The organism is Falsigemmobacter intermedius, assembly GCF_004054105.1.
GTDB lineage: Bacteria > Pseudomonadota > Alphaproteobacteria > Rhodobacterales > Rhodobacteraceae > Wagnerdoeblera > Wagnerdoeblera intermedia.
The window spans coordinates 131965-187593 of the sequence record NZ_SBLC01000004.1 but is presented as its reverse complement, the minus strand read 5'-3'; the positions used below and the strand labels follow the sequence as shown (position 1 = coordinate 187593).

General features: G+C 63.5%; 55 protein-coding genes (2 of these 55 cut by a window edge). 17 read left to right on the top strand and 38 right to left on the bottom strand.

All coding sequences use genetic code 11. The features are described from left to right. From EP867_RS04310 to EP867_RS04290, 5 genes are all read right to left on the bottom strand, one after another. Positions 1-1997, bottom strand: partial view of a molybdopterin-dependent oxidoreductase gene (locus EP867_RS04310; protein WP_128486966.1) — the 5' portion only. Its footprint begins 319 nt before the window's first position; 1997 of the gene's 2316 nt are visible here — the first part of the coding sequence; it begins with the start codon at positions 1995-1997; its stop codon lies off the left edge, out of view. Positions 1998-2016: 19 nt separating this feature from the next. Beyond that, positions 2017-3570, bottom strand: a complete 1554-nt coding sequence (locus EP867_RS04305; protein WP_128486965.1) for an acetolactate synthase large subunit — start codon at positions 3568-3570, stop codon at positions 2017-2019. Between the two features lie 114 nt (positions 3571-3684). Beyond that, complete coding sequence (locus tag EP867_RS04300) at positions 3685-4446, bottom strand: CoA-transferase (RefSeq protein ID WP_128486964.1); 762 nt, start codon at positions 4444-4446, stop codon at positions 3685-3687. Continuing rightward, positions 4443-5252, bottom strand: coding sequence for a CoA transferase subunit A (locus EP867_RS04295; RefSeq protein WP_128486963.1), 810 nt, complete (start codon positions 5250-5252; stop codon positions 4443-4445). The genes EP867_RS04300 and EP867_RS04295 overlap by 4 nt, the downstream gene beginning before the upstream one ends. A gap of 88 nt (positions 5253-5340) precedes the next feature. Next, positions 5341-6297, bottom strand: a complete 957-nt coding sequence (locus EP867_RS04290) for a LysR family transcriptional regulator (protein ID WP_128486962.1) — start codon at positions 6295-6297, stop codon at positions 5341-5343. A 101-nt stretch (positions 6298-6398) separates the two neighbouring features. Here EP867_RS04290 and EP867_RS04285 point away from each other — a divergent pair, with 101 nt between their 5' ends. From EP867_RS04285 to EP867_RS04270, 4 genes are all read left to right on the top strand, one after another. Further along, complete coding sequence (locus tag EP867_RS04285; RefSeq protein ID WP_128486961.1) at positions 6399-7460, top strand: LLM class flavin-dependent oxidoreductase; 1062 nt, start codon at positions 6399-6401, stop codon at positions 7458-7460. Positions 7461-7471: 11 nt separating this feature from the next. Beyond that, positions 7472-8263, top strand: coding sequence for a flavin reductase family protein (locus EP867_RS04280; protein WP_128486960.1), 792 nt, complete (start codon positions 7472-7474; stop codon positions 8261-8263). A 4-nt stretch (positions 8264-8267) separates the two neighbouring features. Beyond that, entirely contained in the window at positions 8268-9446 is a 1179-nt protein-coding gene (locus EP867_RS04275; RefSeq protein ID WP_128486959.1) for a CaiB/BaiF CoA transferase family protein, read from the top strand. Positions 9447-9511: 65 nt separating this feature from the next. Next, positions 9512-11566 (top strand): 3-hydroxyacyl-CoA dehydrogenase NAD-binding domain-containing protein, encoded by a 2055-nt coding sequence (locus EP867_RS04270; RefSeq protein ID WP_128486958.1) that lies wholly within the window; start codon positions 9512-9514, stop codon positions 11564-11566. A 55-nt stretch (positions 11567-11621) separates the two neighbouring features. On the opposite strand, the gene EP867_RS04265 is transcribed toward EP867_RS04270, so the two are convergent. The 9 genes from EP867_RS04265 to EP867_RS04225 form a co-directional block, all read right to left on the bottom strand. Continuing rightward, the gene (locus EP867_RS04265; RefSeq protein ID WP_128486957.1) at positions 11622-12398 is read right to left on the bottom strand and encodes an enoyl-CoA hydratase/isomerase family protein; all 777 of its coding nucleotides are present in this window, start codon (positions 12396-12398) and stop codon (positions 11622-11624) included. A 98-nt stretch (positions 12399-12496) separates the two neighbouring features. After that, positions 12497-13996, bottom strand: coding sequence for a tripartite tricarboxylate transporter permease (locus EP867_RS04260; RefSeq protein ID WP_206616306.1), 1500 nt, complete (start codon positions 13994-13996; stop codon positions 12497-12499). After that, positions 13993-14451, bottom strand: a complete 459-nt coding sequence (locus EP867_RS04255) for a tripartite tricarboxylate transporter TctB family protein (RefSeq protein WP_128486956.1) — start codon at positions 14449-14451, stop codon at positions 13993-13995. Before EP867_RS04255 ends, EP867_RS04260 begins: the two co-directional genes overlap by 4 nt. Next, positions 14448-15236, bottom strand: coding sequence for a carboxymuconolactone decarboxylase family protein (locus tag EP867_RS04250; protein ID WP_128486955.1), 789 nt, complete (start codon positions 15234-15236; stop codon positions 14448-14450). Before EP867_RS04250 ends, EP867_RS04255 begins: the two co-directional genes overlap by 4 nt. Further along, positions 15233-16417, bottom strand: a complete 1185-nt coding sequence (locus EP867_RS04245) for an SDR family oxidoreductase (protein WP_128486954.1) — start codon at positions 16415-16417, stop codon at positions 15233-15235. Before EP867_RS04245 ends, EP867_RS04250 begins: the two co-directional genes overlap by 4 nt. Before the next feature lie 23 nt (positions 16418-16440). Beyond that, a complete protein-coding gene (locus EP867_RS04240) occupies positions 16441-17208 on the bottom strand; it encodes an SDR family NAD(P)-dependent oxidoreductase (protein ID WP_128486953.1) in 768 nt (255 codons plus the stop codon). 12 nt (positions 17209-17220) lie between these two features. Continuing rightward, a complete protein-coding gene (locus tag EP867_RS04235) occupies positions 17221-18171 on the bottom strand; it encodes an acyl-CoA dehydrogenase family protein (protein WP_128486952.1) in 951 nt (316 codons plus the stop codon). Further along, complete coding sequence (locus tag EP867_RS04230; protein ID WP_128486951.1) at positions 18168-19379, bottom strand: acyl-CoA dehydrogenase family protein; 1212 nt, start codon at positions 19377-19379, stop codon at positions 18168-18170. The genes EP867_RS04235 and EP867_RS04230 overlap by 4 nt, the downstream gene beginning before the upstream one ends. Positions 19380-19514: 135 nt before the next feature. Next, on the bottom strand, positions 19515-20285 hold the full coding sequence (locus EP867_RS04225; protein ID WP_128486950.1) for an enoyl-CoA hydratase/isomerase family protein: 771 nt from the start codon (positions 20283-20285) through the stop codon (positions 19515-19517). Positions 20286-20601: 316 nt separating this feature from the next. Between EP867_RS04225 and EP867_RS04220 the strand changes: the two genes are divergently transcribed. Beyond that, positions 20602-21576 carry a tripartite tricarboxylate transporter substrate binding protein gene (locus EP867_RS04220; protein ID WP_128486949.1) on the top strand — a complete coding sequence of 325 codons (975 nt, stop codon included), beginning with the start codon at positions 20602-20604 and terminating at the stop codon, positions 21574-21576. Between the two features lie 132 nt (positions 21577-21708). Here EP867_RS04220 and EP867_RS04215 read toward each other — a convergent pair whose 3' ends face one another. Further along, positions 21709-22305 (bottom strand): TetR/AcrR family transcriptional regulator, encoded by a 597-nt coding sequence (locus EP867_RS04215; RefSeq protein WP_164888756.1) that lies wholly within the window; start codon positions 22303-22305, stop codon positions 21709-21711. Between the two features lie 80 nt (positions 22306-22385). On the opposite strand from EP867_RS04215, the gene EP867_RS04210 reads away from it, so the two are divergent. Continuing rightward, a complete protein-coding gene (locus EP867_RS04210) occupies positions 22386-23255 on the top strand; it encodes an SMP-30/gluconolactonase/LRE family protein (RefSeq protein ID WP_206616305.1) in 870 nt (289 codons plus the stop codon). Here EP867_RS04210 and EP867_RS04205 read toward each other — a convergent pair. The 6 genes from EP867_RS04205 to EP867_RS04180 all read right to left on the bottom strand — a co-directional run bounded on the left by EP867_RS04205 (position 23246) and on the right by EP867_RS04180 (position 28795). Then, on the bottom strand, positions 23246-24079 hold the full coding sequence (locus EP867_RS04205) for a metal ABC transporter permease (RefSeq protein ID WP_128486947.1): 834 nt from the start codon (positions 24077-24079) through the stop codon (positions 23246-23248). The two genes, EP867_RS04210 and EP867_RS04205, sit on opposite strands and share 10 nt — an antisense overlap. Further along, a complete protein-coding gene (locus EP867_RS04200; RefSeq protein ID WP_128486946.1) occupies positions 24076-24939 on the bottom strand; it encodes a metal ABC transporter permease in 864 nt (287 codons plus the stop codon). The genes EP867_RS04205 and EP867_RS04200 overlap by 4 nt, the downstream gene beginning before the upstream one ends. Beyond that, a complete protein-coding gene (locus tag EP867_RS04195) occupies positions 24936-25835 on the bottom strand; it encodes a manganese/iron ABC transporter ATP-binding protein (protein ID WP_128486945.1) in 900 nt (299 codons plus the stop codon). The genes EP867_RS04200 and EP867_RS04195 overlap by 4 nt, the downstream gene beginning before the upstream one ends. A gap of 41 nt (positions 25836-25876) precedes the next feature. Next, positions 25877-26773: a metal ABC transporter substrate-binding protein gene (locus EP867_RS04190; RefSeq protein WP_128487001.1), complete on the bottom strand. Its 897-nt coding sequence runs from the start codon at positions 26771-26773 to the stop codon at positions 25877-25879. 130 nt (positions 26774-26903) lie between these two features. Then, positions 26904-27860, bottom strand: a complete 957-nt coding sequence (locus tag EP867_RS04185; protein ID WP_241656807.1) for a LysR family transcriptional regulator — start codon at positions 27858-27860, stop codon at positions 26904-26906. Between the two features lie 8 nt (positions 27861-27868). Then, the gene (locus tag EP867_RS04180) at positions 27869-28795 is read right to left on the bottom strand and encodes a 3-hydroxyacyl-CoA dehydrogenase family protein (protein ID WP_128486944.1); all 927 of its coding nucleotides are present in this window, start codon (positions 28793-28795) and stop codon (positions 27869-27871) included. Between the two features lie 162 nt (positions 28796-28957). Between EP867_RS04180 and EP867_RS04175 the strand changes: the two genes are divergently transcribed. Continuing rightward, on the top strand, positions 28958-30292 hold the full coding sequence (locus EP867_RS04175; protein ID WP_128486999.1) for an aspartate aminotransferase family protein: 1335 nt from the start codon (positions 28958-28960) through the stop codon (positions 30290-30292). Between the two features lie 29 nt (positions 30293-30321). Here the strand turns inward: EP867_RS04175 and phnF are convergent, their stop codons facing one another. Further along, a complete protein-coding gene (gene phnF / locus EP867_RS04170) occupies positions 30322-31035 on the bottom strand; it encodes a phosphonate metabolism transcriptional regulator PhnF (protein WP_128486943.1) in 714 nt (237 codons plus the stop codon). 103 nt (positions 31036-31138) lie between these two features. Here phnF and phnG point away from each other — a divergent pair, with 103 nt between their 5' ends. The 7 genes from phnG to phnN all read left to right on the top strand — a co-directional run bounded on the left by phnG (position 31139) and on the right by phnN (position 36173). Then, on the top strand, positions 31139-31570 hold the full coding sequence (gene phnG, locus EP867_RS04165; RefSeq protein ID WP_128486942.1) for a phosphonate C-P lyase system protein PhnG: 432 nt from the start codon (positions 31139-31141) through the stop codon (positions 31568-31570). Then, positions 31570-32133, top strand: coding sequence for a phosphonate C-P lyase system protein PhnH (phnH, locus tag EP867_RS04160; protein ID WP_128486941.1), 564 nt, complete (start codon positions 31570-31572; stop codon positions 32131-32133). Before phnG ends, phnH begins: the two co-directional genes overlap by 1 nt. Next, positions 32133-33218: a carbon-phosphorus lyase complex subunit PhnI gene (locus tag EP867_RS04155; RefSeq protein ID WP_128486940.1), complete on the top strand. Its 1086-nt coding sequence runs from the start codon at positions 32133-32135 to the stop codon at positions 33216-33218. Before phnH ends, EP867_RS04155 begins: the two co-directional genes overlap by 1 nt. A 112-nt stretch (positions 33219-33330) precedes the next feature. After that, a complete protein-coding gene (locus EP867_RS04150; protein ID WP_128486939.1) occupies positions 33331-34173 on the top strand; it encodes an alpha-D-ribose 1-methylphosphonate 5-phosphate C-P-lyase PhnJ in 843 nt (280 codons plus the stop codon). Between the two features lie 2 nt (positions 34174-34175). After that, positions 34176-34955: a phosphonate C-P lyase system protein PhnK gene (phnK, locus tag EP867_RS04145; protein WP_128486938.1), complete on the top strand. Its 780-nt coding sequence runs from the start codon at positions 34176-34178 to the stop codon at positions 34953-34955. Positions 34956-34959: 4 nt separating this feature from the next. Next, positions 34960-35640 (top strand): phosphonate C-P lyase system protein PhnL, encoded by a 681-nt coding sequence (gene phnL, locus EP867_RS04140; RefSeq protein ID WP_128486937.1) that lies wholly within the window; start codon positions 34960-34962, stop codon positions 35638-35640. Next, a complete protein-coding gene (phnN, locus tag EP867_RS04135; RefSeq protein WP_128486936.1) occupies positions 35640-36173 on the top strand; it encodes a phosphonate metabolism protein/1,5-bisphosphokinase (PRPP-forming) PhnN in 534 nt (177 codons plus the stop codon). Before phnL ends, phnN begins: the two co-directional genes overlap by 1 nt. Here the strand turns inward: phnN and EP867_RS04130 are convergent. Beyond that, complete coding sequence (locus tag EP867_RS04130; RefSeq protein ID WP_128486998.1) at positions 36134-36829, bottom strand: DUF1045 domain-containing protein; 696 nt, start codon at positions 36827-36829, stop codon at positions 36134-36136. The genes phnN and EP867_RS04130 overlap by 40 nt on opposite strands. 64 nt (positions 36830-36893) lie before the next feature. Here EP867_RS04130 and EP867_RS04125 point away from each other — a divergent pair, with 64 nt between their 5' ends. Then, positions 36894-38030: an alpha-D-ribose 1-methylphosphonate 5-triphosphate diphosphatase gene (locus tag EP867_RS04125; protein WP_128486935.1), complete on the top strand. Its 1137-nt coding sequence runs from the start codon at positions 36894-36896 to the stop codon at positions 38028-38030. On the opposite strand, the gene EP867_RS04120 is transcribed toward EP867_RS04125, so the two are convergent. The 7 genes from EP867_RS04120 to ccoN form a co-directional block, all read right to left on the bottom strand. After that, positions 38009-39256: a type II restriction endonuclease gene (locus EP867_RS04120; RefSeq protein ID WP_128486934.1), complete on the bottom strand. Its 1248-nt coding sequence runs from the start codon at positions 39254-39256 to the stop codon at positions 38009-38011. The two genes, EP867_RS04125 and EP867_RS04120, sit on opposite strands and share 22 nt — an antisense overlap. Then, positions 39253-39714, bottom strand: coding sequence for a very short patch repair endonuclease (locus EP867_RS04115; protein WP_128486933.1), 462 nt, complete (start codon positions 39712-39714; stop codon positions 39253-39255). The genes EP867_RS04120 and EP867_RS04115 overlap by 4 nt, the downstream gene beginning before the upstream one ends. Next, positions 39707-40936: a DNA (cytosine-5-)-methyltransferase gene (gene dcm / locus EP867_RS04110; protein ID WP_128486932.1), complete on the bottom strand. Its 1230-nt coding sequence runs from the start codon at positions 40934-40936 to the stop codon at positions 39707-39709. Before dcm ends, EP867_RS04115 begins: the two co-directional genes overlap by 8 nt. Before the next feature lie 166 nt (positions 40937-41102). Continuing rightward, complete coding sequence (ccoP, locus tag EP867_RS04105) at positions 41103-41975, bottom strand: cytochrome-c oxidase, cbb3-type subunit III (RefSeq protein ID WP_128486931.1); 873 nt, start codon at positions 41973-41975, stop codon at positions 41103-41105. Positions 41976-41978: 3 nt separating this feature from the next. After that, positions 41979-42173, bottom strand: a complete 195-nt coding sequence (locus EP867_RS04100) for a cbb3-type cytochrome c oxidase subunit 3 (RefSeq protein WP_128486930.1) — start codon at positions 42171-42173, stop codon at positions 41979-41981. A gap of 11 nt (positions 42174-42184) precedes the next feature. Next, positions 42185-42928, bottom strand: coding sequence for a cytochrome-c oxidase, cbb3-type subunit II (ccoO, locus tag EP867_RS04095; protein ID WP_128486929.1), 744 nt, complete (start codon positions 42926-42928; stop codon positions 42185-42187). Between the two features lie 15 nt (positions 42929-42943). After that, on the bottom strand, positions 42944-44551 hold the full coding sequence (ccoN, locus tag EP867_RS04090; RefSeq protein WP_128486928.1) for a cytochrome-c oxidase, cbb3-type subunit I: 1608 nt from the start codon (positions 44549-44551) through the stop codon (positions 42944-42946). Positions 44552-44811: 260 nt separating this feature from the next. Between ccoN and EP867_RS04085 the strand changes: the two genes are divergently transcribed. Beyond that, positions 44812-45663, top strand: coding sequence for a universal stress protein (locus EP867_RS04085; protein WP_128486927.1), 852 nt, complete (start codon positions 44812-44814; stop codon positions 45661-45663). Positions 45664-45848: 185 nt separating this feature from the next. Here EP867_RS04085 and ccoS read toward each other — a convergent pair whose 3' ends face one another. The 7 genes from ccoS to coaBC all read right to left on the bottom strand — a co-directional run bounded on the left by ccoS (position 45849) and on the right by coaBC (position 53104). After that, complete coding sequence (ccoS, locus tag EP867_RS04080; protein ID WP_128486926.1) at positions 45849-46007, bottom strand: cbb3-type cytochrome oxidase assembly protein CcoS; 159 nt, start codon at positions 46005-46007, stop codon at positions 45849-45851. 4 nt (positions 46008-46011) lie between these two features. Continuing rightward, entirely contained in the window at positions 46012-48213 is a 2202-nt protein-coding gene (locus EP867_RS04075) for a heavy metal translocating P-type ATPase (protein WP_128486925.1), read from the bottom strand. A gap of 3 nt (positions 48214-48216) precedes the next feature. Beyond that, entirely contained in the window at positions 48217-48675 is a 459-nt protein-coding gene (locus EP867_RS04070) for a FixH family protein (protein ID WP_128486924.1), read from the bottom strand. Positions 48676-48678: 3 nt separating this feature from the next. Beyond that, a complete protein-coding gene (ccoG, locus tag EP867_RS04065) occupies positions 48679-50109 on the bottom strand; it encodes a cytochrome c oxidase accessory protein CcoG (protein WP_128486923.1) in 1431 nt (476 codons plus the stop codon). 254 nt (positions 50110-50363) lie between these two features. After that, complete coding sequence (locus EP867_RS04060; protein ID WP_241656806.1) at positions 50364-51419, bottom strand: HesA/MoeB/ThiF family protein; 1056 nt, start codon at positions 51417-51419, stop codon at positions 50364-50366. Beyond that, complete coding sequence (gene dut / locus EP867_RS04055; RefSeq protein ID WP_128486922.1) at positions 51419-51886, bottom strand: dUTP diphosphatase; 468 nt, start codon at positions 51884-51886, stop codon at positions 51419-51421. The genes EP867_RS04060 and dut overlap by 1 nt, the downstream gene beginning before the upstream one ends. Positions 51887-51889: 3 nt before the next feature. Continuing rightward, complete coding sequence (gene coaBC / locus EP867_RS04050) at positions 51890-53104, bottom strand: bifunctional phosphopantothenoylcysteine decarboxylase/phosphopantothenate--cysteine ligase CoaBC (protein ID WP_128486921.1); 1215 nt, start codon at positions 53102-53104, stop codon at positions 51890-51892. A gap of 335 nt (positions 53105-53439) precedes the next feature. On the opposite strand from coaBC, the gene EP867_RS04045 reads away from it, so the two are divergent. Then, a complete protein-coding gene (locus EP867_RS04045) occupies positions 53440-54954 on the top strand; it encodes a YifB family Mg chelatase-like AAA ATPase (RefSeq protein ID WP_128486920.1) in 1515 nt (504 codons plus the stop codon). Between the two features lie 3 nt (positions 54955-54957). Here EP867_RS04045 and gshB read toward each other — a convergent pair whose 3' ends face one another. After that, positions 54958-55629 carry the 3' portion of a glutathione synthase gene (gene gshB / locus EP867_RS04040; protein ID WP_128486919.1) on the bottom strand. It continues 264 nt past the right edge of the window, so the window shows 672 of its 936 coding nt (coding positions 265-936); its start codon lies off the right edge, out of view — the gene reads right to left on this strand; the stop codon is at positions 54958-54960.

Here is a 55629-nt window from a genome sequence, read left to right as displayed (position 1 = left end):
TTCGCCTCATCGGGGTGCATCCGCGCCTGCTCGCGCCCGTGGCGTTTTTCCGAGCGGCTGTAATCGGCAGTCTCAAGCTGGCTGTGCAGACGCCCGAGCGGCTGGTTTGAGATCAGATGCAGCTGATCCTCAGCCGCCGCCCCCAGCCATTCGGCCGGCGGCAGCCAGGTCGGATGGGCCGGGCAGTCAGCATATTGACGGTCCGCCAGCATCTGCGAGCCGAGCACGATCTTACCGCTTTCGGTCTCAAGCCGGTGGCCTTCGGGATCCTCGCGGAACTCTGCGAGATAGCTGTGCATCCGCTTCACCGGCATCTGCGCCCAGCCTTTGGCCCAGAACTCTTCGAACTCAGGCATCTCCTGACCGAAGCGGGCTTTGGCATCTGCGCGGGTGCCCTCATACATGTGACGGATCCAGCCCATCTCATCGCGGCCTTCCGTGAAGGCCTCTTCCACGCCCAGACGGGCGGCGATGGCGCGGGCGATCTCGTGGTCGGAGCGGGCCTCGCCCAGCGGCTCAATACATTTGCCCATGGCGACGACCAGATCCGAGCGGCGGTTGCCGCCGATGTCATTGCGCTCAAGCGAGGTGGTGGCGGGCAGGATGATATCGCCGCGCCGCACGGTGGCGGTGAACATCGGATCCTGCACGATGATCGTCTCAGGCCGCTTCCAGGCTGCATCAAGGCGGTTCAGATCCTGGTGGTGGTGATAGGGGTTGCCGCCCGCCCACCAGACCAGACGGGTGTCGGGATAGGTGTATTCCTGCCCCTCATAGGTGAAACTGCCGCCCGGATTTTCCAGAAGATCGGTGATGCGTGCGACCGGGATGAAGGCTTTGTTCGGCTTATGACCATGCGAAAACGCCGGGGATCTGCCGATATTAAGATGCGTCCCCACCCCGCCGAGCGAGGAGTAACCAAAACCGACACCGCCACCCGGCAGGCCGATCTGACCAATAACAGAGGCCAGCCCCAGCGCCGCCCAATAGGGCTGCTCTCCGTGATGGGCGCGCTGCAGCGACCAGGACATGGTGATCATCGAGCGGGTGTCGACCATAGCGCGGGCCAGTGCTGCGATGCGGCCCGGCCCGATCCCGGTGATCTCAGCCGCCCAGCGGGCATTCTTCACCTGGCCGTCGGCTTCCCCGCGCAGGTACGAGAGATAACTGTCGGCCCCGCTGGTGCAGCGGTTCAGGAACTCCGCATCGTGACGCCCCGCCGCCAGAATTTCCCCCGCAAGGCCAAGGCAAAGCGCCGTATCGGTATTCGGGCGGATCGGCCACCAGTCGGCATTGACCCAATGGGGCAGATCGTCCCGCGAGGGCGAGATCAGGATCACCTTCACGCCCCGCTCAACGATGCGGCGCAGGTGAGTTTCGAGCTTATGGGTGCCAAGGCCCCCGGCCTCAATCTGCGCCGTGCGCGGCGTCAGCGCGCCGAAGACCACCAGAGTTTTGGTGTGTTCCGCAATCGAGTCGAGCGAATTGGCATAGCCACCGCAGGCCGCATCAGAGCCGAGCGTATGACGCAGGATCACCGGACCGGCCGCAATGGAATAGGTATCGACATGGCCGGTATAGCCGCCGACCAGGTTCAGCAGACGCTTGAGGTTTGAAGGCGCGTGATGGAAGCGCCCCGAAGAGGTCCAGCCGTAGGAGCCCGCAAAGATCGAATCATTGCCGTGATCTTTGATCACCCGGCGGATTTCGCCTGCGACCAGTTCCTCGGCCTCATCCCAGGGCAGCGCCAGAAAGCGGTCCTCGCCCCGACCCGCCCCCCGACCTTCAAAGACGCCCTTCTCATGGGCCTTCAGCCAGCCTTCGCGCACCATGGGGCGCAACACGCGGCGCTCCGGCTTTGCCCAATCCGCCACCGAATGGATGATCGGTGACGGATCGGGATCGATGTCCAGCGGTTCCACCCCCACAATCTGATTGTCTTCAACCAGAACGGTATAGCTGCCCCAGTGGCTGGCATGCGGAACGCGGCGGATCATTGTCAGGGTCTCATTTCACTCAGATAAGGGCCTCGATCAGGAAGGGGCCTTTGCGGGTCATGGCATCTGCGAACGCTGCCTCGAAAGCCTCTGCCGTATCGACGGACACCGCATCAACTCCCATCCCCCGGGCGAGTTCAACCCATTTCAGCTCAGGCTTATCAAGATCGAGCATCCGGCTGGCATTTTCCCCCGGGGCATTGGCGCCGACGTTCTTCAGCTCGCCCAGAAGGATCTGATATTTGCGGTTGGCAAAGACCACCGTCACAACGTCCAGCTGCTCACGCGCCTGGGTCCAGAGCGCCTGCAGCGTATACATGCCCGACCCGTCAGCCTGCAGGCCGATCACCTTGCGGTCCGGGCAGGCCACGGCAGCGCCCGTTGCCATGGGGATCCCCTCGCCAATAGCGCCACCGGTCAGCTGCAGGAAATCATGCGCCGGGGCCGAGTGGGCCAAGGGAAAGAAGTTCCGACCCGAGGTCACCGATTCGTCGCAGATGATCGCCTGATCGGGCATATGCCGTACGACCGAGGTCATCACCGCCTCCGGGGTCAGCGGGCCCGGAGCCGGGGCATCGGGACGTTTCAGTTCATTCAGAACCAGCGGGATCTCCTCACCCGCGCCCACGGCATCGGCCAGCGCCTGAAGTGCTGCAAAAAGATCGGTCTCTTTTTCGACCATATCGAGGATCTCGCAGCCCTCAGGCAGCATCGAGCCGGGCTTGCCGGGGTAGGCAAAGAACCCGACCGGGGCTTTTGCGCCGATCAGAATGGCCTGTTCGGTCCCCGCAAGCGCCGCGACCGCCTGATCGACCGGATAGGGCACGCGCTCAATCGCCACGCGGCCCGCGCCGCGCTCAACCCGCCCGTTTGAGCCCTGGGCCATGAAGCGCGCGCCGGTTTTGGTGGCGATGCGCTGCAGCACCTCCAGCGCTTTGGCACGCAGGGCGCGGCCCGAGACAAAGATCACCGTTTTCTGACCATTGCCCAGCATTTCAGCCGCTTTGGCCACCAGCGCCGCATCCGGGGCCTTCGGCTCAGGGAGCGCAATCGCCTGCGGCATCGGCGCAGAAGTCTCAGACCAGGCCGCATCTGCCGGAAGGATCAGCGTGGTCACCTGGCCCTGACCGGTCATGGCGGCACGGATCGCAGCCTCGGTCGTCTCGCCCATGGTGTCGGCATCCGTGACGCGGCCCACCCAGTCCGACATCGGCGCCGCGAGCCCGTCGATATCCGAGGTCAGCGGCGCGTCATACTTCAGGTGATAAGAGGCATGATCGCCGACCACATTGATCATCGGCGTGCGGGCGCGGCGGGCGTTGTGCATATTGGCCAGGGCATTGGCCAGACCCGGCCCGGTGTGCAGAAGGGTCGCGGCAGGCTTTTCGGCCATGCGGGCGTAACCATCGGCCGCGCCGGTCACCACCCCCTCAAAGAGCCCCAGGATACAGCGGATGCGCGGCTGGCGGTCCAGCGCCGCCACGAAATGCATCTCAGAGGTGCCGGGGTTGGCAAAACAGGTATCAATCCCGTTCGCCAGCAGGGTTTCACAAAGCAGATCAGCGCCGTTCATCTTTCAAGCCTTCCGTCGGTCCATGCGGCCCCCTTTTATGGCGGGGACCTCTTCGTTCTTTGCGCCCCTGCGGCTTTGCGGAACAGTCTCCGAAGGCCGGGGGCGCATCTGTTCTCAGGTCTTTGCCTCAGATTTCAGCTCTGCGCCCCAGGAGGCAGCAAAGGCAGGATAAGTCCCCTCCAGTTCAGCCCGCACCCGGCCGCGCAGAAGATCAAGCCGCAGGCCCGAGGGCAGCGGCGTCTGCGGCACGATTTCCCCCTGCGTGAAGGCAAAACCCGTGAGATCCCTCACCTCTTCCAGCGACACCCCGGGGTGCAGCGAAGCAAGCGAGAAGCCGCCCCGCTCTTTGTCGAAGTGAAAGAGGCATTTTCCGGTCAGCAGCGCCACCGGGCCGCCGGGTCGGTAAATCCCCTCCGGGCTGGTGCCGGGGCCGGAGATGAACTCCGCCTCTTCGACCAGAACGCGCGGGGAATGCTCTTCGCGAAAGAGGATCACCCGGGGCACCAGGTAATAAAGATAGGCCGAGCCGAAAGACCCCGGCCAGCGCACCTGCGACTGCGGATAGCCTCCCACACCGACCAGATTGACATTGCCGCGCCCGTCGATCTGACCACCGCCGAGGAAAAAGGCGTCAATCCGCCCCTGGGCCGCGCAGTCAAACAATTCTGCAGAGCCATTGGTGAAGAAATTATGCTCAACCGAGCCGAGAATCGAGAGCCGCATCCGCTCTCCCTGCGCCTCTGCCAGCGCCCGCGCCAGCATGGCCCCCGCCGCAGGTGCCGGAGAGGCCGCGCCGACCGCCACATGCCGCACGCCCTGCAACAGCGTGGCGATGCATGAGATCAGCACTTCACGGATGGAGACAGGCGCGCTCATGCCGGAACCTGCGCCATATATTCGGCAAAGCCTTCGCGGCTGCGGGCCAGTTTTGCATAGCGCATCAGCTCCTCCACATCCGCCGGATACTGCCCCCAGAGGCCGTAGGGCTTTGCGCCCTGACGCACCTCAGCCACCTCTGTCACATAAAGCGCGGGCAGCACGCCTGCGGCGCTGACCTCATCACTCAGAAGGCTGCTGTCGGTGATCTTCTCAGCGGTCACGAGAACCGTCCTGGCCGCATAGGCCATGGCAGCCAGTTCGCGCCGCCGTCCGATCCAGACATTGCCGTCACGATCCGCGATCGGCACATGAAAGATCGCCACATCCGCATGAATTGCCGGGATCAGCGCAATAGGGTCAGGGGCGTCCGAGAGCGGATTGTCGATCACCTTCCAGTCCGGGCGGTGGCGCAGCACATCGCTGCCGATCAGCCCGCGCAGCGGCACGAAGGGCACGCCCTTCTGCGCCGCCATCAGCCCCGCATGGATGGCCGGACAGGTCGCATCGCGGACCTCAATGCGCCCCTCACGCACCGCAAGATTGAACTGCGGCGCCCCCCCGGCTTCGCCCAAAGTCATGGCAGAGGTCTCGATGGAGGCCACAAGCCCCGCGCCGATCAGAAGATCGGCCTGAAGCCCGCCCGTCGGCACGCAGATCAGATGCAGCCCCCCGCCGCCCGCCGCCGTCAGATGCGCGATCAGGGGCCGGGTCAGCGCCATGGCCACCCCGGCATAATCCACCGGCAGCAAAACCCGCATGCCGGGCCGGACATGCCGCACCAGGCGGTTCAGATCCTCAGACATCGCCCCTCCCCGGCTGCCGTCTCAAGGCCTGCAGGCTGACCTTAATTGCCGCGAAAGGAAAGGGGGCGGGGCGAGGAAAATGCCTGCCTCAGGCCTGGGGCGCGGCTTCGGCCGCCGGGCGCGAGAAGACCGAGAAGCGGCGTTCCGTCCCCGAGACGCGACCGGCCACGAAATCAAGGAACACCCGGATCTTCGCCGGCACCACCGGGGTGTCGACGATGGTGGCATACATGCCTTCCTCGAAGGTCGTATTGCTGACCCGCTGTTCGGGCAACAGCCGCACCAGAGTGCCGCGCTCCAGATCGGCGGCGACGGTGTAATCATCGAGAAGCGCGATCCCCTCACCCAGACGGGCAAGCTCCAGCAGGGCCATACCGCTGTTGGAGACATGGCGCGGGGTGATCTGCACCTCATCAAAAGCGCCGTCCCCGCGCCGGAACCGCCAGGCAAAACCGCCGCCGGGCAGCAGATAGGCCAGGGTGGCATGATCGCTCAGCTGCCAGGGAGATTCCAGCGGCGGAGCAGTGCGCAGATAATCGGGCGAGGCCACAAGATGGCGCTCAGACAAAAAGAGCATCCGCCGTTTCAGACCGGCCTCCGCAGGCGGCGCGATGCGAAAATCGATATCAACCTTCTCGCGGCGCAAATCGACCTTCTTCTCGCCCATCAGCAGTTCCACCGAAATATCGGGATAGATCTGCCGGAATTCCGCCAGCAGCGGCGTCAGCACCCCAAGGCCGAACATCGTGCGCGTATGCACCCGCAGATGACCAGCAGGTGCCGCGGAAATCGCTGAGACCGAGGTCTCCACCTCTTTGATGGTCCAGAGCACGCCTTCGACGTTGCGGGCATATTCATGCCCCGCTTCGGTCAGAGCCACCTGGCGGGTTGAGCGGATCAGCAGCCGCGCTTTCAACAGATCCTCAAGATCTGAAATCGCGCGGGAAACCGACGTGGCCGACAGCCCGAAAATCCGGGCCGTTTCCGTGAAACTTTCTGTCCGGGACACGGAGAGGAAGAGTTCCATCGCACGCAAACGATCCATCATTACCTCCACAAATCGCAGGACAGAACGAATTATTACCTCACTTTTTGTCGCATATCAAACCGAATAGTGAGTTTATCGAGATGAATTCGGAGGGACTCATGGAATTCGGCGTCTTTATTCTGGCCCAGCAACGCGGCTACCATCAGACCTCTTTTGAGGTGATCAACAACTCGATCGAGCAGACCGTGGTCGCTGAACAGGCCGGTTTCGACACCGCCTGGTACGCCGAGCACCACTTCAACAACTACTCGCTCTCGCCCTCGCCGCTGATGACCATTGCCCATGCTGCGGGCAAAACCTCGCGCATCCGCCTGGGCACTGCGGTCTGCATTCTGCCGCTCTATCACCCCGCGCGCTTCCTTGCCGAAGTGGGCTTTGCCGACACCGTCTCGAACGGACGTCTGGAACTGGGCGTAGGCCAGGGCTACCAGGAATTCGAATTCGAGCGTTTCGGCTGCAGCATCGAGAATGCGAGCGAAATCTATAACGAATTCCTCGACATCATCCCGATGGGTCTGAACCAGCACACCTTTGAATACAAAGGCAAGCACCTGAACATCCCGCCGTCGTCGATCGCCGTGCGCTGCGTGCAAAAGCCGCTGCCGCCGATGTGGGTCACCTCGGGCAACCCGAACCTGCTCGGCCGCGCCGTGCGTGACGGTCACAACCTCTTCGTCACCTCGCTGCTCAACGGCAATGACGCCATCCGCACCCTGCGCGGCAAGATGGAAGGCATCGCCTCGAAAGAGGGCAAAGACCTCGACAAAGATGTGAAGTTCGGCTTCCTGCGCTGCGGCTATGCCTCGGACAACAACGCCGAGATCGACGCCTATCTCGACAACTGCCGCTTCCAGCGCCGTATCTCGGAAAGCCTGAAATACCGCCGCGCGCAGACCGATGACGGCTATATGGTCAAAGAGGTCCCCTCGGAAACCGATCTGTCGTTCGAACAGCTGCGTAAGAACCTGCCGGTCGGCTCGGTCAACCAGGTCATCGACAAGATGCTTGAGGAAATCTCGATACTGAAGCCGAAGCATATTGCGCTTCAGACCCAGCTGGGCGATTTTGACCAGAAGACCATGCTCAAGCAGATCGAACTCTGGGGCTCGACGATCATCCCGGCGATCCGCAAAGAGCTTGGCAACCGCGAAGCAGCATAAGGCCGGAAAACATGCGCATCCACATCACCGATGCGGGCGCAATCACTCTGATCGAGCCCGCGAATTTTCGCGGGCTTGACGTTTTGATTGACCCGATTTCTCCCGAAAAACTCGCGCGACTGGTTGCTAAGATCGGCCGTTTTGAGGGCGAAGATCACATTCGCCTGGCCCCGGCCGTGCTGAAGTTCCTCTCCCCGCTTGCGGGGGATCCCGAGTGGGACAAGGGCTTTGAGGGCATGATCGCCTATGCCGCGAAGGCAGGCTGGGTGGATGAGGCAGGCCTTGTGCGCGCCCATATCACCCGCGAAGAGGTTGCACCGGCGCGGATTACCCTCGACGACTTCCGCGGCTCGATGCGCCGCCTGGCTGCGGGCGTCAGCGCCGTGACCACCGGCACCATGGAAGAGCCCGTGGGCATGGTGGCCTCCAGCGTGGTCTCGATCTCGGCAGAGCCGCCCCTGGTCGGCGTCTTCGTCAATGAGACCTCCTCCTCGCTGCCGCTTTTCCAGCAAAACGGCCGCATGGCGATCAATATCCTTGGCCATGACCATGGCGCCATCGTCGGGCAGTTCGTCAAAGCCGCTCAGGGTCGTGACCGCTTTGCGGGCGCGGACTGGGTTGCGGGCCGGAGCGGCCTGCCGCTGCTGACCCAGGCGCTGGTCTCGATGGAGTGCCGGATCATCACCGAAGTTTCGCTCGGCACCCATAAGTTGCTTGTCGGCCGAATTGAGACTACCACTCTGCGCGACGACCGGCCCATGGTGCAGTTTGACGGCACCACTCTGCGCCTGTCGGAGGAGTGAGAACATGACTGAGCAAAGCGCTACCGGCGCCCTTGAGGGCCTGCTGGTCATCGACGCAAGCCGCGTGCTGGGCGGGCCCTACTGCGGGCAGATCCTCGGCGATCACGGAGCGCGGGTGATCAAAGTCGAGCCGCCGCAGGGCGATGAAACCCGGCTCTGGGGCCCTCCCTTCCATGGGGATGGTGCCTCTTATTACCAGGGGCTGAACCGCAACAAAGAGGGCATCGCGCTGGATTTCTCGCGCGAAGAGGGACGCGAGTTCCTGATGCATCTCCTTGAAGGCGCAGATGTGTTCATCGAAAACTTCAAGACCGGCACCCTTGAGAAATGGGGCATCGGCCGCGAAGAGCTGCGCAAACGCTTCCCGCGCCTTGTTCATGCCCGCGTGTCGGGCTTTGGCGAAGACGGCCCCTATGGCGGCCGTCCGGGCTATGACGCGGCAATCCAGGCGCTGGTCGGCATTATGTCGGTCAACGGTGAAGTCGGCGGCAAGCCGCAGCGCGTCGGCGTGCCGGTTGTCGATATGGTCACCGGCCTGAACGCAGCGCTCGGCATCATGCTGGCGCTGCAGGAGCGTCACCGCTCGGGTCTTGGCCAGTTTGTTGAGGCTTCGCTTTACGACTGCGGCTTCTCACTGATGCACCCGCATCTGCCGAATATGTATCTCGGCGCGCCGGTGCCGGGCCGCTCGGGCAACGCACATCCGAACATCACGCCCTATGACACCTATGCAGCACAGGACGGCGATGTCTTCCTGGCCGTGGGCAACAACGGGCAGTTCGCGAATCTGTGCAAAGTCCTCGGCCTCGACGACATGCCCTCGGATGAGCGCTTCTCGACCAATGCCAACCGCAAAGAGAACCGCCCGCTGCTGCGCGAGCGCCTGGAAGCGGCGATGGCCTCCTGGACGGCAGAGGCGATTGCCGAAAAACTGATCACTTCCGGCGTTCCGGCCGCGCCGGTGCGCTCACTCGATCAGGTGATCGCCGATCCGCATACCCATGCGCGCAAGATGATCGTCGACACGGAAGGCGTGCGCGGCACCGCCTCGCCCATCAAGCTTGAGCGGACGCCTGCGACCTACCGCAAAGCGCCGCCTGCCTTCGGGCAGCACACCGATCAGGTCACCGAGGAGTTCGGCCTGACGGGCAGCAAGGCCGCCGAAGGCCTCGTGCGTCGCTGATTTGATCCGGGGGCAGGGCCAGGAGGTGGCCCCGCCCCCATTTTTACCTGCATTCGGGACTGACCATGACCGTTTCCGTCATCAAAAACGGCGCAATTGCGCGCGTCATCATTGACAATCCGCCCGTCAACGCCATCTCCGCCGCCGTGCGCCAGGGTCTTCTGGACGCGGTTCGCACTGTCGAGGCCGACGATGCCGTGAAGGCCGTGGTTCTGTCCTGCGCGGGCCGCACCTTCGTGGCCGGTGCTGATGTCACCGAATTCGACAAGCCCCCGGTTGAGCCGCATCTGCCCGACGTGCTGAACGCTGTTGAGGCCTGCAGCAAGCCTTTTGCGGCGCAGATCCACGGTACGGCTCTGGGCGGCGGTCTGGAAATCGCGCTCGCCTGCCGCTGGCGTCTGGCGGCCCCGGGCAGCCAGATGGGTCTGCCGGAGGTCAACCTTGGCATTATCCCGGGCGCAGGTGGCACGGTGCGCACCCCGCGCCTGGTGGGCGTTGAAGCGGCTGCCGATCTCATCACCTCCGGCAAACCGGTGAAGGCCGAGAAGGCGCTGGCGCTTGGTCTGATCGATGCGATCCTTCCCGCCGAGAATGCAGATCAGGCGGCGGAAGATTTCGTCACCGCAGCCCTTGGTGCGGCCCTGCCGGAAATCACCTCAGCCCGCCCGATCGGGCAAAAGGACGAAGCCTTCTGGACCGAGACCGCCGCCCGCGTGAAGAGAGCCGCCAAAGGCAACACAGGCCCGGTGGAGGCGCTGGCCTCGCTGAAGAACGCCACCGAAGTCAGCTTCGCTGAGGCCATGGCCTTTGAGCGTGAGACCTTCCTGCGTCTGCGCAAAACCGATCAGGCCGCAGCGCTGCGCCATATCTTCTTTGCCGAGCGCGCTGCCCCGCGCCCCTCAGAGCTGAAAGGCGTGACGCCGCGTCCCTTCACCCGCATCGGCGTGATCGGCGGCGGCACCATGGGCGCGGGCATTGCCGTGGCCATGCGCAACGCCGGTCTCCCGGTTCAGATGATCGAGCGCGACGCCGAGGCCGCCGCCCGTGGTCAGGCCAATGTTGAAAAGATCCTCAAGGGCGATCTGGCAAAGGGCCGCATCACCGAGGCCAAATACGCCGAGCTGATCGGCGGCTTTAACGCGGCGGCCGATTATGCTGCCGTGGCCGATTGCGATCTGGTCATTGAGGCCGTTTTTGAGGACCTGGACGTCAAACGCGCCGTCTTTGCGGAACTCACCCGCGTCTGCGCGCCCGATGCGATCCTTGCGACCAATACCTCCTATCTGAACCCCGATGAGATCGTCGCCGATCTGCCGGGACCGGAGCGTTTCATCGGCCTGCACTTCTTCTCGCCGGCCAATATCATGAAACTGCTGGAGATCGTGCCGACTTCGGGCTCTGCTCCGGATGTCATCGCCACCGGTTTTGCGCTGGCGGCAAAGGCCGGGAAGATGCCGGTTCGCGCAGGCATCTGCGACGGCTTCATCGGCAACCGCATCCTGAAGCTGACCCGCACCACCGCCGAGCGTCTGGTCGTGGCGGGCGCAGAGCCGTCGCAGGTCGATAATGCCCTGCAGAAATTCGGCTTCGCGCTTGGCCCCTTCCGCACGCAGGACCTCTCGGGTCTTGATATCGGTGCCTTCCAGCGCAAGGCCGCGCGTGGCCGTGGTGAAAGCCCCTGGGCCCCCGTTGCCGACCGTGTGTTTGAGGCCGGACGTCTGGGCCGCAAGACCAATGGCGGCTGGTACGACTATGACACTGCGGGCAAAGAAGTGGCCGGCACCCCTGCCGCCGTGGCCGAGGCCATTGCAGCCGCCCGTGCGGACGCCGGTGTGACCACCCCTGCGACCTTCTCCGATGCCGAAATCGTCGAGGCCATCATGTTCCCGATGATCAACGAATCGGCAAAGATCGTCGCCGAAGGCATCGCCTTCCGCGACAGCGACGTCGATCTGGTCAAAGTCTCCGGCTATGGCTTCCCGCGCTTCCGCGGCGGCCCGGTCCAATACGGCCGCGCCATCGGTTTTGCCAAAGTGGCTGAGGGCCTTGAGGCTCTGGCTGCAAAGGGTCTGGCAGACGGCCCCTCAGAGGCGCTGAAGGCCTGGGCGGCAAAAGCCTGATAACAAAAGGGGCGGTGCTGAAAAGCACCGCCCCTTTCCTTTAAAGCCGGATCTCTCAGCGGCCGCTGAAGACCGCAGTGCGCTTTTCTTTGAAAGCGGCCACGGCTTCCAGGTGATCGGCGCTGTCGTAAAGCACGCCCTGATCGCGCAGCTCATGGCTGAGGCAAAGCTCCAGCCCGCCATCCATCTCAACCAGCGCGCGGCGCGCCAGCGCGAAGGGCAGCGGTGCCGCCGGGATCAACGCCAGCGCCGCGGCCCGCGCCACCTCGACCACATCATCGGCGATGGCATCGACAAGCCCCTCATCCAGCGCCTCAGGGGCGTCAAAAATGGCGCAGTCCATGACGATCTGCAAAACCCGCGCGCGCGGCAGGCGACGGCAGGCCGACCAGAGAAAACCGGTGTCCGGGGCCAGACCCATCTTGCCAAAGGTCACACCCAGCTTCGCCTCGGGTGCCACGAAGATGCGGTCACAAAGCAGCGCCAGCGACAGACCGGCTCCGAAGGCCGCACCATTCACAGCCGCCATGACGGGTTTGGGATAGACCGCCAGTTCGCGCGCGATGTCATGCAGGATCTTCATCCGCGGGGTCGAGACCGCTGAGCCCTGCCCCATGGCCGAAATATCGCCGCCCGCGCAGAACCCCTTGCCCGCCCCGGTGATGACCAGCGCTTTGGTCTGCGGGTTTGCGGCTTCAACGCGCAGCACCTCCAGCAGGCGGGTGCGCAGCGCCAGCGACAGGGCATTGCGCCGTTCAGGGTCGTTCAGGGTTACAAGGGTCACGCCCTCGGGGCTGTGGTTTACAAGGACCACATCAGCAGCCTGGCTCATCGTCTCTCTCCCGGGTTCGGGGGGTTATGCAAAGGGGCCCCGAAGGGCCCCGGAACATGCAGCGGGTCCCGAAAGCCCGGCTGCAGAAGGGTTTGACCTTATTTCTTCGTCAGCCGCAACAGGGCGGTGGTCGAGAACCAGATGATCATCGCCAGCGTCAGGAAGCCAAAGACGGCTGAGATCGGACGCTCGATAAAGCTGGAGAACTCGCCCCCCGTCACGACCATGGCACGACGGAAATGCTCTTCCAGCATCGGCCCGAGAACGAAGCCCAGAAGAAGGGTCGAGCCGTCAAAGCGCAGCATTTTCAGACCAAGCCCGATCAGACCGAAGACCAGCAGGATGTAGATATCCATGACCTTGTTCGAGACCGAGTAAACGCCCACGCAGACACAGGCCACCATGATCGGGAAGAGCAGGTGATAAGGCACGCGCAGCAGGCGGACCCAAAGGCCGACCAGCGGAATGTTCAGGATCACCAGCAGCACGTTGCCAACCACGAAAGAGGCAACCAGACCCCAGAAGAGGCTCGGGTTTTCCGAGATCACCGCCGGGCCCGGAACGATGCCATGCACCATCAGAACGCCGAGCATGATCGCCATAACCGCGTCACCCGGAATCCCCAGCGACATGGTGGGGATGAAGGCAGTCTGGACGGCCGCGTTATTGGCAGCCTCAGGCGAGGCCACACCTTCAATCGCGCCTTTGCCGAACCGCTCAGGGGTTTTGGAGATCTTCTTTTCCAGCGCATAGGACAGGAAGGTCGCGATCACACCACCGGTCCCCGGAAGCGCGCCGAAGAAAGCGCCGACGCCCGTGCCGCGCAGCATCGGCATGGCCGAGGCTTTCATATCTTTGCCCGAGGGGATCATCGAACGCAGCGAGATTTTCTCTTCGGTGACGGTGCCTTCGGGGCCACCGCGGGCGGCGGTGATGATTTCGGGCAGACCAAAGAGACCCATGGCGATGGCCACCAGCGACAGACCGTCAAAAAGATCCGGCGAGCCGAAGGTGAACCGCTCAGCGCCCGAGTTCAGATCAAGACCCACAACGCCCAAAAGCATGCCGGTGAAAACCATGATCAGCGACTTCAGCGGCTGACCGGTCGAAAGCATCGAGGCTGCGATCAGACCAAAGGCCATCAGCATGAAGTAGTCCTGCGGACCAAACTGCATTGCCACGGTGGCCAGCGGCACGGTCAGCACGGCCAGCAGCACCGCGCCAAGGAAAGAGCCCACGAAAGAGGCGATGGCGGTGATGAACAGCGCCTGGCCGGCTTTGCCGTTCTTCGCCATCGGATAGCCGTCGAGCGTGGTGATGACCGAAGTCACCGTGCCCGGCAGGTTCAGCAGGATCGAGGCCGTTGAGCCGCCATAGGCAGCCCCATAATAGATCCCCGACAGCATGATGACCGCGAAGGTCGGATCGATGTGGAAGGTGATCGGCATCAGAATGGCGAGCGTCGCCATGGTGCCCAGACCCGGCAGAACGCCGACCACGGTGCCCAGAAGAACCCCGATGGTGCAGTAAAGCAGACCATCAAAGGACAGCGCGACACTGAAGCCGAGCGCAATATTGGAAAGCAGACCGTCGCTCACAGCTGGAACACCTTCATGCTGAGCCCGAGGGCATAGATGAATACGACGCAGCTCACACCGGCGGTGATCGCTGAGAGGAAGAGCGAGCGCACTACATTGCGGTTGTCAGACGCGAAGGTCGACAAAAGAACCGCCACGAAGAGCGCCGGAAAGAGCCCGTTGCGTTCGATGAGAACCGCAAATGAGATCAGCGAAGCCGAGATCAGCAGCACCGACGAGAGCGCCGGACGATCCGTCCCGAACTGCGTGCCGGGCTTTTTAAGCGTCAGGACAGCCAGAAGGCCACCCAGCAGAATGAGGCCCGAGCCGACCAGTCGCGGGAAATATCCCGGTCCCATATCGCGCAGCGTGCCCATGTCGTAATCGGCCGAAGCCGCGATAACCCAGATCCCGAGCGCGAGGGTGATCCCCGCCCCGAGAAGATCGGGTAGCCTTGATTGAAGACTGGTATTCATGCCTTCCTCCTCTGAACCGGCACCGCCGGATTCTTTTGCGCCGCGCCGGTCTGAGATGTCGTCAGATGCTCTTCCAGCAGGGTTGCGCCAAGCGCAGTGCCATGCACTGCAAGATGCGCGCCAAGCTGGATGGCCTGCAAAATCTCGGCACGGTCCACCCCGCCGTCGAGCGCGATGCGGATGAGCCGGCGAAGGCTTTCCTCATTGCGGCCGGTGAAACAGGCGTTGAGCGCGATCTCAATCAGCGTCCGCTCGGTGGGGCGCAGCCCCTCCATCGGGTCGCCATATTCCAAAAAGCCCAGCAGCACATCCAGATAGCCCGGATCAAGCTGCGCGAGTGCTGCCACATGGCGCGCGTTCTCAGGGAAAATCGCCGCCACACGTGCGCGCTGATCCGAGGGCAGATGGCAGGTCTCTGACAGGCCCGCTTCTTCCGCCAGGATCGACACGCCGCTATAGACCGCTTCCAGACCCTGAGCAGCGACCAGATGCAGCACATCCAGGATATCCGCAGGCGTAGCCCCCGCCTTCATCGCCAGATCAATGTGGGTTTTGACCCCGGCGGTGAAGAGATGCGTCGATGAGGCGTCGAGCGCGACATAGATCAGCTCAATCATCCGCGCCGACATCGGGCCGGTGCGTGCCGGATAGCCCGCATAGGTCGCATAGCGGCGCAGAAACTCAGGATTGATCCGCAGGATCGTCTCGGTCCAGGGCCGCCAGTAGCCGCGCTCAGCGATGAAATATTCTTTGATGGCCTGCTGCTCGGGGGTCAGATCGATCATTGTCCAAGACTCCCCAGATCCAGAACCTGACCGGTCAGGAACTGTGCTTCAACACCCGCCACCCAATGCAACACCCCCGCCACTTCCTGAGCGGAGATATGGGGGGCAACCTGCAGCGCATTGATACGCAGCCCCGTGGCGCCAAACTCGCAGGCAAGCGTCGCCACGGCCATCTTTGCCGCCGCATGATCGGCTGCACCCTGCACATCGGCGGGCACGGGCGGCAGCACGAGGGTCAGGCTGGCCGGACGCGAGCCCGCTTTGACAAAATCCGCCGCCGCCTGATGCAGCCCGGCGTAGCAGGCCCCCGCATCAAGACAGCGGATCTGCGCCTCATAGGCGCCGTCCTGCGGCAGATAAGCCGCAAGCTCAGGCTCATTCTGCACCAGATATTTCGTGCCCTCCGCCCAGACCGCCAGTTCCGGCGCGCCCTGATTGTTAAACCGGATCGAGCCGCCAAAAACCCAGGAGGCTCCGTCAAGCGCCACAAAGCTGCCCGAGAGCGGCGCCGCTTCCGGCGAGGCGAGGAAGGTCAGCCCCCGCGCCATCTCGGTCGGAGAGGCCATGCGGGCCATGGGAATTTTAGAGGTGGCGCTGGCGGGATCGATCCGACCCTCAGCGATCAGCGCCTCAACCAGATCGGTGCGAACAAAGCCCGGGCACAGCACGGTGACGCACAGATCGGGGCGGGCTTTCGCCAGCGCCCGCGACTGCGCGATCAGCGCGGCCTTGGTCGGGCTGTAGGCCCCGCGGAAAGGAATGGCACGCAGCCCCGCACCCGAGGCCACATTGACGATCCGGGCCCCCGGCTCCAGCCGGTCAGACAGCGCCTCAACGAGGCGCAGCGGCGCCTCCACGTTCAGCGCGAAGAGCCGCGCGCCCTGCTCAGGGCTTTGTTCGGCCAGAGGCACGCCCGAAGGATCGGACATGCCCGCGTTGTTGATGATGGCAGCAACAGAGCCTGCCACCTTCTCCACTTCGGCAAAAGCAGCGGGATCAGTCAGATCGAGGGCCAGACCCATGTGCCGCTCAGCACCACCCGGAAGCGCAGCCACCACCTCAGAAAGGCGGGGGCCATCGCGATCTAGCAGCAGACAGGCATGGCCTGCGGCTGCAAAAAGCTCTGCAGCAGCCCGGCCGATGCCTGATGCGGCTCCGGTCAGAACAATACGTCCGGTCATGGCGCTCCCCCCTGCCCGTCAGCTCAGATATTGGTGAAGGTCACACCGCCATCCACGACCAGCGCCTGGGCGGTGATGAACTCCGCCTGGGGGCTTGCGAGATAGCAGATGGCCTGCGCGATATCCGTGACGGTGCCCAGACGGCCCATCGGCGTTGCCGCGATGCGTTTGTTGTCGCGCTCTTCGTTGCGGTTGCGCTGCGTGCCTTCGGTCGGAACGGCCGAGGGGCAGACAGCGTTCACGCGGATTTTGCGCGCGCCCAGTTCCGCACCCGCCGCACGGGTGATCCCAAGGATCCCCGATTTGATACCCGAATAGACCACCGAATTCAGCGTCGAGCGCACCGCAGCCGTCGAGGCCACGTTGACGATCGCGCCACCACGCTCGGGATCCATCGCCTCAGTGGCCGCCTGGATTGCCCAGATCACGCCCTTGAAGCCGACATCGAGCATGCGGTCGACGGTTTCCGGCATGATCTCGGGCACCGACTGATAGCGCACCCAGGCCGCGTTGTTCACCAGGATGTCGAAACGGCCGCCCTGCTCTTTGGCAGCGGCAACTGCGCCCTGAACGCCCTCACGGGTGCCGACATTGGCGGTAACGCCAAAGGCTTTGCCACCGGCAGCGATGATCGCCTCAACGGTCGCGTCCACAAACTCCTGTTTGAGGTCGTTGACGGCAATGGTGGCACCGCGTGCGGCCATCTGCAGCGCGGTCTCGCGCCCGATGCCGTTGCCGGCACCGGTGATCAGCGCCACAAGGCCTTCCATATCACGTGCGATTACGGTCATGCGAAATCCCCCTCAGGCGGCGTCGATGAAGGCGCGGCCGATGGCGCGGGTCTGAGCCCCGGCCTGCAGCGCGGTCTCAATTTTGCGCACATCACGCAACGAGTAATGCAGCGGCAGCTCTTCGGTGAAGCCCATGCCGCCATGAAGGTGGATGGCCTTCTCGACCACAAAGACCGCATTCGAGAGCGCACCGGTCAGCGCGGTCTCAACGGCGCGGCTTTCCGCGAACTCATTGTCCAGAAGCGCGCGGCGCAGACGGGCAATTGCCACTTCCGTGCCCAGCTTCATGCGGGCCAGATGGTGGCGCACAGCCTGTTTTGCCGAAAGCGGACGACCAAACTGCACGCGCTGCGCCAGATAGTCCGCCGAGCGGTTCAGCGCGCCCTCAGCGGCGCCATTCACGAAGGCCGCAAAGAGGATCGTCACATCGCGCTTGAGCCCAGCATAAGCGGCTGCGTCCAGGCGTGCGAGTACCTTTGCCCCCTCCAGACGCGCAAAGCCCGAGGGAGCTTCGGGATCGAGGGTTGCATCGGCCTCTACCGTGACCGACCCGAGATCGATCAGCGCGGCACCGTCACCATCAGCAACCAGCATCACATCCGCCGTGGTCGCAAAAGCGGCACGGGCGGCAAAGCCTGCCTCAAGTGAACCTGCAAAAGCGATGGTGCCGGTCAGTGCGCCACCCAGAAGGGCCTCACCTGCTTCGGTGCCTGCAAAGGCACGGGCCAGCACGATCTGCTCAACAACGGGGAAGCGCAGCTGCTTTTCACCGGCAGTCTGGGCAACGGGAACCGAAAACTCGATCCCAAGACCCATGCCGCCGTGATCTTCCGCCACCGAGACCGAGAAGAGTCCGGCTTCGGCCAGAACATCACGGGTTTCTTCAGGACGCGACTGGGCGTCGAGGATGGCAGCGCCTGCGGCTTCTGCGAATTCTTCGGGCGAGAGGCTGTCGTCGCTCATGCTTTCAGCTCCGTCGGCAGGTTAAGGATACGCTGGGCGATGATGTCACACTGCACCTCAGAGGTGCCGGCATAGATCGTCTCAGCCCGGGCAAAGAGATAGGCGGTGGTGAAATGCTTTTTCGCACGCTGCGCGAGGGGCGAATTCAGCGGCGTCACAGTCGAGATCATCTCATAGGCGAAGCCCATGAAGCTCTGATGGGTTTCCGACCAGGACAGTTTCGACAGCGAGCCGCGCGCACCGATCGGCGCACCGCCCATCATCTGATCCACCGCCCGCTCGATCAGACCCTTCAGCCCGTCGATCTCGGTCACGATCTGACCAATGCGCTTCTGCACATCAGCGTCTTCCAGCTTCACAGCCAGGTCCGGGTCCGACTTCAGCGCCTTCACCAGGAACTTCAGCTCCGCCTCAAAGCGCCAGGGGCGATACATGCGGTTGGTCGCACGCTCAATCGAGAGCACGCGGATCGCAGCCGACCAGCCCTCATCGGGCGCACCAAGTCGCGCATCATCGGCAACCACGACGTCATCAAAGAAGACTTCCGCAAAGCTGTCTTTGCCGTCGATCGATTTGATGTTCACCACGCGGATGCCGGGGGTGTTCATCGGAACTGCGAACATCAGCATGCCGCGGTGCTTGTCCGCCACGGTGCCGGTGCGGGTCAGCAGCAGGCAGTAATCCGCCTTGGCCGCGCCCGAGGTCCAGATCTTCTGGCCGTTGATGCGCCAGGAGCCGTCCTCCTGTTGCACCGCACGGGTGCGCAGACGGGCGAGGTCAGAGCCTGCTTCCGGCTCGGAAAAGCCCTGGCACCACATATGCGACATGGTCAGGATATTGGGCAGGAAGTGGTTCTTCTGCGCCTCAGTGCCCACAGCCATGATGACCGGGCCGGCAAGCTCTTTACCGATCGAGCCCACTGATTCCGGCATCAGAACGGCGCCAACCTCTTTGTTGACGGCCAGATGCTCGCGCAGCGTCAGACCATGGCCGCCATATTCTTTCGGCCAGGTCATGCCCCAAAGGCCCGCTTTATGCATCGCGGCTTCCCAGACGCGGGCTTCATCCAGCGAGGGATATTTGAAATCCAGGCTGTCCGCCTGCAGGGTCGATGGCAGATTCTCTGCCAGCCATTTGCGGGCATGGGCGCGGAAAGCGCCGCGATCCGTCGCCGGATCAGGCAGGGTCACATTGGTGTCAAAGCTCATGGCAGACCTCTGTTTTGCCGCAGGGCCACCGCCCCGAAGGGCGGCACCCGCGCGTCTTTGCGTCAACACGCCCCGTCCCGGCTCTGACGGAAGGGGCGCATGCGGGTCGCAGGGGGGCGACCTCAGGCGGCGGGCTCAGCGGCCCTTGAAAACGGGTTTGCGCTTCTCAAGAAACGCCATGCGTGCCTCGCGGGCGTCTTCGGTTTTCGCCAGCGCCATGGTGAATTCCTGCTCAAAGCGGTAGGCATCGCGCTGCGGCATGACATCGACCATATTGGCGGCACGTTTCGCGTAAATGGTCGCAAGCGGCGCTTTCGAGGCGATCTCGCGGGCCAGCTCCATGCAGACCGGCAGCAGCTCATCCGCGGGCAGCACATCTTCCACCACATTGCGCTTCAGCAGATCCTGCGCCGACAGACGCTGACCGGTGAAGAACATCCGGCGCATGGTCGAGCGGCCAAAGAGGGTCTTGAGCATCGACGCCCCGCCCGCCAGACCCACGTTGATCTCCGGCATACCGACCGAAGCGTCCTCTGAGGCGTAGATGATGTCACAGGCCGCAGCCAGCGCGAAACCCGCCCCGAGCGCGGTGCCGTTCAGCGCGGCAATCACCGGCTTGGCGCATTCGCGGATCGCATTGGTGGTCTCGCGGGTGATGCGGTTGTGCTCAAGGAAATCGCCCGCAATGTCAGCTGCCGGACGGTCCTTCAGATCCGCACCTGCGCAAAAGGCCTTGCCGGTGCTGGTCAGAACCGCACAGCGAATATCCTCGCGCTCAGAGATGGCATCAAAGGTCGCGACGATCTGCCGCCGCATCTCCCGGTTCAGCGCATTGACCGGCGCACGGTCGAGCGTGACCAGGGCCACGTAATCCGAGACTTCGAGACGAACGAACTGCTCTGCCATTGATAACCTCCCCATCTGCTGACCGATCGGTCAGGGCAGGTTTTGGCTATAATTGCAGCATCCGGTGAACAAGGCTGTGCAGCCGCTTTGATCCGCAGAACAGATCTGCAGAAAACGCAGCACAGACGAATGACCTCAATGATCTATCACCTTTATCTCCCCCGCTCTCAATGTGCCGTAACGTCACAGCCTGCGCCGCAGTTGACCTTCCGCATCGCTTCATTTTACCGCAGCCCCCGCAAAGGCGACGTTCACGTCAACCAAAAGCCGACCATTCGGTCAGCCCGCGCTTTGCACCCATGACGGAGGGGAAAAGATGAGCCTTACACTGACGCGCCGCGCCTTCACTGCTGCAGTCACCGCCGCAGTTGCCCTTGGTGCCCCGCTCGCGGCCCTGGCATCCGAAGGGCCGGTGACCATTGTTGTTCCCTATGCCGCAGGCGGCACGAATGACGCCTTTGCCCGCATGCTGGCCGACGGCATGTCCAAAGAACTCGGCCGCAACGTCTTTGTCGAAAACAAGCCCGGTGCCAATGGCATCATTGGCGCGACCTTTGTGGCCAAAGCGAAGGCTGATGGCACGACCCTGCTTCTGGGCGGCACCGGCCCGGTCTCCCTCAACACCATGCTGCGCGCAAAGCTGCCCTATAAGCTCGAGGATTTCGCCTCCGTCGCCATGATGTTTGAGGGCCCGCTGACCATCACCGTGCCCTCAGCTCTCGGCGTCAATTCGGTCGAAGAACTCGCGGAGTGGTCAAAAACCAACGGCAAACCGATCCGCTACGGCACCCTCGGCCCGGGCTCCGTGACCGATCTTTACGGCGCGATCTTTGGCCGGGCCTTCGGCATCGACGTCCGCGCCGTGGCCTATAAAAACAACCCCTCCTCGCTCGTCGATCTCATCGGCGGCCAGGCCGAGATGTCCAATGCCACGCCCATCGCCCTGACCGAATACGTCAAGAACGGCGATCTGAAGATGCTGGCGCTGACCACCGCAGAACGCGATCCGGCCTTCCCCGAGATCCCCACGGTCACCGAACTCGGCTATCCGCAGCTGCAGGCGACCTATTGGACGGCACTTCACGCCCCCGCAGGCACTCCGCAGGACATCATCGACAGCCTCTCGGCGGCTGCGGTGAAAACCGTGCAGTCCGAAGCTTACCGCGATCTGTTGTCCAATAACGGTCAATATGAAAAGGCCGGCGGCCCGGAGGTTCTGGATGCACAACTGGCCCGGGACAAAGAGGTCTGGGGCAAAGTGATCGAAGACCAGGGGCTGAAACTGAACTGACTCCGGCCAGTTTGGCTTTTAAAAATACTCCCGGGCGGGGTCCGGGGAGGGCAGGCAGCCCTCCCCGGGGTTGCCCGAAAGCGCCGTACCCCCACGTAAAGCGCCCGACAGCGTCTCCCGGCCCTTCCCGGCTCAGCCCTGCTCCCCGCGCGGCGTGATGCCAAAGGCGATCATGCGGTAATATTCCCCCGCAATATCGCGCGCAGCGCGGCTGCCTGCCGGATTATACCAGCGATACATCCAGTTCAGCGATGACAGAATCATCCGCCCTGCAAGGCGCACATCGCTGATCTGAAACTCGCCGCGCTTCACCCCCTCTTCAAGGATCCGCCGCAACATCGTCTCAAACGAATCGCGGCGCAGCTTCATCTGCAAAGACATCTGCGCCTCATTCGAGGTCCAGAACTCCTGCGAGGCCGAGATCCAGGACAGACGGTTCTCCTCAAAGAAATCCGCCGTTGTCCGCATGAAAATCTCAAGCTGCTCCGAGGCACTGGCCTCTTTCGGAATCGCTCTGGCGACCGCCTCATTCAGCCCGAGACCGGATTGCGAGGTGATTCGGGTGAAGATCTGATATTTGTCGGTAAAATGGTGGTAAAGTAAGGACTTAGAGACGCCAGCCCCCTGGGCGATGTCGCGCATCGACGTGGCTTCATAGCCTTTTGAGGCGAAAAGCTCTGCGGCGGTCTCAAGAATGGCTGTGACCTTGTCTGCAGCTGGTTCCCGCATTTTCCCCCTCATGCTGGCGGCTCCTCCTTCGCTGCTTTAAGGGAGGCTCAGGGTTTGAACAACTGCCGGAGGGGACCGTCGTGCCGCTGAAAATTGAGCGCTTCGGGCGTTTTCACACCGACCTGGGCGAATGCCCGCTCTGGGACGGGGAAAAGCTGTGGCTGATGGACTGCCGCAAAGGGCTGATTGTCACCCTTGATTCGCAGGGTGAGGCAAGCCTGCAGGCCGAAGTGCCCGCTCCGGCCGGGTCTTTCGCGCTGCGCCAGGGCGGCGGTCTGGTCGTCGCTCTGCGCGATGAGGTGATTCTGATCGATCCCGATGGCAGCCGCCATGTGGTGGGCCGCCTTGAGGTGCATCACCCCAATATGCGGCTCAATGACGGCGCAGCCATGCCGGATGGCAGTTTCATTCTTGGCACCATGCATACGCTGCGCGAGCCGGGCGAGGCGCCGCTCGGCGGTCTCTATCGGCTTGGGACGGATCACCGTTTCACCCGCATTGGCCCGGCTCTCGGGGTGGCCAACGGGCCGCTGATCCATCCGGCGAGCGGGCTTTTCACCATCTGTGACAGCACCGCACGCCGCGCCGACAGCTATGAGTTTCTGCCCGATGGCACCCTTGGCCCGGCACAGCTTTATGCCGATTTCACAGCCCTCAATTCACCGCCCGACGGCTGCTGTCTGGATGATGAAGGCGGCTTCTGGACCGCGCTGGTCACCGGATCGGCGATCGTGCGGCTCGATCCGCAGGGTCAGGTGACGCAGCGCATTGATGTGCCGGTGAAACATGCCGCCGCCCTCTGCTTTGGCGGGCCGGATCTGAGCGAGATTTACCTCACCACCATTTCCGACAGCGGGCGGCTGAAGGCAGACGGCCCTCTCGACGGGGCCGTGCTGAAAATCACCGGCCATGGCCGTCGCGGCGTGCCGATGGACTGGTATCAGGGCTGAGCCGTCACCCGCGCGATCTGCAGCCGCCGCCAGGCGAAGGCCAGCAGAAACAGCGCGGTCAGCACCAGAATGATCGTCGCCCCCGGGGCCGAATCGAGGAAGAAGCTGAGGTAGATCCCGCCGCACATCGACAAAAGCGAGGCGGCGGAGGCCACCACCAGCATCTTCCCGAAGCTGCGCACCAGCAGAAAAGCAATCGCCCCGGGTGCGATCAGCAGCCCTACCGCCAGGATCAGCCCGGTGGCCGACAGTGTGGCCACCACCATCAGCGACAGCGCGGTCAGAAGCCCATAGTGCAAAAGCCCTGTGTTCAGCCCTGATGCTTTCGCCTGCACCGTATCAAAGGCCTGCAACATCAGGTCCTTCCACTTCAGCACCAGAAAAATCCCCACCGGCAGCGCGATCAGCGCTGAGGTGCGCAGATCTTCCGGCCCGATGCCAAGGATATTGCCAAAGAGGATGTGATCGAGATGCAGCCCCGAGCCGATGGCCGTATGCAGCACGATCCCGGCGCCGAACATGCCCGAAAAGACCACCCCCATCACGGTATCCTGCCGCACCCGGCTGTTGCCCGCCAGCCATCCGGTCGAGAGCGTGGTCAGCATCCCCGCCAGAAAAGCCCCAAGGATCAGCGGCACCCCCGCCACCCAGGCCAGAACGATGCCCGGCAGCACCGCATGAGAGACCGCATCCCCCATCAGCGCCCAGCCCTTCAGCACGAGGAAACACGACAACAGCCCCGCAGGCACGCTCAGGATCAGCGCCACGTAAAAAGCGTTCTGCATGAAGGGGAAAACGAAGGGAAAGCTCAGCGTCTCAATCATACGCCCGCCTCCGCCCGCAGGGCCTCAGCCGCTTTGCGTTTCAGCGCCAGATGTCCGTGTTTGGGCGCAAAGAAGAAGGCGGTCAGGAAGACAAGCGTTTGCAGGCAGACGATAATCCCGCCCGTCGCCCCGTTCAGAAAGTAACTTAAGTAAGCCCCGATAAAGCAGCTCAGCGTGCCGATGGCGACTGACAGAAGAATCAGCTGCGAGAAGCGGTCGGTCAGAAGGTAAGCCGTCGCCCCCGGCGTGACGACCAGGGCAATGACCAGAAAGGCCCCGACCGTCTGCATCGCCGCCACCACACAGGCTGAAAGCAGCGTGAAGAAGATCCCCTTCATCAGCCCCGGCCGCAGCCCGATCGAGCGCGCATGGCTTTCATCAAAAAAGACCACCATCAGGTCTTTCCACTTCAGCGCCAGGATCAGCAGCGAGACCCCGGCGATGATCACCAGCTGCAGCGTGTCGCCCGGGCTGATCGCCAGGATATTGCCCATGGTGATCGTCTGCACCGAAACAGAGACCGGCGAGACCGAGATCATGAAAAGCCCCAGCCCGAAGAAGGCGCTGAAGATCAGCCCGATGATCACATCCGACTTCAGCCCGCTGCGGTCTGAAAGCACCAGCATCGCCAGCGCCGCCAGCCCGCCCGAGAGAAAGGCCCCCAGCGCGAAAGGCAGGCCCAACATATAGGCCCCCGCTACCCCCGGAACGACCGAATGCGACAGCGCATCACCGATCAGCGACCAGCCCTTGAGCATCAGATAGGCCGAGAGAAAGGCACAAACGCCGCCGACGAGCGCCGAAACCCACATTGCGTTCAGCATATAGCCATAGGTGAATGGCTCGAGCAGCAGGCTCATGGCGCCTCCCCGCTCTGCCCCGTCGTGCGGGTCTGATGGCCATATTGCACCAGCGGACGCTCATCATCGGAAAGGATCGAGACATGGCGCGGGTCATCGTCATCATGAAGATCCGCCCCGCTCAGCGTCATGCGGCGCAGCACACCGCCAAAAGCGGTTTCCAGATTGTCATGGGTAAAGGTCGTGGCAGTCGGGCCATAGGCCAGCACCGTCCCCTTGACCAGAACCACACGGTCGCAAAATTCGGGCACCGAGCCGAGATTATGGGTCGAGACCAGCATCACCCGCCCCTCGTCGCGCAATTCGCGCAAAAGCCGGATGATCTGCTCTTCGGTGCCGACATCAACGCCGGTGAACGGCTCATCAAGCAGGATCACCTGGCCGTTCTGCGCCAGCGCCCGGGCCAGAAAGACCCGCTTCTTCTGCCCGCCCGACAGCTCACCGATCTGGCGGTGGCGATAGTCGAGCATATTGACCCGCGCGAGCGCCGCGGTCACCGCCTCATGGTCGGCGGCTTTGGGTCGGCGCAAAAAGCCCATGTGCCCATAGCGGCCCATCATCACCACATCTTCAACCAGCACCGGGAAGGTCCAGTCGACCTCCTCAGACTGGGGGACATAGGCGACAAGGTTTTTGCGCAAAGCCTCCCGCACCGTCAGGCCAAGCAGGCGGATCTCTCCCTTCGCCAGCGGAACAAAGCCCATGATCGACTTAAAGAGCGTCGATTTCCCGGCCCCGTTCACCCCCACCAGCGCGGTGACCGTGCCTTTGGGGATGCGGAAACTCGCATTGCGCAGGGCCGTCAGCCCGTTGCGATAGGTAACTGTCACCCCTTCCGCGAGAATGCCACTGCCGTCTGATGGATCGTCGCTCTGGGCGGCTGTCGTCTGTCTCATGGTCTTTTCATTCGCTGGCTCAGCCGGACATCCGGTTCTGCTTACTCTGCGGCAGGTGCCAGACCATCTGCAATGGTCCGTGCGGTGACCTGCAAAAGATCCAGATAGCCCGGCACCGGGCCGTCTGCTTCGGAAATGCTGTCGACGTAAAGCGCGCCCCCGTAAACCGCGCCGGTTTCCCGGGCCACCTGCTCGGCCGGGGCAGAGCTTACGGTGCTTTCACAAAAGACCGCCGGGATATTGTTGGCGCGCACTCCGTCAATCACCGCCTTCACCTGCTGCGGCGTGCCGGTCTGATCGGCATTGATCGGCCAGAGATAAAGCTCTTTCAGACCGAAGTCGCGGGCCAGATAGCTGAAAGCCCCTTCACAGCTGACGAGCCAGCGCCGCTCTTCGGGCAGCGCAGCGATGCGCTCACGCAGCGGGCCGATGGCCTCTTTCAGCTGCTCTTTGTAAGCGGCAGCATTGCTTTGATAGGTCGCTGCATTCGCCGGGTCCTTCTCCGAGAAGGCGCGTTCGATATTATCTATATAGATCAAAGCGTTCTCAAGACCCATCCAGGCATGGGGATTGGGCTTGCCGCTATAGGAACCCGAAGAAATGGCGATCGGCTCAATCCCTTCGCTGACGGTGACCGAAGGCACATCGCCCAGATTGCGCAGGAACTGCTCAAACCAAAGCTCCAGCCCCATACCATTCCACAGGATCAGATCGGCCCCATGCGCCCCCACAATATCGCGCGGCGTCGGCTCATAGCCATGGATTTCAGCACCCGGGCGGGTGACGGAAACCACCTCAGCCGCATCCCCCGCGACCTGACGCGCCATATCCGCGATCACCGTGAACGTCGTGACGACCTTCATCTTTTCTGCCTGGGCAGCGCCCGGCAGCACGGCGGCAAGGGTCAAAGCTCCGGCCAGCACACAGGTTTTCAGCATCATTTATAGTTCTCCGTTTCCCTGATGATATGCAAATGCAAATCATTCTCAAAAGTCAACGCGCAGAGATCGCCCCCGCACCATCACGCGCAAAGATGTGAGGAAGGAAAGGCGGCGCAGGCCAGGTTGCCTAAATTTTCAGCAATTCTCTGCGGGATTGCGGGCGCACCTGTGACAGAAGCCAGGATTGCAGCGCCAGAGCAGCCGGATTGGTCTGACGCCCCTCGGGAATCACCACGTAGTAGCTGTTCTCGGTCACGGTCGGGGCCACTTCCAGGGCCACCAGATCCCCGGCCGCAATCTCGCGTTCAATGAGATAGGACGGAAGAAGCGCCACGCCGAGCCCCGCACTGACCGCCGAGATGATCAGCGCGAACTGATCAAAGCGCATCCCTGCCCAGGCCGATTGATCAGGCAGACCCCGCGCAGCAAACCAGTCCGGCCAGAGCGAGGGCCGCCCCGACATGTGCAAAAGCGGCAGCCCGGTCAGGTCCTGAGGCTCTTCAAAGCGGTGGCGCGCCGCGAAATCGCGCGAGACGACCGGCACCACGGCCTCATTGCACAGATAGGTCGCGACCGCGTCGGGCCAGATGCCCTGGCCATAGTGGATCGCCAGATCCAGCGAAGTTTCCGCAAAGTTAAACGGACCGTCGCGGGTCTCCAGCGCCAGGGAAAGTCCGGGATGCGTGGCGGTGAAATCCGCCAGCCGCGGCACCAGCCAGCGCGCGCCAAAAGTCGGAAGCACCCCCACCCGCAGCAACTGCTGCTCCGGCGAGAGCGACAGCGCCCCGGTCATCATATCTTCCGCATTGCGCAAAAGACGGCGCACCTGGGGCAGCAGCCGCTCACCCGCCTCGCTCAACACCACGCGCTGGCGCACGCGCTCAAAGAGACGGTGGCCGATGCGATCCTCGAAATCGCGGATCTGACGGCTGACGGCACTTTGCGTCAGGTTCAGCTCTTCGGCGGCACGAGAGAAATTCTCATGCCGTGCAGCGCATTCAAAGGTCTGAAGGGCGGAGAGATCGGGCAGCAGGCTGCGGCGCATGGTGACCCCCGGCAGGATTTTCTGCGCGTGCTTTGCCACGAAAGCCTTTACCGCGGCAAGCGCCCGCCCGTCAGCGCCGCCAGAATCGCCGCATCACGCTCTGCGGCGAGGTCTGTGAGGGACTGTCCTGCAAGCATCGCGCTGACCCCCTTTGCAATCTGAGCCCGCACCTCCGGCGTCAGATCCGGGCGGCCCAGATCCTCCCACCAGCTTTGCATCGGATCGCCCAGATGCTTCAAAAACCCCTCCATCCCCGCCGCACCGCCGCCCAGGTGAAAAAGCGTCGAAGGCCCCATGACCGACCAGCGCAGCCCCGGCCCGGCGGTCATGGCCTTCTCAATCTCCGCGAAATCCGCAACGCCGCTCAGCGCCAGATGCACCGCCTCGCGGAAGACCGCCGCCTGCAGGCGGTTCGCGATATGGCCCGTCACCTCGCGGTTCAGCCGCACACAGGTTTTGCCAAGTGAGGTGTAAAAGGCCTCCGCCCGATCCAGCACCCCTGCACGGGTCGCCTGCGTGCCCAGCAGTTCCACCAGCGGTATCAGATGCGGCGGATTGAAGGGATGCGCCAGGATCAGACCGCCTGCATCCGGAAGACCCTTCGCCATGTCCGAGAGTTTCAGCCCCGACGACGACGAGGCAAGGATCGCCTCTTTCTTCAGCACGGGCGAAATCTCTGCGAAAAGTCTGTGCTTCACCTCCAGCCGCTCAGGCGCATTTTCCTGAATGAAGTCAGCACCTTCAGCGGCCTCAGCGGCCTTTGTGACAAAGCGGATCCGGCCCGTATCCCCGGCCCTCTCCCAGCCCAGCGCCTGCAGGGTCGAGGCGGCCGCTTCGACAAAGCCGTAAAGCTTTTCTTCCGCCCCCTCCCCCGGATCGGCCACTACCACCTCCCGGCCGGAGGCCGCAAAAAGCGCCGTCCAGCTTGCCCCGATCACCCCGGCCCCCAGCACGGCAATGCGGTGAAATTCCATCCTCTTCCCCCCTCGGTCTCCGCCTTAAGGCTAGGACGGCGAAAGCGGCAAAACCAGCCTTTCCTCTGGACGCATGGCAAAGGATCGCGTCAAATCACCGCAGCCCTGCAGGGGCTGCCTGTCCCTGCCGCAATCTGATCTGAGGTAATAACCGTGTCTGACCTGTCCCCGCGCCCCAATTCGCTCGAAGCCCGCGATATTGCCGCCCATCTGCATCCCTATACCAACCAGCGCAAAGCCGAGGCTGAGGGCTCGCTGATGATCGACCGCGGTGAGGGGATCTATGTCTTCGACACCAACGGCAAACGCTATATCGAGGGCATGGCGGGTCTTTGGTCGGTGGCCGTGGGCTTTAATGAGCCGCGTCTGGTCGATGCGGCAGCAAAGCAGATGGCGAAGCTGCCCTATTACCACACCTTCACCCAGAAAGGGCATGAGCCCGCCACCCTCCTGGCCGAAAAGCTGCTGGAGCTGGCCCCGGTGAAAATGTCGAAAGTGCATTTCACCAATTCGGGCTCTGAGGCCAATGACACGGCCATGAAGATGATCTGGTACCGCTCGAACGCTCTGGGCCAGCCGGAGAAGAAAAAGATCATCGCCCGCATCAAGGGCTATCACGGTGTGACCATCGCATCGGCCAGCCTGACGGGCCTGCCGAACAACCACCGCTCGTTTGATCTGCCGCTGCCGATGGTGAAACACACCCTCTGCCCGCATTACAAAGCCTTCGCAAATGAGGGCGAGTCTGAGGCAGAATTCGTGGCCCGCTTGGCCAAGGAACTCGAAGATCTGATCCTCGCAGAGGGCCCCGAAACCGTCGCCGCCTTCATCGGTGAGCCGGTGATGGGGGCCGGTGGCGTGATCATTCCGCCGGAAGGCTATTGGGCCGCCATTCAGGCCGTGCTGAAGAAATACGACATCCTGCTGATCGCGGATGAGGTGATCTGCGGCTTCGGGCGCACCGGCAATATGTTCGGCTCAACCACCTATGGGATGGAGCCGGATATTCTCGTCTGCTCGAAACAGCTGACCTCGTCTTATATGCCGATGTCGGCCATTCTGGTAAACGACCGGGTCTATCAGCCGCTGGCGGATGAGTCGCAAAAGATCGGCACCTTTGGTCACGGATTCACCGCCGCAGGTCACCCCGTCGCCGCCGCCGTGGCGCTCGAGAACCTGAAGATCATCGAAGAGAAAGACCTCGTCGGCAATGTCCGGGCGCTGGCCCCGAAATTCGCTGCCCGTCTGGCAAAGCTTGGGCAGCACGAGCTGGCCTTTGACGCCCGCTCGGTCGGTCTGATCGGCTGCCTTGAGCTGAAGCCCCAGGAAGGCGCGGTGGGCGCACGCGGCGCGAAACTTGTGGGCCTCCTGCAGGAAGAGGGGCTGATCTCGCGCGCCATCGGCGACACTCTGGCGCTCTGCCCGCCGCTGGTGATCACCGAAGGCCAGATTGATGAGCTTTTCGACGCCTTTGAGCGTGCACTGGCGAAAATGTAATCTCTGAGGGCCGCCCTTCGGGGCGGCCCTCAGCTTTCGGGCGAGAGCGTCAGGGTGATGCGGTCTCCGGCAAACCAGGTGCGGCCAAATTCCACCGGCTGCCCCGCCGCATCCACATTCACCGCATCCGACCGCAGGATCGCCGCCCCCTCCCGCAGCTGCAGCGCCAGCGCCAGGGTCCCTTCGGCAATCCGCGCCGTGATGCGGGTCGAGTGGCGGGTGTAATCGGCAACCCCGCAGGCCGAAAGCGCCATCGTCACCGACTGACAGGCCGTGATCTCGGCGCAAAGCCCCGGCAGCCGCTCCGCCGGAAAGACCGAGCGAAAGACTGCCACGGGCTGCCCGTCGATCAGCGAAACCCCTTCGGCCACATGGACCTGCGCACCGGGGATCAGCCCCAGCGCCTCAGCCTCGCGCAGATCCGCCGCGCGGGTTTCCAGCCGCGTGAAGCGACGCGCGGGGCTGCGGCCGGAGGCCAGCACATTCTGATGAAATCGGGTCCGCAGGCTCAGCGGGTAATCCGTGGGCTTAGAGGCCACAAAGGCCCCCGCCCCCCGCCGGGTGCGCACCAGACCCTTTCCAACCAGATCCGCCAGCGCCTGGCGCACCGTGTGGCGGTTGACGCCAAACCGCGCCGCGAGGTCAGCCTCAGTCGGCAGGCGGTCACCGGGGCGATATTGCCCGGCCGCGATTTCACCGGACAGCGTCTCGGCGATTGAGCGCCACAGGATCTGCCGTGCCATCCGTCCCTCTGACACAAAAGTTTCACTTGCCCGACTGTGGCAGGCCTCCTAGCATTTGTCTAGTTGTCTACACCGACAACCTCCCGAGGATGTTGAGGTTTCCATGCCCCCGACTGCACGGCAAAGCTGGCTCTCGCTGCTTGCCAAATCCCAGCCCGATCGGCTTGAGGCGCTGTTTCCTGAATTGCCGCCGCACCGCATTCTTCGCGCGCCGGAGATCGGCTCTGTGATGGTCCAGGGCCGCACCGGCGGCACGGGCGCGCCCTTTTCGCTGACAGAGATGGTGGTCACCCGCGCCTCTCTGGCGCTCGATTGCGGCACGGTGGGTCATGCCCTGGTGCAGGGCCGCAGCCGCGATCAGGCGCTGCGTGTCGCGGCCCTTGATGCTTTGCTGCAGACCGACGCCGCCCCCGGGCTTGAGGCGAGGGTGCTTGCCCCTTTGCGGGCTGAGGCTGAGGCGCGCAAAACCGCCCGCGCGGCGAAAGCCGCCGCGACAAAGGTCGAATTTTTCACCCTGATGCGCGGAGAGGACTGATGACGGTTTTAAGCGGCGGTTTTGCCGATCCGGCTACCGAAGCCGCCCAGAGTTTCCGTGCGATCCTTGAGGCTGTGGCGCGGCCCGGACGGATCTTTGATGTCACGGGGGTGACCCCTCCGGCACCGCTTTCGGTGGCGGCGGGCATTGTCCTGGCTACCCTGGCCGATCATGAGACCCCGGTGTTTCTGGCCGGGCATTGCGACAGCCCTGAGATACGCGCCTGGATCTCCTTTCACTGCGGCGCACCCTTTGCCCCTGCCGAAGAGGCCGCCTTCGCCCTTGGCACCTGGGCGGATCTGCAGCCCGTCACCCGCTTTCGCGCGGGAGAGCCTGCCTATCCCGACCGTTCCGCCACGCTGATTGTGGAACGCGAGACACTGGCACCCCGGGGCTGCCGCCTCAGCGGTCCGGGCATTCCGGGAGAAGCCCATCTGAACCTGCCCGAAGCGGCGGCCTTTCAGGCCAATCACGCCCGCTTTCCGCTGGGCTTTGATGTGATCTTCACCGCCGGGGCGCAGCTTGCCGCCCTGCCGCGCAGCACCCGCACGGAGGCGCTCTGATGTATGTGGCCGTCAAAGGGGGCGAGCGGGCGATTGATGCCGCCCATGCCTGGCTTGCCGAAGAGCGCCGGGGGGATCCGGCCGTCGCGGAACTCAGCCTTGCGCAGATCCGCGAGCAGCTGCGCCTGGCGGTGAACCGCGTCATGGCCGAGGGCTCGCTTTATGATCCCGACCTCGCGGCTCTGGCGCTGAAACAGGCGCGCGGCGATCTGGTTGAGGCGATCTTCCTGATCCGCGCCTATCGCACCACCCTGCCGCGTTTTGGCACCTCACGCCCGGTGAAGACCTCTGAGATGGCGGTCTCGCGGCGCATCTCAGCCACCTTCAAAGATCTGCCGGGCGGGCAGATCCTGGGGCCCACCTTCGATTATACCCACCGCCTGCTGGACTTCGCCCTTGCCGCCGAGGGCCTGCCGCCAAAGCGCGCCCCACAGGCCGCCCCCCCGACGGAGCCCATGCCCCATGTCACGGCGCTTCTGGGTCTCGACGGTCTGATTGAGCAGGAACCGGCCTCAGAGGCCCCGGCCCCCGATCTGACCCGAAGCCCGCTGCAGCTGCCCGCGAACCGGGCGCTGCGCCTTCAGGCGCTCGCGCGGGCGGATGAGGGGTTTCTTCTCTCGCTCGCCTATTCCACCCAGCGCGGCTATGGCCGCACCCATGCCTTTGTCGGAGAGCTGCGCATCGGCATGGTCACCGTTGAGGCTGAGATCCCCGAACTCGGCTTCGCCATTGAGATCGGTGAGATTGAGCTGAGCGAATGCGAAAGCGTCAACCAGTTCAAAGGCTCAAAGACCGAGCCTGCGCAGTTCACACGTGGCTATGGTCTGGTCCCCGGTCAGTCTGAGCGCAAGGCGATCTCCATGTCGCTGGTCGATCGCGCCCTGCGCTGGAGAGAGCTTGGCGAAGACTTCACCGGCGCCCCGGCCCAGGACGAAGAATTCGTCCTCAGCCATTGCGACAATGTGCAGGCCACAGGCTTCCTCGAGCATATCAAACTGCCGCATTACGTCGATTTTCAGGCCGAACTGGAGCTGATCCGCCGCCTGCGTGCCACCGCCGAAGCCGGGGCGGAGGGGGCAGAATGAGCATCGTCTTTGACATCGGCACTCTGGCCGGGGCCCGGGCGGCCAGCCTTAAGCCCATCCCTTTCACCGGCGCAGAGGATCTGCGCCACAGCCTGACCCGAAGGGGGCTGTTATGAGCGGCTATAACTTCGCCTATCTTGATGAGCAGACCAAACGCATGCTGCGCCGCGCTTTGCTGAAAGCCTTGGCCATTCCGGGCTATCAGGTGCCCTTCGCGTCGCGCGAGATGCCCATGCCCTATGGCTGGGGCACCGGCGGGGTGCAGGTCACCGCCGCCTGTCTGACGCCGGATGACCGGCTGAAGGTGATCGACCAGGGCGCGGATGACACCACCAATGCCATCTCCATCCGGCGCTTCTTTGAGCGCACCGCCGGGGTCGCCACCACCACTGCCACCACAGAAGCCACGGTGATCCAGACCCGCCACCGCATCCCCGAGACGCCGCTGCGCGAGGGGCAGATCCTCGTCTATCAGGTGCCGATCCCTGAGCCTTTGCGCTTCCTTGAGCCGCGGGAAACCGAAACCCGGCGCATGCATGAGCTGGAGGATTATGGCCTCATGCATGTGAAGCTTTACGAAGACATCGCCCGGCACGGCGAAATTGCCACCGCCTATGCCTATCCGGTGAAGGTTGAGGGGCGCTATGTCATGGACCCGTCGCCGATCCCGAAATTCGACAATCCGAAGCTCAATGACAACCCGGCAATCCAGCTCTTCGGGGCCGGGCGCGAATGCCGCATCTATGCGCTGCCGCCCTATACCAAGGTGGTGCCGCTCGACTTTGAGGATCACCCCTTTCAGCCCGGTCGGGCCGATCAGACCTGTGCGCTTTGCGGCGCGCAGGAGAGCTATCTGGATGAGGTCATCACCGATGACCGGGGCACGCGGCTTTACTGCTGCTCTGACACGGATTTCTGCGCCTCGCGTCAGGCCAGGGCTGAGGCGGAGGCATAGGGATGGATCTCTTACACGCGCAAACGGCAACACCGCTGCTGCAGGTCTCGGGGCTGACAAAACTTTACGGCCCCCGAACCGGCTGCCGGGATGTGAGCTTTGATCTTTATCGCGGCGAAGTGCTGGGCATCGTCGGCGAAAGCGGCTCCGGCAAATCAACGCTTCTCACCTCGCTTGCGGGGCATCAGCGCCCGGATCGGGGCTCGGTCCTCTGGCAGGGGCAGGACGTGCTGGCGCTGCCGGAAACCGGCCGCAGAAAGCTGATGCGCAGCGACTGGGCCTATGTGCATCAGAACCCGCGCGACGGGCTGCGCATGGGCGTCAGCGCCGGGGCCAATATCGGCGAGCGGCTGATGGCGCTTGGTGCGCGGCATTACGGAGAGATCCGCGCCGCCGCCCTTGACTGGCTGGCGCGGGTGGAGATTGACGCCGCCCGCATCGACGACCGCCCCTCAGCCTTTTCAGGCGGCATGCAGCAGCGGCTGCAGATCGCGCGCAATCTGGTGACCGGCCCGAAGCTGGTCTTCATGGATGAGCCGACCGGGGGCCTTGATGTCTCGGTTCAGGCGCGGCTGCTGGATCTGCTGCGCGGGCTGGTCCGCGATCTGGGGCTTTCGGTCATCATCGTGACCCACGATCTCGCCGTGGCGCGTCTGCTGGCCGACCGGCTGATGGTGATGAAAGACGGCCGCGTTGTGGAAGAAGGGCTGACCGATCAGGTGCTGGATGATCCGCAGCACAGCTATACGCAGCTTCTGGTCTCATCGGTTTTGCAGGTGTGATGCGATGATCCTTGTCAGAGAGCTTTGCAAAACCTTTACCCTCCACAATCAGGGCGGCGCGGTGATCCCGGTGATGGACGGGGCAAACCTGCAGGTGGAACGCGGCGAATGTGTCGGGCTGACCGGTCCTTCAGGGGCGGGCAAATCCACCCTGATGCGGCTGATCCATGGCAATTACCTTGCGGCCTCGGGCGAGATCCGGGTGGCGGGCCATGCGGTCACCGGGGCCTCAGCGCGGGAGATTCTTGCGCTGCGCCGCGCGCATCTGGGCTATGTCAGCCAGTTTTTGCGGGTGATCCCCCGCGTGCCCACCCTGGGCGTGGTGGCAGAGCCGCTTTTGCAGCTCGGGGTGGAGCGTGAGACCGCTGAGGCGCGGGCGGCAGCGCTGCTGGCGCGGCTGAACATCCCTGAGCGGCTCTGGTCCCTCTCGCCCACCACCTTCTCGGGGGGCGAGCAGCAGCGGGTCAACATCGCCCGCGGCTTTGTGCATGCCTATCCGGTCCTGCTCCTCGATGAGCCGACCGCCAGCCTCGACGGCGCAAACCGCGAGGTGGTTTTGCAACTGATCGAAGAGGCGAAGGCCCGCGGCGCGGCCATCCTTGGCATCTTCCACGACGAAGCCGCCCGCGCGCGGGTTTGCGACCGGCTGGTCGATGTGACCGGCTTCACCCCGGGGCTTGCGTGATGCGCAGCGATCTGGTCGCCGTGGTCGGCCCTTCCGGGGCCGGAAAAGACACGCTGATGGAAGCGGCCTGCAGGACGGGGCGCGGCATTCGCGCGGTGCGGCGGGTCATAACCCGCCCCGCCTCTGCGGGCGGAGAAGAATTTGAAGGCGTGAGCGAGGCAGAGTTCTCCCGCCGCGAGGCGGCCGGAGACTTCGCCCTGACCTGGGCTGCCCACGGGCTGCGCTATGCCATCCCGAAGGCGGAACTGACGGGGAGCGGAACGCTTCTCTTCAATGCCTCACGGGCCGTGCTGCCGAAGGCCGCAAAGCTCTGGCCGGGGCTGCGGGTGATCCTTGTCACCGCACCGCCCGAGATCCTTGCCGCGCGGCTGGCCGGGCGCGGGCGCGAGGATGCGCAGGATCAGGCCCGCCGCGTGGCGCGCGCCGCCTTTGCCCTGCCCGAGGGCATCCGCGCCGTTACCGTGGTGAATGACGCAGCCCCCGAAGCCGGGCTTCAGCGCTTTCTGGCCGCGCTGGCGCCGGAGAGGGGGTAGCGATGCAGAAGTCGGAACGGGCCTTCAGCCGGCTCACCAAAGAGGCAGATCTCTGTGATTTCAAAGGGGCGCGGCAGGACGGGGGCAAACCAGTCCTGCACAAAACCCATGGCCTGCTCTGCCCCGGGGGTGCCATCGGTCAGCGTCATGTGAAACCGGAATTCTTCCAGCACATAGGGATAGCCATACTGGGCCAGCAGTTCCCGCTGCCTGGGGGTCAGAGTGTCGGGGCGGCGGCGCGCCACCTCAGCCGGGGTCAGGGCCGCGCGGAAGGGCTCAAGCCGGGTGACGATCTCTGCCGCGAAAGCCTGCAGGGCGGCGGTCTCCCCCTCGGGGATCAGCGCCAGAAAGCGACCGATCCGCGCCGGGGTCAGCCCGTCGAGGCTCACCGGCGCCAGACCGGCTGCCAGATCCTGCAGGGCGGCGTGAAGACCGGCGATATCGCAGCCCTCCGCCAGGCGGAAGGGGGGCTTCAGCGTGGCGTGAAACCCGTAGCGGCGCGGCTCTGCGGTCAGTGCGGCGACGTCAAAACCCGCCTCAGGATGCGGCAGCATCTCCCCTGCCTCTGCGTCACGCCCGAGCCAGCGGGCAGCGCGGCTTGCAAATTCTCCGGCCGGCGGGGCGTAATAGACCGCATAGCGTTTCATCCCCTGCATTGCCTCAACACCACGCATTTCCCGCTCCGTCTCCGTGCCTGACTGCCAGACAGAAAGACTGATAATGACCATTCTTGCAAATGCCACCCTGGTTCTGCCCGATGAGACGCTGCGCGGCAGTCTGCGCCTTGATGGTGGCCGCATTGCCGCCATTGACCAGGGCAGTTCCGTGCCGCTCGGGGCTGAAGACTGTGAGGGCGATCTGGTGATGCCCGGCCTGATTGAACTGCACACCGACAATCTGGAGCGCCACCTGCAGCCGCGCCCGAAGGTGGACTGGCCGCATCAGGCAGCGATCCTGGCCCATGATGCGGAACTGGCGGGCGTGGGGATCACCACGGTCTTTGACGCGCTGCGCGTGGGTTCGGTCGTGAGCAATAATAAGACCGGCTATTCCGAATATGCCCGCGCGGTGGCCAGCGAAATTCTGGACCTGCGCCGCCAGGGCGCGCTCAGGGTCAGCCATTTCCTGCATCTGCGCGCCGAGGTCTGCTCAGAGACACTCGTCGAAGAGATGGCGAAATTCGGCCCCGAGGACCGGATCGGCATCGTCAGCCTGATGGATCACACCCCCGGTCAGCGGCAGTTCCGCGACATCAGCAAGCTGCGCGACTATGTGATGGGCAAGCGCGGCATGTCGGAAGAGGACTTCGCCGCCCATGTGGCAGGCCAGCAGGCGCTGCGCGCGCGTTTTGGCGATCTGCATGAAAAGGCCGCCGTCAGCGAGGGCCGCCGCTATGGCGCGGTGCTTGCGAGCCATGATGACACCACGGCGGAACAGGTCGCCGTCTCGAAAGCACTCGGGGTCAGTTTCGCCGAATTTCCCACCACGGTAGAAGCCGCCCGCGCCTGCCGCGCCGAGGGGGTTCAGGTGATGATGGGCGCGCCCAATGTGATCCGCGGAGGATCGCATTCCGGCAATGTCTCGGCGGAAGAACTGGCGCGGCTCGATCTGCTCGACATCCTGTCGTCGGATTATGTGCCCTCCTCCCTGCTGACGGCGGCGCTGCATTTAGGCGATCTCTGGGGGGATATGGCGCGGGGCATTGCCACCGTGACCCGCGCCCCGGCAGAGGCCACGGGCCTGCACGACCGGGGCCGTCTTGAGATCGGCGCCCGCGCTGATCTGGTGCGGGTGCGCCGGATCGGGCGCAGCGGCGGCCTGCGGGGCACCTGGGTTCAGGGCAAAAGGGTCGGCTGAGCCCCCGCTTTCACCGAGGCGATGAATTCTCCGAACGTCATCAGCCAGGGGCGTTGTTCGGGGTGAAAGGTGGCGTGAAGCGCTTTGGGCAGCACCAGATGCAGGTTATGCGCCTGCATCTCCGCCGTCTGCGCCCGGGAAATCGCAGGCTCCAGCGTCAGCAGATGCTTGTCGGTGATGCGGTCCGCTTCGGCCAGAACCTGACGCCAGCGGTCTTTGCAGGTGGTCTTCACCGCCAGCATCCGCAGGTTCTCTGCCGGATAGAGCGGATCGGCATATTCGGCCTCGCCCGGAAACAGGAAGTCAGCGGCGGCGCGCTTTTCCGTCGTCGCCTCACGGCGGTGACGGATGCCATTGGCTTTGAGGATTTCCTCAATGTGATGGGCAAAGGCGAAGCCCGCGCGGGATTTGCGGCGGTTCTGAACGGAAAGCGAGAAGCGCAGGAACCCTTCCACATCGGCCTCACCCTCTTTCATGAAGCCGCTTTTCAGCCGTTCGGCCACCACCTCACGCTCCAGTCTGCGGAAGAGCGCCTCATCCAGCTCCATCCAGGACAGCAGCGCCCCGTCGGGATCATTCACCGGGTCCACCTGCTTCAGACAGCTGCGCGCAAAGGCCGAGAATTCATCGGTGCGCGGGAAGGTCAGCCCGAATTTCTTTACCAGACGCTCAAAAGCCTCGGTTTCAGGGATCTCCGGCTCGATCCCCAGCTCATCAAGAATGAAGCCCGCAGCGAAGTCGATGCCGCGCCCGCCGTCTGACAGGTCGCGCTGCACCAGCGCAAAATCAAGGCTCAGCTCCAGACCGAACAGCCACAGCAGCTTTTGCTCAATCGAGCTGCCGCTGGGGCAAAGGATCGCCAGCAGCCGCCCCGCCGTGGTCATACACAAAAAGAGCGTATCACCCGGCCGTGCCCGATAGACCACCGGGTTGGCCGCATGGGGATAATAGAGGCGGTATTCGGGCGGGCGATGCGGTGTGCGCTTGCGGGTGTTGTACCAGGTGCCGCTGGCCTCAATGCGCAAAGGGGCCTCATCCTCGTCATCCATCCACAGATAGGTGACCGGGATCACAACCTTATCAGCAGGGGTGCCCAGATAGGTGCGAAAGACGTCAACACTTTGAAATTCATGCTGCTTTGATGCGGTGGGATCGACCTCAACCGCCTTCAGCCCCTTGGCTGCGGCGCCAATAAAATACTTCGAAAGCGAGCCACGCGTGATCATTCCGCCCCCCTGCCCGTCAGATCCGTCTCAGGCCTGTCGCTGCGCAGCCAAAGGCTGAGCTGCGAAATCACCTCATCGAAGGGGCGCTTTTCACGCCCGCGCAAAGCGCAGTCCCAGACCCGCGCAACCCGCCAGCCCCGCGCACGCAACTCAGTGAATTGTGCGGCATCCCGCGCGATATTGCCGCTGATCTTCGCGCGCCAGAAGTCCTCGCGTGACTTTGGCCATTTGAAAAGCGCGCAGTCATGGCCATGCCAGAAACAGCCGTTAATAAAGACCACCGCCCCCAGACCCGGAAAAACCAGATCCGGCTTTCCCGGAAGCGTCTTCACATGCAGCCGATAGCGAAAACCGCGCGCATGAAGCGCGCGGCGGATCCGCAGTTCCGGGCCGGTATCCGCGCCCCGGATCGCCGCCATATTGCGCGATCTGGTCGGGGCGTCATGAACGTCAGCCACGTTTCTTCCGTTTGGGCGCAGGCTTTGCCATGATCTCAAGGATATGCGGCCGCATGATCCGGGCCACTTCGGCAAAGACCGGAACGGCCACCGAATTTCCAAACTGCTTATAGGCCTGGGTATCCGAGACCGGGATACGGAAATTGTCGCCATAGCCCATCAGGCGGGCGCATTCCCGCGGGGTCAGACGGCGCGGGTTCCGCCCCGGACCGCGATCCACCAAAATCTCAGAGCCGTCCTTGTAATAGCGCGCCGAAAGCGTGCGGGCGATCGATTGCCCGTTGACAAGGCCAAAGCCGAAACCATTGCCCTTGGCCTTATGCTTGGCGGCATAGCTTTGCAGATAGGCCCAGAGCTTGTCGGTCAGGGTGTATTTCTCACTGACCTCTGCATCCGGCCCGAGCGTGAAATGGCCTTCCGGCGCCTCGGTCCCGTTTTCGGGATGCAGCACCGCATTCATGCGCCGCCCGCCATAGGCCGGCAGGGAAAGATCATCCCAGGTGAATTTCACCTTGTCGCGGAAACCCACAAGGACGATGCGCTCCCGGTGCTGCGGCACGAAGTGGCCGGCATCAAGGATGCGGTAATGCAGCGTATAGCCCAGATCCTCGGTCAGCTTGCGCCGGATCACCTCAAAGGTGCGGCCCTTGTCATGGCTGGTCAGGTTCTTGACGTTTTCCAGCATGAAGGCCGCCGGGCGGTGATGTTTGAGGATGCGCAGCACATCAAAAAAGAGCGTGCCCTGGGTCTCATCTTCAAAGCCATGCGCGCGGCCAAGGGCGTTCTTTTTCGACACCCCCGCAATCGAGAAGGGCTGGCAGGGAAAGCCCGCCACCAGAACGTCATGGGGCGGAATATCCTTCGCCTCAACCTGCCGGATGTCGCCCGCCACGGGGCGGTTGTCGGGGTAATTCGCCAGATAGGTCTGCTGGGCGTATTTATCCCATTCCGAGGTAAAAACGCAGCGCCCGCCCGCCGATTCCATCGCCCGGCGCAGACCGCCGATCCCGGCAAAGAGGTCGATAAAGGTGAAATCCGGGCAGTCGCCCGCATCCGGTGCGCGCGCCGCAACCTTCATGCGCAAAAGCTCGAGCACCCCTTCACGCGGATGCTCTTTGCCACTCTTGAAGCGGTAGATATGCCCTTCCGAATAGTCCAGAAGCTTTGCCGCATCGGGAACGGACAGGCCCGCTTTCAACAGCAGGTCCTCGAATTCGGTCATCGCGCGGGCTCCTTCGCCCGTGGCGGGCCGTCTGTCGGGGGGAATATTTCTGACATTTTGCCAAAAGCTGCCCCAGGGCACAAGAGGCAAGACGCCGTTTCGGGAACAAAAAGGGCCCGGCACTTTTCAGTGCCGGGCCTTCCGTCAAGGGACGCTTTGACTGTGGTTATTCGCCGCCGCCGAGGCTGTGGATATAGACCGCGACCGAACGGATGTCGGCTTCCGTCAGACGCTCATTCCAGGCCGGCATCACGCCTGCGCGGGCGTAGGTGACGGTATGGGTCAGCGAAGCAACGTCACCGCCATAGAGCCAGATCGCATCGGTCAGGTTCGGCGCACCCTGGCTGCGGTCACCGGTGCCGTCTTCGGCATGGCAGCCCGAGCAGTTGTCGGCAAAGACCGTCTCACCTGCCGAAGCAAGGGCTGCATCATGCTCCTGCCCCGAGATCTGGCGGACATAGTGCACGACGCCGTCGATGTCTTCTTTCTCCAGCATTTCGCCAAAGGCAGGCATCATCGAGAAGCGGGCTTCTTCGCTCTGCGTATTGCGGATGCCGTGGGTGACGGTCAGGTGGATATCCTCAACCGAACCGCCCCAGAGCCAGTCGTCGTCGAGCAGGTTCGGATAACCACCCGGGTTCCCGCCCGCGCCCGAGCCGTGGCACTGCGCGCACCAGGTCTTGAAGACCGCGGCACCCGACTGCTTGGCAAAGGACTGCAGCTCTGCATCGTCGCTGATCTCATTGAGTTCAGCCTTCACCAGCTTTTCGCGCACCGGCGCGTTCAGCTCCGTGAATTTGTCGATATTCGACTGCAGCTCTGCCACGCGGTTGTAGCCGAGGATGCCCTGGGTTGCCCCGTTGATCAGCGGCCATGCCGGATAGGCGATCGAATAAAGCACCGCCCAGAAAATCGAGGCATACCAGGTCCAGAGCCACCAGCGCGGCATCGGGTTGTCGAGTTCCTCGATGCCATCCCAGGAATGGCCCGTGGTCGGCACTTCGCCGGGCTTGTGCTCTTTGTCGTGATGGGCGCTCATCTGTCACGCCTCCTTTGCGGGCCGGACATGCAGGCTGCCCGGGGTGTCATCGTTACGGAAGATCGACTGCGCGGCATCGTCATGCACGCTGCGGCTGCCCGGGCGCAGGACCCAGACAAAGACGCCGATGAAGAACAGCGTCATAAACAGCAGGTGCCAGCTGTCTGCGAAGTTGCGCAGAAACGCATAGGTTTCCATCACAGCCTCCGTCAGCGGCTCAGGTCAGGCTGGAAGGTCGAGAAATCAACCATCGTCCCCAGAACCTGCATATAGGCGATCAGCGCATCAGCCTCGGTCAGTTTGTCCTGACCGTCGAAGTTGCGCACATTGACCGGCGTGCCGAAGGCGGCTTTGCCGTAACGCTCTTCCAGACCCTCTGCGTCCCCCTCAGGATCAACCTGAGCGCGGAAGTCGGCGGTCGCGTTTTCGATCATCGCGGTGGTGTAAGGCACACCGAAGGTCGCGCTGGTCGAGAGGAAATCAGCAACATATTTGCCGTCGATTTCACGCTCAAACAGGAAGCCGTATTTCGGCATGATCGATTCCGGAACAACCGCCGGCGGGTTGCGGAAGTGGTCCTGGTGCCATTCGTCCGAATAGCGGCCACCTACACGCGCCAGATCCGGACCGGTGCGCTTGGAGCCCCACTGGAACGGACGGTCGTACATGCTTTCCGCGGCCAGCGAGTAGTGGCCGTAACGCTCGACCTCATCACGCATCGGGCGGATCATCTGGCTGTGGCAGGCATAGCAGCCTTCACGTTCATAGATCCGTTTGCCGGTCAGCTCGAGCGGGGTGTAGGGACGCACGCCCTCCACCTTCTCGATGGTGTTTTCGATGTAGAACAGCGGCACGATCTGAACCAGACCGCCGATGGTGACGACGATGAAGCTCAGCACCATCAGCAGGGTGGCGTGAGTTTCGATCTTTTTGTGTTTATCAAGAATGCCCATGAGTTTGCGCTCCGATCATTCCGCAGGCAGGAAGTTGTTTGCGTTGACCGGGGCCTTCGCAGGTTGTGCGCGGACCGTCATCCACAGGTTGTAGCACATGATGATACCCCCAGCGAGGAACATCAGGCCGCCCAGGGAGCGGACAACATACATCGGATGTTTCGGCGACACGGTGTCAGCGAAAGCGTTGACGAGGAAGCCGTTGGCATCCACTTCGCGCCACATCAGACCTTCCATGATCCCGGCAACCCACATCGAGGCGGCGTAAAGCACGATGCCCAGAGTGGCGAGCCAGAAGTGCCAGGAGACCAGTCGGACCGAGTAAAGGCCTTCACGGTTCCACAGACGCGGCACGAGGAAGTAAAGCGCACCAAAGGTGATCATGCCGTTCCAGCCAAGCGCGCCGGAGTGAACGTGACCAATGGTCCAGTCGGTGTAGTGCGACAGCGAGTTCACGGTTTTGATCGACATCACCGGACCTTCAAAGGTCGACATGCCGTAGAAACCGATTGCGATCACCATCATGCGCAGCACCGGGTCGGTGCGCAGCTTGTCCCATGCGCCCGAAAGCGTCATCAGACCGTTGATCATGCCACCCCAGGACGGCATCCAGAGCATGATCGAGAAAATCATACCCAGCGTCGTCGCCCATTCCGGCAGGGCAGTGTAATGCAGGTGGTGCGGACCGGCCCAGATGTAGAGGAAGATCAGCGCCCAGAAGTGGATGATCGACAGTTTATAGGAATAAACCGGACGCTCAGCCTGTTTGGGAACGAAGTAATACATCATGCCGAGGAAGCCTGCGGTCAGCAGGAAGCCCACGGCGTTGTGGCCATACCACCACTGGATCATCGCGTCCTGAACACCGGCATAGGCCTGAACCGAATCCGAGCCGAAGATCGAGACCGGCAGCGCCATGTTGTTCACAACATGCAGCATCGCGATGGTGATGATGAAGGCGAGGTAGAACCAGTTGGCCACATAGATGTGGGGCTCTTTGCGCTTCATCACGGTGCCGGCATAACCCGCCAGCAGACCCAGCCAGACGACCAGGATCAGCAGGTCAACATGCCAGGGCATCTCGGCGTATTCTTTGCCCTGCGAGCCGCCGAAGATATAGGACTGCACAGTCAGCACGATGATCAGCTGCCAGCCCCAGAACACCCACCAGCCCAGGTTGCCGCCCCAGAGGCGCGTGGCGCAGGTGCGCTGAACCACATAGAAGCCCGAAGCCATCAGCGCGTTGCCGCAGAAGGCAAAGATCACCGCCGAGGTGTGGATCGGGCGGATGCGGCCGAAGTTCAGATAGCCATGCGCCCATTCAAAGTTGAGGCTCGGGAAAGCCAGCTGCGAGGCAACCAGAACCCCGACGGCGAAACCGACAACACCCCAGAAGGCCGTCGCGATCACACCTGCGCGGACGACGCCGTCCGCGTATTCATTTTCATTCACCGGCTCTTTCGGCTCACCCATGTTGCGCAGGAGCCAGATAAAGACCACTGCGGCTGCAATCATGACGGTGAGCGCGTTGACCAGATAAGCCTCGTCGCGCGCATAATTGGCTGCAATCGCGGCGAGCACCGCGATCACGCCGAACGCGACCAGTTTAACGTAATCCCACATTATGCGTCCCTTTGTCTGATCCGGCGCGACACAGCCGTCGCGACAGACGTTATCCGACCTGAACTCCCTGGCGCAGAAGCGCCCTGGTCTGCATTGATCCAGGTCAAGCTCCCGCTTTTCACCGGCGCGGCTGCGCCACAGAGAAGCGGGAAACTCTGATCACCTTTGATCTTCGTCAAAGCGTGAAAGCTTGGCGGTGTGCAATGTGACACCTGATCCCGGGTCCGAGGACCGGGACGTCTTTGAGAAAGGTCAGGACCATGCCCTGGAAAACTCTGCTGACGGTGGTTACCGCCCATGCCGCCCGCCCTGCGCCCGATCTGAGCGCGCTTGACGCCGCGATCGGTCTTGCGCGCCAAAGCAACGCCCATCTTGAAGCGCTCTGCATCGGGATCGACGACACGCCCTATGGCTTTTTCTACAACGACACCGGCATCGCCGTGCTGCAGGACGCGCCCGACCGCGCCCTCGAGGCCGCCCGGGACGAGGAAAAGCGCCTCAGAAACCGGCTGGCCCGCGAGGAGATTCGCTGGAGCGTCGATACCGCGCTCAGCCAGCAGGCCACGCTCGGCAGCGTGATCTCGCAGCGCGCGCGTTTCAGCGATCTGGTCGTGCTCAGCCGTCCCTATGGGGCCGGGCGCAGCGCCGTGGATGTGGCCGTTGTGGAAGCTGCGCTCTTTGACGCCTCGGTGCCGGTGCTGATTCTCCCCGAATCGGGCGGGATCAGCGAAGATCCGGGCCGCATCGTCGTGGCCTGGAACCGCTCGCCCGAAGCGCTCGCGGCGATCCGGGCGGCTTTGCCGGTGCTGGTGCGCGCAAAGGCCGTCGACATCGCAATCATCGACCCCGAGGATCACGGCCCTGAACGCTCGGACCCCGGCGGGGCGCTGGCACAGTGGCTCTCGCGTCACGGCGTGAAGGCCGAAATCTCGGTGCTGGCGCGCACCCTGCCGCGCGTCTCTGATGTGCTGATCCGCCACCTGCGCGACCGCGAGGCTGATCTGCTGGTCATGGGCGCTTACGGTCACTCGCGGTTCCGCGAGGCCATCCTGGGCGGTGCCACCCGCGAGATGCTGGAGGCGGCCCCCGTCCCGGTTCTGATGGCGCGCTGAAGCGGCTCCCCGGCCCGGAACGCCAGCCTGCGCCGCGGCGAAAGCCGGGGCGCAGGACAGCGGCAGGTCTGCAAATGGGGCAACACGCATGGCGCTCACGATCAGAAGTCTGTCAGAATTTCAAAAACCCCGCCGCCCCCTCTCGGGCCGGCGGGAGATGTGATCAGGGCCTCTCGCCCGGCCTGTCAGGGCTTGGGGCGGTCGTCCCAGTCCGGCGAAAGGATGCGGTTCGCATCCCCCTTCGGGTCATCGTACTGGCGGTTCTTCATCGACCACAGGAAGGCCACGAGACCCATGCCCCCCATAAAGAGCGAGACCGGTATCAGGATCGTCAGAACTTCCATATCCTCACCTCGTACGCAGGGCGTTCAGGGCCACGGTGATCGAGGAGAGCGACATGGCCACCGCCGCCCAGAGCGGGCTGGCATAGCCCAAAAGGGCCACGGGAACCGCCACAACGTTGTAAGCCCCGGAAATCAGGAAGTTTTCCTGCATCCGTCGCGTCGCCACCTTTGAGAGGCGCAGCACTTCGGCCACCGGCGTCAGATCCCGGCTGAGCAACACGATGTCAGAGGCCACCCGCGCCGCATCCAAAGCCGTGGAGGGCGAGATTGAGGCATGGGCCGCAGCCAGCGCTGCCGTATCATTCAGCCCGTCCCCCACCATCAGCACGTGACGACCCGCCCCGCGCAGACGCTCCACCTCGGCGGCTTTATCTTCAGGACGGGCCTCTGCGGCCCAGTCCTCAATGCCGAGGCGCTCTGCGAGCAGGGCCACCGCCGCAGGCGTATCGCCCGAGATCAGCTTCACGGCCAGCCCGCGTGATTTCAGTGTTGAGATCAGTTCCTCCGCACCAGGCCGAAGCGCATCGGTGAAGGTGAAGGCATGGGTCGAGCCATCGGCCAGCATCAGATAGGTCGCGGTCTCAGCCCGCTCCGCCGCGCCAACCCAGGCCGCACGCCCAAGGCGCACCCGGCGACCCTCAAGGGTCCCCTCAATACCAAAGCCCGGCACTTCGCGCAGATCGCGGATCGCGGCGGGCGAGACAGCGGCTTCAGCAGCGCGCGCCGTCAGCGACTGCGCCAGCGGATGCGACGAGGCCCCGGCCAGCGCGGCCGCCACCGACAGCACTTCTGCGCTGTGATCGGCGAAATTCAACGGCTCAGGACGGCCCATGGTCAGGGTGCCGGTTTTGTCAAACAGCACGGTGTCAACTTCGGCCATCCGCTCCAACGCGGTGCCGGATTTGATCAGAAGACCCAGCTTAAACAGCCGCCCCGAGGCCGCCGTCAGCACCGCAGGCACCGCCAGACCAAGCGCGCAGGGGCAGGTGATGATCAGCGTGCCTGCCGCGATATTGATCGCCAGCCGCAGATCACCGCCGGAAATCCAGAGCCAGACCGCGAAAGCGCCAAAGGCCAGGGCATGAACCACCGGCGCGTAAAGCCGCGCGGCTGCATCTGCGAGGCCAGTGTAGCGGGTCTTCGCCGTCTCAGCCACGGCGACCAGTTCCGCCATGCGCGAGAGCGAACTGTCACGGCCGGCGGCCTCAACCCGCACCGTCAGCGGCCCGGTCAGGTTCACCTCGCCCGCGCTGACCACCTGGCCGGGGGCCGCAAAAACCGGCAGCACTTCGCCGGTCAGAAGCGAGCGGTCAAGCTCTGAGGTGCCCGAGACCACCTCTCCGTCCACCGGCATCCGGCCACCGGGGCGCACCAGCACCAGATCGCCTTTGGCCAGTTCGGCAATACCCACCGTCTCTTCGGTGCCGTCCCGAAGACGGATGGCACGCGGCACCTCAAGCGCCGCCAGTTCCTGCGCCGCCGAGCGCGCCATGGCGCGGGTGCGGTGATCGAGCCAGCGCCCGATCAGCAGGAAAAAGGTCAGCATGACAATGCCGTCGAAATAGGCATGCGGGCCGGAATTCAGCGTCTCAAAGATCGAGATCGCACAGCCCAGCACCATGGCCAGAGCGATGGGAAAATCCATCACCACCCGGCCCGCCTTCAGCCCGTCCCAGGCCGATTTGAAGAAGGGCTGCGCGCAGAAAATCACCGTCGGAATGGCGATCAGCCCTGCGATGGTGTGAAACATATCGCGCGTGGCATCCGTCGCGCCGACCCAGACCGCCACCGACAACAGGTTAACGTTCATCATCGAGAAGCCCGAGATGCCGATCCGCATGATCAGCTCACGGCTTTTGCGGTCATTCTCGGTGGTGCTGAGCAGACCGGGGTCCAGCTCATGCGCCTCATAGCCCAGAGCCTTCAGCGGGGCGATCAGATCCGCAGCCTCAAGGCTGCCGTCCGCCTCAACAAAGACCCGCTTCAGCGTCAGGTTCACCCGCGCCGATTTCACGCCCTCAAGCTTCTCCAGCCCCTTCTCGACGGTTGAGATACAGGCAGCGCAATGCGCCTCAGGGATCGAGAGCGTCAGCCGCGCCGACTGAGGCTGCGCCCGCCGCGCCAGATCTTCGGCGGCAGGCGCTGCGATGCAGGCCGGACAGGCAGACAGCGGGATCGGACCTTCGGGATCAGCGGCAAGCGACATGGATCACCCCCTCGGCACAGAGAGGTTGCGGGACTGACGGAACGCCGTGCCATCCTCTGCCAGAGCCTCGATGCGCAGGATCCATTTACCATAATCCAGCGCAACAGGCGCGATGAAATCAGCCCCCTCCCGGATGAAGACCGGGCGCTGATCGAACTCTGCAATAGTGGCGCGGCCCACCAGAACGCTGATGTCTTTCACCTTCGCAGGCTGACCTTCGGCATCTTTGATCGTGAGGATCAGATAGCCGTCGCGGTATGCATCCTCGACCTGCCAGCCCAGAGCCACCTGCGCGCGACGATCACTGTCGAAGCTGCGCGAGGCGTTATAGGTGTTCTTCCCTTCCAGCCCCGGAAAGGTGCTGATCGCCATCGAGGCCATAAAGACGTTGACCGCCGTGATGGTGCCAAAGAATGCCAGCAGGATCAGAAAAACATGGCGGCCGGTCAGCTTGCGCGTCATGGGTCAGTTTCCTTTGCCGTTAAAGACAGTCCCGGCCTGCACGCGGCTGCCCGCGCCATCGGCCTCAAACCAGAGGGTCAGATCGATCCGTCCGGCCTGCGCCACCTCAGAGCCTGCCGGCGCAATCAGATAGACGCGCTGTTGCAGGGTCTGGTCCGCATCAACCCGAACCACATCGCCCTCGACGCCTTCAAGCTCCAGACGAAGGCCTTCGGCGCCTTCAACGCTGATGCGGAACTCACGCGCATCATGGAACTGGTTGCGCAGACGCACATCATAGGTGTTGCGGATCGAGCCGTCCGAAAGCGTCACATAGACCGGGTTGCGCACGGGCGAGACGTTCACATCCACATCTGCGCGCAGGAAAAGCGCCACCAGCATGGCAATCCCAATACCGGACCACAGGACCGTGTAAAGAATGGTGCGCGGGCGCAGGATATGCTTCCAGACCGGGATCGGCTTGTCGCCCTGACGCTCAGCCGTCTCATCGGTCAGCGCCAGATAGTCGATCAGACCACGCGGTTTGCCGATCTTATCCATCACGTCGTTGCAGGCGTCGATGCACAGACCGCAGGTGATGCAGGCCAGCTGCTGCCCGTTGCGGATATCAATCCCCATCGGGCAGACGTTGACGCAGGCCATGCAGTCGATGCAGTCGCCTTTGATCTCAGGGCTTTCGCCCTTTTTCAGCTTGCCGCGCGGCTCACCACGCCAGTCGCGGTAACCGATGGTGATGGTGTCTTCATCCATCATCGCGGCCTGAATCCGCGGCCAGGGGCAGGCATAAATGCAGATCTGCTCACGCATAAAGCCGCCGAAGACAAAGGTCGTCGCGGTCAGGATCGCCACGGTGACATAGGCCACGGGATGAGCGCTCAGCGTCACCAGATCGTGCATCAGCGTCGGCGCATCTGCGAAATAAAAGACCCAGGCCCCGCCCGTTGCCACGGCGATCAGCAGCCAGACCAGCCATTTCAGGCTGTATTTGGCGAGTTTCTCTCCGTCCCACTTCTGGCGGTGCAGCCGCAGGCGGGCGTTGCGGTCGCCCTCAATCCATCGCTCAACCTGGATGAACAGATCGGTCCAGACCGTCTGCGGGCAGGCATAACCGCACCAGACCCGCCCGGCGGCTGAGGTGAAGAGGAAGAGCCCCAGACCCGCCATAATCAGCAGACCCGCCACGAAATAGAATTCATGGGGCCAGATTTCGATCATGAAAAAGAAGAAACGCCGGTTGGCCAGATCCACCAGAACCGCCTGATCGGGCAGATGCGGCCCCCGGTCCCAGCGCAGCCAGGGCGTGATGTAATAGATCGCAAGCGCGACCCCCATGATCCACCACTTCAGCGAGCGGAAGGTGCCCTTCACACGGCGCGGGAAAACGGGTTCCCGTGCAGAATACAGGCTGGGCGGCGGTGTAGTGTCTTCGCTCACGGGTCTGGCTCCGGATCCGATGAATGGGCCGTACCTTGCACATTCGCAGGGTGCTGGGATTGACCTGCATCAAATACGTCGAAAAACGATGCAGCCTTTTGCCGCAAGACTGTATCCTGAAACGAAAACATAACAAATCATGGCCATGCGGGGCCATTTGTCGCAGGCGTGGCACAGCCCGATGCCTGCAGAAGCGACAGGCCGCGACGGGGTCACCGCGCGGCCTGAAGCAAAAGGAATCGCCGGAGGGGGTCTTAGGGCTTTGCGCCGCAGACCGCACAATCGGTGCGACGCTTCACAGTGATCGTGCGGTTTTCCTGCCAGAGGCCGTCAAACATCAGCAGTCGCCCCTTCAGCCCCTGCCCGGCACCGGTCAGATATTTCACCGCCTCCAGCGCCATCAGCGAGCCTACAACACCGGGAAGCGGCGCAATCACACCGGCTTCTGCGCAGGCCGGGGCCAGCCCGTCAGCCGGTCGGGTCGGGAATACACAGGCATAGCAGGGCGCGCCGCCTGCCGGGTGGTAGAGACTGATCTGGCCTTCCCACTGGGTGATGGCCGCCGAGATCAGCGGCTTGCCTGCGGCCACGCAAAGCGCATTGACCAGATAGCGGGTGTCGAAATTATCGGTCCCGTCGAGGACCAGATCCACTCCGGCAATCAGCTCAGCCCCGTTTTTCTCATCAAGACGCGTCACCAGCGGATGGACCCGGATAAAGGGGTTCAGCGCCAGGGCCGCCCCGGCCGCCGAGACCGCCTTATCCTGCCCGAGCCGCTGGTCAGTATGGACAATCTGGCGCTGAAGGTTGCTGTTCTCGACCTGGTCGTCATCGACGACGAAGATCTCTCCCACCCCTGCGGCTGCCAGATAAAGGATCACCGGAGAGCCAAGCCCCCCGGCCCCCACCACCAGCACTCTGGCGTTTTTCAGCCGCACCTGCCCGGGACCGCCGATCTCGCGCAGCAGAAGGTGGCGCGAGTAGCGCTCCAGCTCAACGGATTTCAGCGGCCCGTCCTGCGAGGCAGAGGCCAGAATCTCGGGCTGCGGCGCCCGCGCGCGGATCCAGCTGAGGCCTCTTTTTACCAGCCAGATAAGCGCCGTCAGGCCAAAGGCCCACCAGATCCAGACGCCGCTGATCAGACGCTGCGGAAAGTCAGGCGAGCGGGTGTAGACTTTCCCCGAGACGATGTCTTCGACCACCATGAAGCCGATCACAAAGACCAGCGCCAGCGGCACCAGACGGTATCGTTTCGGCATCAGAATCGTCGCCACCAGAACGACGCCCAGCAGGAAGATCCAGGGGCTCATCACTTCACTCCGGTCGAGCCAAAGCCCCCCGCACCGCGCTCAGTGGCGCTGAATTCCTCCTCCGTCAGCACAAAGCGGGCCTGAACCACCGGCGCGGCGATGATCTGCGCAATGCGCTCGCCATGGGCGACGGTGAAGGGGCTGTCGGAGAGGTTGATCAGAATAACGCCCACCGGGCCGCGGTAATCGCTGTCGATGGTGCCGGGCGTATTGGCCAGCGTGATGCCGTTCTTCAGCGCAAGACCCGAGCGCGGGCGCAGCTGCACCTCCCAGCCTTCGGGGATCTCCATCACCAGACCTGTGGGCACCAGCGCGCGCGCACCCGGCGCCAGCACCAGGCCGGTTGCGCGATCTTCAGGGCGCAGGTTGGCGCGCACATCGGCGCCGGCGGCGCCCCGGGTGGCATAGGCGGGAAGCTCAATTGCCTCATCGGCCCAGGGCTCACGGCGAACGGCGATGCTGACCATCTTTTATCCTTTCACGGAGGGCTCAGTGAGCGCTCCGGCAATCCGCGCCGCCAGGCGGCGCGCCACTTCGTCTTTCCCCATCATCGGCCAGGATTCAGCGCCCTGATCAGAGATGATGGTCACGGCATTGGAGCTGCCCCCCATGATGCCCGTTGCGGGGCTGACATCATTGGCGACAATCCAGTCACATCCTTTGCGCAGCCGTTTGGCGGTCGCATATTCAATCACATTGTCGGTCTCAGCCGCGAAGCCCACAACAAGACCCGGCCGCTTATCGCCCGATTTTGAGACGGTGGCCAGAATGTCGGGGTTTTCCGCAAACTCCAGCCCCGGCGCTTTGCCTGAGCCGTCCTTCTTCATCTTGGACCCCGCTGCATTGGCCACGCGCCAGTCGGCCACCGCCGCTGCCATCACCGCCGCATCTGCGGGCAGCGCAGCCTGCACCGCCTCCAGCATCTCCCGCGCGGTCTGCACCTTCACGACCTCAACCCCCTGAGGCGGCGGCACATCCGCAGGCCCGGTGACAAAGACCACTTTCGCCCCCAGGTCCCGCAAAGCTGCGGCAATCGCCGTCCCCTGCGCCCCGGAGGAGCGGTTGGCGATATAGCGCACCGGATCAATCGGCTCATGAGTGGGGCCGGAGGTGACAAGGATGCGCTTCCCCGCCAGCCTGCCGCCGCCCAGCGCCCGATCAATCGCCTGCAGGATCATCACTGGCTCTGCCATGCGCCCCGGACCGAACTCGCCACAGGCCATGGAGCCGTCATCGGGCCCGCAGGTCAGCACCCCGTCGCCCTCCAGCAGCGCCAGATTGCGCTGCGTCGCCGGATGGGTCCACATCCGCACATTCATCGCAGGCGCAATCAGCACCCGCTTGTCGGTCGCCATCAGCAGGGTTGAGGGCAGATCATCCGCATGCCCCCCCGCCATCTTCGCCATCAGATTGGCCGTGCAGGGCGCCACCACCACCAGATCGGCCGAGCGCGACAGCTGGATATGGCCCATCTCGGCTTCAGTGGTCAGATCAAAGAGATCCTGATGCACCGGATTGCCCGCAAGCGCGGCAACGGAAAGCGGCGTCACAAACTGCTTTGCCGCCCCGGTCAGCACCGGCACCACCTCTGCGCCCTGATCCCGCAGACGCCGGATCAGTTCGAGCGATTTATAAGCCGCGATACCGCCGCCGATGATCAGAAGAATGCGCTTGCCTGCCAGCATCAAAGCCTCCCCGCGGGTCATGGGCTTTGCATAACATTCTTTCTCCGCGCTCGGAAATGCGGTTCTGTGTTGCCGGACCTTCGGAGAGAGAAGATGTCAGGCTATGAACCGGCGATCGGAAATCGCGCCTGATCCGGCTGGTCGCTGACAGACTTCGGCGCATGGAAGCGGGCTTTTGAGGCTTTTGCACTTCGTTCTGCCGCGACAGTACCGTGGCAGATGCCGGGGTCCGCCGAAGTTCAGGACGATCTTTCAGGGTTCATGGCGGCTGAGCGAAGTTAACCTTTTGTAAACTCTGTTATGCCAGACTGACCCCTGGCAGAACAGGCGTTTCCGTGGTCAGCAGCACCTATACCGTCTCGCTCCAGGGCGCAGAGGCCCGCCTTGTTGAGGTGCAATGCGCCTCAATGGCAGGATTACCGGCGTTTCACATGGTCGGCCTGCCCGACAAAGCCGTCTCCGAGGCGCGGGAGAGGATCCGGTCTGCACTCAATGCCCTCGCACTTGCGCTGCCCGCCAGACGCATCACCCTTCACCTCGCGCCCGCGGACCTGCCCAAAGAGGGTGCGCATTACGATCTGCCCATCGCCATTGCGCTTTTGGCCGAACTGGGACTGCTGGAACGGGAAATCGCGGCCAATACCCTGTCGATGGGGGAACTGACCCTCGACGGGCGGCTTATGCCGGTGGCGGGCTGCCTGCCTGCGGCGCTGACGGCTGCAGAGGCTGAGCGATCCCTTCTCGTGCCTGCCGATAACGGGGCCGAGGCGGCCTGGGTCGGCGCGGCAGAGGTCAGCGCCCCCGCAACCCTTGAAGAAGCCCTGCATCACCTGACGGGCAAACGCCCGCTGCCCCGCGTCAGACCGGGCGTCACCCCTGTCAATCCCGGCAGATTACCGGCTGATCTCAACACGATCCGTGGGCAGGAACGTGCCAAACGCGCGCTCGAAATCGCCGCTGCAGGCGGGCACCACCTGCTGATGACCGGGCCGCCGGGTCAGGGAAAATCGATGCTCGCCCGGGCCTTCCCCTCTCTGCTGCCGGATCTGAGCCCCGCGGAAATGCTGGAGACCGCCGTGATCCGATCGGTCGCGGGCAAGGGCGCGGCACCGGCTGTCAGCGCCACGCCCCCCTTTTGCGATCCCCACCACGGTGCCTCTCAGGCGGCGATCTGCGGCGGTGGTCGCGGGGCGGGTCCGGGCCAGGTTGCACTGGCGCACAACGGGGTGCTCTTTCTTGACGAACTGCCGGAATTTGCCCCCCGCACGCTGGATGCCCTGCGCCAGCCGCTGGAAACCGGAGAGATCCTGATTGCCCGGGCCGAAGCCCGGATGCGCTGGCAAAGCCGCTTTCAGCTGATTGCCGCGGCAAATCCCTGCCGCTGTGGCTGGGCGGCTGATCCTGCAAGGGCCTGTTCCCGCGCGCCGCGCTGCTCGGAGGATTATCTTGGCCGGATTTCCGGGCCCCTCTGGGACCGGTTCGATCTGCGCATCGAAGTGCCCCCGCTGACCGCAGCGGAGATGAGTGCTGCCCCGCGGGGGGAAGCCTCTGCCCTCATCCGCGAACGCGTGATCGCCGCCCGGGCGCGGCAGGTGCAGCGCTGGGGATCGGGCGGGCTGAATGCCCGCGCGGGGGGCACAGATCTGGAAGAGCGGGCCGCAGCCATGCCCGAGGCCATAGCTTTGCTGAGCCGGGCCGCGGAGCGTTTTGGCCTGAGCGCCAGGGGCTATCACCGCGTGTTGCGCGTGGCCCGCAGCATTGCGGACCTCGCGGAGTCGGAGCCGCTGGACAGCAGCCATATGGCCGAGGCACTGAGCTATCGCGGCCCCGGCGGGCCCTGGGGCGCCTGAGGGTCAGGCGCGTCTGGCCTCAATGGCTTCCCAGATTTTGGCAGCCGTATTGGTGCCGTCAAACCGCTCCAGCTCCTGAATGCCGGTGGGCGAGGTGACGTTAATCTCGGTCAGCCAGTTACCGATCACATCGATACCGACAAAGATCTGGCCCTTTTCACGCAGAACCGGACCGATCCGCGCGCAGATCTCCAGGTCCCGCTCGGTCAGGCTGACCTTTTCCGGACGGCCACCGACATGCATGTTCGACCGGGTCTCACCTGCCTGCGGCACGCGGTTGATCGCGCCCACGGGCTCACCATCCACCAGGATGACGCGCTTGTCGCCCTTCGCCACATCCGGCAGGAATTTCTGCACGATCAGAGGCTCGCGGTTGATGCCGGTGAACAGTTCATAAAGCGACGAGAGATTGCGGTCATTCGGATCGAGCCGGAACACCCCCGCCCCGCCATTGCCGTAGAGCGGCTTCAGAATGATATCCCCGTGCTTTTGTTTAAAGGCCCGGATGGTCTCAAGATCGCGCGCAATGGCAGTCGGCGGCGTCAGATCGGGGAAGTTGAGAACCAGCAGTTTCTCGGGGCTGTTGCGCACCCAGAAGGGGTCATTCACCACCAGCGTTTTAGGGTGGATCATATCCAGCAGGTGGGTGGTGGTGATATAGCCCATGTCGAAAGG

What these genes read in the sequence shown, in the direction of transcription:
- phnK (WP_128486938.1), top strand. Translation starts at nt 34,176, where the DNA reads ATGGATCTCTTACACGCGCAAACGGCAACACCGCTGCTGCAGGTCTCG.
- EP867_RS04235 (WP_128486952.1), bottom strand. Translation starts at nt 18,171, where the DNA reads ATGAGCGACGACAGCCTCTCGCCCGAAGAATTCGCAGAAGCCGCAGGC.
- EP867_RS04305 (WP_128486965.1), bottom strand. Translation starts at nt 3,570, where the DNA reads ATGAACGGCGCTGATCTGCTTTGTGAAACCCTGCTGGCGAACGGGATT.
- EP867_RS04240 (WP_128486953.1), bottom strand. Translation starts at nt 17,208, where the DNA reads ATGACCGTAATCGCACGTGATATGGAAGGCCTTGTGGCGCTGATCACC.
- EP867_RS04230 (WP_128486951.1), bottom strand. Translation starts at nt 19,379, where the DNA reads ATGAGCTTTGACACCAATGTGACCCTGCCTGATCCGGCGACGGATCGC.
- EP867_RS04255 (WP_128486956.1), bottom strand. Translation starts at nt 14,451, where the DNA reads ATGAATACCAGTCTTCAATCAAGGCTACCCGATCTTCTCGGGGCGGGG.
- ccoO (WP_128486929.1), bottom strand. Translation starts at nt 42,928, where the DNA reads ATGGGCATTCTTGATAAACACAAAAAGATCGAAACTCACGCCACCCTG.
- EP867_RS04300 (WP_128486964.1), bottom strand. Translation starts at nt 4,446, where the DNA reads ATGAGCGCGCCTGTCTCCATCCGTGAAGTGCTGATCTCATGCATCGCC.
- ccoS (WP_128486926.1), bottom strand. Translation starts at nt 46,007, where the DNA reads ATGGAAGTTCTGACGATCCTGATACCGGTCTCGCTCTTTATGGGGGGC.
- EP867_RS04295 (WP_128486963.1), bottom strand. Translation starts at nt 5,252, where the DNA reads ATGTCTGAGGATCTGAACCGCCTGGTGCGGCATGTCCGGCCCGGCATG.
- EP867_RS04130 (WP_128486998.1), bottom strand. Translation starts at nt 36,829, where the DNA reads ATGCAGGGGATGAAACGCTATGCGGTCTATTACGCCCCGCCGGCCGGA.
- EP867_RS04225 (WP_128486950.1), bottom strand. Translation starts at nt 20,285, where the DNA reads ATGGCAGAGCAGTTCGTTCGTCTCGAAGTCTCGGATTACGTGGCCCTG.
- EP867_RS04200 (WP_128486946.1), bottom strand. Translation starts at nt 24,939, where the DNA reads ATGAGCCTGCTGCTCGAGCCATTCACCTATGGCTATATGCTGAACGCA.
- ccoN (WP_128486928.1), bottom strand. Translation starts at nt 44,551, where the DNA reads ATGTGGGATTACGTTAAACTGGTCGCGTTCGGCGTGATCGCGGTGCTC.
- phnN (WP_128486936.1), top strand. Translation starts at nt 35,640, where the DNA reads ATGCGCAGCGATCTGGTCGCCGTGGTCGGCCCTTCCGGGGCCGGAAAA.
- EP867_RS04220 (WP_128486949.1), top strand. Translation starts at nt 20,602, where the DNA reads ATGAGCCTTACACTGACGCGCCGCGCCTTCACTGCTGCAGTCACCGCC.
- phnH (WP_128486941.1), top strand. Translation starts at nt 31,570, where the DNA reads ATGACGGTTTTAAGCGGCGGTTTTGCCGATCCGGCTACCGAAGCCGCC.
- EP867_RS04265 (WP_128486957.1), bottom strand. Translation starts at nt 12,398, where the DNA reads ATGAGCCAGGCTGCTGATGTGGTCCTTGTAAACCACAGCCCCGAGGGC.
- EP867_RS04190 (WP_128487001.1), bottom strand. Translation starts at nt 26,773, where the DNA reads ATGCTGAAAACCTGTGTGCTGGCCGGAGCTTTGACCCTTGCCGCCGTG.
- dcm (WP_128486932.1), bottom strand. Translation starts at nt 40,936, where the DNA reads ATGACCGAATTCGAGGACCTGCTGTTGAAAGCGGGCCTGTCCGTTCCC.
- EP867_RS04245 (WP_128486954.1), bottom strand. Translation starts at nt 16,417, where the DNA reads ATGACCGGACGTATTGTTCTGACCGGAGCCGCATCAGGCATCGGCCGG.
- EP867_RS04120 (WP_128486934.1), bottom strand. Translation starts at nt 39,256, where the DNA reads ATGATCACGCGTGGCTCGCTTTCGAAGTATTTTATTGGCGCCGCAGCC.
- EP867_RS04205 (WP_128486947.1), bottom strand. Translation starts at nt 24,079, where the DNA reads ATGATTGAGACGCTGAGCTTTCCCTTCGTTTTCCCCTTCATGCAGAAC.
- EP867_RS04070 (WP_128486924.1), bottom strand. Translation starts at nt 48,675, where the DNA reads ATGACGCGCAAGCTGACCGGCCGCCATGTTTTTCTGATCCTGCTGGCA.
- EP867_RS04100 (WP_128486930.1), bottom strand. Translation starts at nt 42,173, where the DNA reads ATGGAAACCTATGCGTTTCTGCGCAACTTCGCAGACAGCTGGCACCTG.
- EP867_RS04280 (WP_128486960.1), top strand. Translation starts at nt 7,472, where the DNA reads ATGCGCATCCACATCACCGATGCGGGCGCAATCACTCTGATCGAGCCC.
- EP867_RS04150 (WP_128486939.1), top strand. Translation starts at nt 33,331, where the DNA reads ATGAGCGGCTATAACTTCGCCTATCTTGATGAGCAGACCAAACGCATG.
- phnF (WP_128486943.1), bottom strand. Translation starts at nt 31,035, where the DNA reads ATGGCACGGCAGATCCTGTGGCGCTCAATCGCCGAGACGCTGTCCGGT.
- EP867_RS04125 (WP_128486935.1), top strand. Translation starts at nt 36,894, where the DNA reads ATGACCATTCTTGCAAATGCCACCCTGGTTCTGCCCGATGAGACGCTG.
- EP867_RS04075 (WP_128486925.1), bottom strand. Translation starts at nt 48,213, where the DNA reads ATGTCGCTTGCCGCTGATCCCGAAGGTCCGATCCCGCTGTCTGCCTGT.
- EP867_RS04270 (WP_128486958.1), top strand. Translation starts at nt 9,512, where the DNA reads ATGACCGTTTCCGTCATCAAAAACGGCGCAATTGCGCGCGTCATCATT.
- EP867_RS04180 (WP_128486944.1), bottom strand. Translation starts at nt 28,795, where the DNA reads ATGGAATTTCACCGCATTGCCGTGCTGGGGGCCGGGGTGATCGGGGCA.
- ccoP (WP_128486931.1), bottom strand. Translation starts at nt 41,975, where the DNA reads ATGAGCGCCCATCACGACAAAGAGCACAAGCCCGGCGAAGTGCCGACC.
- EP867_RS04290 (WP_128486962.1), bottom strand. Translation starts at nt 6,297, where the DNA reads ATGGATCGTTTGCGTGCGATGGAACTCTTCCTCTCCGTGTCCCGGACA.
- coaBC (WP_128486921.1), bottom strand. Translation starts at nt 53,104, where the DNA reads ATGCTGGCAGGCAAGCGCATTCTTCTGATCATCGGCGGCGGTATCGCG.
- EP867_RS04085 (WP_128486927.1), top strand. Translation starts at nt 44,812, where the DNA reads ATGCCCTGGAAAACTCTGCTGACGGTGGTTACCGCCCATGCCGCCCGC.
- EP867_RS04155 (WP_128486940.1), top strand. Translation starts at nt 32,133, where the DNA reads ATGTATGTGGCCGTCAAAGGGGGCGAGCGGGCGATTGATGCCGCCCAT.
- EP867_RS04215 (WP_164888756.1), bottom strand. Translation starts at nt 22,305, where the DNA reads ATGCGGGAACCAGCTGCAGACAAGGTCACAGCCATTCTTGAGACCGCC.
- EP867_RS04275 (WP_128486959.1), top strand. Translation starts at nt 8,268, where the DNA reads ATGACTGAGCAAAGCGCTACCGGCGCCCTTGAGGGCCTGCTGGTCATC.
- EP867_RS04195 (WP_128486945.1), bottom strand. Translation starts at nt 25,835, where the DNA reads ATGAGACAGACGACAGCCGCCCAGAGCGACGATCCATCAGACGGCAGT.
- phnL (WP_128486937.1), top strand. Translation starts at nt 34,960, where the DNA reads ATGATCCTTGTCAGAGAGCTTTGCAAAACCTTTACCCTCCACAATCAG.
- dut (WP_128486922.1), bottom strand. Translation starts at nt 51,886, where the DNA reads ATGGTCAGCATCGCCGTTCGCCGTGAGCCCTGGGCCGATGAGGCAATT.
- EP867_RS04285 (WP_128486961.1), top strand. Translation starts at nt 6,399, where the DNA reads ATGGAATTCGGCGTCTTTATTCTGGCCCAGCAACGCGGCTACCATCAG.
- phnG (WP_128486942.1), top strand. Translation starts at nt 31,139, where the DNA reads ATGCCCCCGACTGCACGGCAAAGCTGGCTCTCGCTGCTTGCCAAATCC.
- EP867_RS04250 (WP_128486955.1), bottom strand. Translation starts at nt 15,236, where the DNA reads ATGATCGATCTGACCCCCGAGCAGCAGGCCATCAAAGAATATTTCATC.
- EP867_RS04060 (WP_241656806.1), bottom strand. Translation starts at nt 51,419, where the DNA reads ATGAGCCCCTGGATCTTCCTGCTGGGCGTCGTTCTGGTGGCGACGATT.